The sequence below is a fragment of the Rothia sp. HMSC076D04 genome (assembly GCF_001814645.1).
Classification (GTDB): Bacteria; Actinomycetota; Actinomycetes; order Actinomycetales; family Micrococcaceae; genus Rothia; species Rothia mucilaginosa.
The window spans coordinates 171121-228791 of record NZ_KV817370.1; the positions used below are offsets into that span (position 1 = coordinate 171121).

Here is a 57671-nt window from a genome sequence, read left to right on the forward strand (position 1 = left end):
TGGTCGGCTCAGGCTTAGCAGACTCGCTCGGAGCAGGAGTGGGCGCATCACTATCAGGCAGGCTCAGCTTAGTGCCCGCGGGGTAAGTGGTAGTCACGCCAGAGGGAGCAGCAGAGACCTGGGTGGTTTCTGCCGGTGCGCAGGTCTCAGCGGTGTCTGCCTTCTTCTCTGCAACAGTTGCGGAGAGCGCTTCACCACCGCGAGGAGTGTCACCTTCAACAATGGAGCCGGAGAGCAGGAAGACCGAAACCTTATCGCCGCTCTTCAGGTTTTCCGTCAGGTTAGAGTTTTCGGTGGTCGGGTACGGCAGTTCAGCGGTGAAATTACCGTTCTCATCTGCCTGGATGTACGCCCAAACACCTGCGCTGTTGCCCTCAGCACCGTTGAACTTCGGCTCTTCCTTCGCGGAGATGCGGCCCTTGTTCAGCTTGACTGCGAGTACGGAGCCCTTTGAACCGTCCTGAGTCTTGAAACCTTCACCGCGCAGCTTCAGGGTTTCACCGGTGGTCCAGTCCTTCACGGCGTAGAGCTTAGCGCCGTCCGCGTAGGTCTTCACCAGTTCTTCAGAAGAAGTCTGTGCAGCAGGCTTCGCGGTGGTTTCAACGGTGGTGTTGATCTTCACCATGACGCCGGGAGTAATCGGGGAGTCTGCGTTGTCCTTGCCCTTGGGCTCGGTGCTAGAGGTGCGGTATTCGCCGGTGGTCTTATCGATGGTGTAGTCGGTTTCGATAGCGGAAGCGCCTTCGATGCTGCGTGCTACAGCGTATACGCTGCCGTCTGCAGCGACCAGAACATCATTTGCGCCGCTGGTCGCACCGGTAGACACCTGAGAAACAACGGTGCCGGTTCGTGCATCAACAACACCGACGTTGCCGGTGCCGTAATCGGTCACGTACAGCAGGTCACGGGCTTCGTCGGAGGCGAGAGCGAGGGCCTGGTTGCCGAAAGGAATGGTCTTCTTGTAGGCACCAGTTTCCAGGTCGTAGACGGTGATACCGGAGTTACTGCCCTTACGGTCACCCTGGGTGCTGACGTAGATTTCCTTCAGGGACTTGTCGATAGTGACGTCCGAGGGGTTCAGAGCAGCTTCAGCATTTTCCTTGTGCAGCTGAATGGTCTTCTCGACTTCGTAGCTCTTGGTGTCGATCACCTTCACGGTGCCGGCACTCAGGGAAGGCACGTAAAGCTTGCCGTCTGCGGAATCTACGTGCATGTTCATTGCAATGTCAGATTCGCCCTTGGCGTCAGTAAATTCAATCTTCTTGACCAGGGCGTGCCGAGTGGTGTCGAAGACACTAATGCCGCCGGAGCCAGATACAAAGACCTTGCCGCTGGAGGGGTCGATACGTACCTCGCGGGGGTGGTTGACGTCGCCTTCTGCGCTGCTCCAGATAATCCTGTTGGTCGCGGGATCGAAGACAGATACCTTGTTGACGCGGGTCTGGGTCACCCATACATATCCGGTTGCTTCGTCGTAAGCGATACCGTAGGGAGATTCAATCTGCTTACCGGTCGGTGCGGTAGCACCACGTGCGGTGAAGTCGGTGGTCGGGAACTGGTAGACAGTGGCAAGGCTCGGGGTGGATGCAACGTTCCAGGTGCCGACGCCACCGGTCAGAATCGGCGGGCGTCCGGAGGAGAAGGAAGTGTAGAGGGAGGAGGGTGCTGCCGAGTATGCCAGCTGGTACTGGCCGGGCAAGCCCTGGTACTGGGTAGCACTCACTGCAATGTGGCGGCATTCCTCAGCGGAGTTCTGGGAGTTCCCGCCGGGAACGGATGCGGAGACGTTTGCCGCAAAGGTAGCGGGAACTGTAGCGAAAGAGCCTGCGACAACGGAAAGTGCGCCAGCAATGGCGAGCAGCTTACGTGAGGGCTTGGGTGAAGAAGTCATGCTGATCCTCAATGATGTGTAGTTGTACTTCTCCAAAGGTCGTGCAACCTCCGGAAGGTGCAAAGCCACCCGACTGATTATTAGGCAAGGTTACGCTAAGCAACTATAAAGTTGATAATAAGTCCCTAATCAGGTTGTTTTCAAGTGCTGCTCATCGGATTTCGCAGACCCCAGGCGCCTTACTCACGTCTTACTTTTCACTTTTCCTCCACAATTCCGCCTCTACATGGGCTTTCTTCTCTAGCAGCGTCTACTCATGGATTGCGTCATCAAATCGAGAGAAGAATATTGTTTTCTCGTATGACATATCAAGACATTTATGACAAATGTTGTCTTAGCGTCTGTTATTAGCCCATGCCATAAGGCGCCCGCCCTAGTTTTTCCCGAACAAAGGTTAAACGCAAAGAGCCCCTCTCCTACCGAAGTAGGAGAGGGGGTTCTTTTACTGCTCTAGCAGAGAGTCATGAAGAGGGCTTACTTAGCCTTCTCGATGATCTCCACGATACGCCAGCGCTTGGAAGCGGACAGCGGACGGGTCTCTGCAATCAGAACGAGGTCACCGATGCCAGCAGCGTTCTGCTCATCGTGTGCCTTGATCTTGGAGCTACGGCGAACGACCTTGCCGTACAGTGCGTGCTTCACGTGGTCCTCGACCTCGACGACAACGGTCTTGTCCATCTTGTCGGAGACAACGTAGCCGCGGCGGGTCTTGCGGTAGCCGCGCTCTTCGTTCTTTACTTCACTCACTTGGACTCACCTTCAGTTGCGGGACGAATACCGAGCTCGCGCTCACGCAGCACGGTGTAGATACGTGCGATGTCGCGCTTGATAGTGCGGCGACGACCTGCGTTAGCCTGACCGGTGACTTCCTGGAAGCGGATGTTGAAGAGTTCCTTCTTCGCTTCGCTCAGCTTTGCAGCCAGCTCTTCGTTGGAGAGCTCTGCGAGCTTATCGATGCTCAGGTCCTTGGATCCTACTGCCATCTCGCTTATTCACCACCTTCGCGGCGACGCACAACACGTGCCTTCATCGGGAGCTTGTGGATTGCCAGGCGCATTGCCTCGCGAGCCACTTCTTCGGACACACCGGAGAGTTCAAACATGACTCGACCCGGCTTGACATTTGCGACCCACCACTCGGGCGAACCCTTACCGGAACCCATACGGGTTTCAGCGGGCTTCTTGGTCAGCGGACGGTCGGGATAAATGTTGATCCAGACCTTACCGCCACGCTTGATGTGACGGGTCATTGCGATACGTGCAGCCTCAATCTGGCGGTTGGTTACGTATGCGGGCGACAGGGCCTGAATGCCCCACTCACCGAAGCTAACCTCGGTGCCGCCCTTTGCGAGACCACTACGCTTGGGGTGGTGCTGCTTGCGGTACTTTACTCGACGGGGAATAAGCATTTATGCCTCACCGTTCTCTGCAGTCTTGGCCTCGACCTTTGCCGAAGCGTTCTCGTTGCGGCGCTCGCGACGAGGACCACGGTTGCCCTGGCGGCGGCGGTCACCATCGCGGCGGTTGCCACGGCGGTTGTTTGCTGCCTGCTGAGCTGCCAGCTCCTTGTCGGTCAGGTCGCCCTTGTAGATCCAGACCTTCACGCCGATGCGACCGAAGGTGGTCTTAGCCTCGAAGAAGCCGTAGTCGATGTTCGCACGCAGGGTGTGCAGGGGCACACGGCCTTCGCGGTAGAACTCGGAACGGGACATTTCAGCGCCACCCAGACGGCCGGAGCACTGGATACGGATACCCTTTGCGCCTGCACGCTGTGCGGACTGGATTGCCTTCTTCATTGCACGGCGGAATGCAACACGCGATGCGAGCTGCTCTGCGATGCTCTGTGCAACCAGCTGAGCGGAGAGGTCGGGGTTAGCAACCTCGAGGATGTTCAGCTGAATCTGCTTGTTGGTGAGCTTCTCGAGCTCGCCGCGGATGCGGTCTGCTTCTGCGCCACGGCGGCCAATCACGATACCGGGACGAGCGGTGTGGATGTCCACACGCACGCGGTCACGGGTACGCTCGATCTCGACCTTTGCAACGCCTGCGCGATCCAGGTTCTTTGCCAGCAGCTCGCGGATCTTTACGTCCTCGCGGACGAAGTCAGCGTAACGCTCGCCGGGCTTGTTGGAATCAGCGAACCACTTGGAGACGTGGTCAGTGGTGATGCCCAGTCGGAAACCGTTCGGGTGAATTTTCTGACCCATTTAGCGGTCCTCCTCCTTCTCCGGGGTAGCAACTACCACGGTGATGTGGCTGGTGCGCTTGTTGATTCGGTATGCGCGACCCTGAGCGCGGGGCTGAATGCGCTTCATGGTCGGGCCCTCGTTCACGAATGCTTCGCTGATGAACAGCTCTTCCTCGCGGAAGGGCAGACCCTGCTGGGTTGCCTTCTGACGAGCGTTAGCTACTGCCGAAGCAACGATCTTGTATACCGGCTCCGAAGCTGCCTGGGGGGCGAACTTCAGAATCGCCAGAGCCTCTTCCGCCTGCTTACCACGGATCAGGTTGACGACACGGCGGGCCTTCATAGGCGTAACGCGAACGAAACGCGCTGATGCCTTGGCTTCCATTGCCTATCTCTCTTTCGTCTATTGCCGAAAGGGAAACGTTAGCTTATCGGTGTGAACCGATTAGCGACGCTTGCCCTTACGGTCGTCCTTCACGTGGCTGCGGAAAGTGCGGGTCGGAGCAAACTCACCGAGCTTGTGACCAACCATCGACTCGGTGATGAACACCGGCACGTGCTTGCGACCGTCGTACACTGCGATGGTGTGACCGAGCATGTCGGGGATAATCATCGAGCGACGCGACCAAGTCTTGATTACGTTCTTGGTGCCCTTCTCGTTCTGAGCTGCAACCTTCAGGTAGAGGTGCTGATCAACGAAAGGGCCCTTCTTCAAACTACGAGGCATGTTTCAGGCTCCTTAGCGCTTCTTGCCAGTACGACGGCGACGAACGATGAGCTTGTCGCTTTCCTTGTTGGGACGGCGGGTACGACCCTCGGGCTTACCGTTGGGGTTAACCGGGTGACGACCACCGGAGGTCTTACCTTCACCACCACCGTGCGGGTGGTCAACCGGGTTCATGACCACACCACGGACGGTCGGGCGGATGCCCTTCCAGCGGTTACGACCTGCCTTACCCCAGTTGATGTTGGACTGCTCAGCGTTGCCAACTTCACCAACGGTTGCGCGGCAGCGAACATCCACGTTGCGGATTTCTCCGGAGGGCAGACGGAGCTGACCGTACTTACCTTCCTTAGCAACCAGCTGTACAGAAGCACCTGCGGAACGAGCCAGCTTTGCGCCGCCACCGGGGCGGAGCTCGACACAGTGAATCACGGTACCAACGGGGATGTTGCGCAGGGGCAGGTTGTTACCGGGCTTGATGTCAGCTGCGGGGCCGGACTCGACGATGTCGCCCTGAGCGAGCTTGTTCGGAGCGATGATGTAGCGCTTGGAACCATCGAAGTAGTGCAGCAGCGCGATGCGAGCGGTACGGTTGGGATCGTACTCGATGTGTGCAACGCGTGCGTTAACGCCGTCCTTGTCGTGACGACGGAAGTCGATCAGACGGTACTGGCGCTTGTGGCCGCCACCCTTGTGACGGGTGGTGATGCGGCCGGTGTTGTTACGGCCGCCGGTCTTGTGAAGCGGACGAAGCAGGGACTTTTCCGGGGTGGAGCGGGTGATCTCGGAGAAATCAGCAACGCTCGAACCGCGGCGACCCGGGGTCGTCGGCTTGTACTTACGAATACCCATTTAGATATTTCTTCCTTCGTTAAAGTGGTCTCCGCGGGGCTTATGCCTGCGGACCGCCGAAGATGTCGATGGTGCCTTCCTTGAGGGTCACAATCGCACGCTTGGTGTTCTTGCGAGCGCCCCAACCGAAACGGGTGCGCTTGCGCTTGCCCTGACGGTTGATGGTGTTGACGGAAGCAACCTTGACGTCAAAGATCTTCTCGATGGCCTGCTTGATTTCCAGCTTGTTGGAATCGGTAGCGACCTCGAAGGTGTACTTACCTTCGTCGAGCTGACCGTAGCTCTTCTCGGAAACGACGGGAGCGATAATCACGTCGTATACAGACTTGGTGGAAACGCTCATTACTTAGCGCCCTCCTTCTTCTGAGCTGCAGCAACGAATGCGTCGAATGCTGCCTTGGTGAAGACCACGTCGTCAGAAACCAGCACATCGTAGGTGTTGAGCTGATCTGCGTACAGAACGTGGACGTTCTCCAGGTTACGTGCGGACAGAGCCACAACGTCCTCTGCACGAGCAATCACAAGAAGGATGTTCTTGCGCTCGGTGATAGCTGCGAATGCAGCCTTTGCAGCCTTGGTCGAGGGGGTTTCACCGGAGATGAAGTTCTCGACAACGTGGACGCGGTCGTGACGAGCGCGATCAGAGAGAGCACCGCGCAGTGCAGCGGCGATCATCTTCTTGGGGGTGCGCTGTGCGTAGTTACGCGGGGTCGGACCGTGAACAACGCCACCGCCGGTCATGTGCGGTGCACGGATGGAGCCCTGACGTGCGTTACCGGTACCCTTCTGCTTGAAGGGCTTACGGCCTGCACCGGAAACCTCGCCGCGGTTCTTGGTCTTGTGGGTGCCCTGGCGTGCAGCAGCGAGCTGTGCAACGACAACCTGGTGCAGCAGGGGCACGGATGCCTGCGCGTCGAAAATCTCTGCGGGCAGGTCTACCTTAAGGGTCTTAACAGCCATGATGTATTAGGCTCCCTTCACAGCGGTACGAACCAGAACAACGCCGCCCTTGGGACCGGGGATTGCGCCCTTGATCAGCAGGACATTGTTCTCTGCGTCCACACCCTGGATAGTCAGGTTCAAGGTAGTGTGACGTGCTGCGCCCATACGGCCAGCCATGCGCATACCCTTGAACACGCGTGCGGGGTAGGATGCGCCACCGATGGAACCGGGCTTACGGTGGTTCTTGTGCTGACCGTGAGACGCGCCAACACCCTTGAAGCCGTGACGCTTCATAACACCTGCGAAGCCCTTACCCTTGGTCTTACCAACGACGTCGACCTTCTGGCCTGCTTCGAAGAGCTCAACGGTCAGTTCCTGACCGAGGGAATACTCAGAAGCATCTGCGGTACGCAGCTCGACGATGTGGCGACGGGGGGTAACACCGGCCTTCTCGAAGTGACCAGCCAGGGGCTTGGTAACCTTGCGAGAGTCGATTGCACCGAAACCGATCTGAACAGCTTCGTAGCCGTCAGTTTCCTGGTTACGGATCTGGGTAACAACGTTAGAATCAGCCTTGACGACGGTGACGGGCACGAACTTGCCGTCCTCGTCCCAGACCTGGGTCATGCCGAGCTTGGTGCCCAGCAGGCCCTTCACCTGGCGCTCGAATTTGTTAGTCATTAGATGCGATCCTCTACAGCTTGATCTCGATGTTTACGTCTGCCGGCAGGTCGAGACGCATGAGGGCATCAACAGCCTTGGGGGTCGGATCAACAACGTCGATCAGACGCTTGTGCGTACGCATCTCGAAGTGCTCGCGGCTGTCCTTGTACTTGTGGGGAGAACGAATAACACAGTAGACGTTCTTCTCGGTCGGCAGCGGCACGGGGCCAACTACAGTTGCGCCTGCGCCCTTGACCGTTTCGACGATTTTCCGTGCCGAAGAATCGATGACCTCGTGGTCATAGGACTTCAGACGGATGCGGATTTTCTGTCCCGCCATCTGTCGGACTCTCTTTCTTGATGTATTCCCTGTATCGGAGCTTTTGCCCCTTTGTTATAGCGCTTAAGGAACGCGATATATTCATCACGTGCGCCACTCAGAACGGACTGAATCCGGCTTTGCCGGGTTCCTCACCCCGCCTGAGTACCGACCCCCGAACTCGGGCGTGTCGCCTATTTTCTAGACAAACTCGTCCCGTCATCCTTCGGACCGGGTCATACGTGGGCCTACCTTTAGTGCAGGTAGACGCTTTGACAACGTCGTCAATTCTCTCAGAGTTAGAGCCCTGATGCAATACGAACACAAGTTAAGTGCTTAAGAACACTTAACTGTCGCTGTCAACCTGAGGATACTCCCGCGATGTAACTCTCAGGGAGCTTTCAATCTACTTTCAGTAAGTTCCATGCGCTTTATTGCTCTTAATAAAGCTTTTAGGCCTAAAGACTCTCGTATCGTAGAAGTATCACTACAGCCTAAGGAGAAACCATGTCTCAGCCGACACAACCTCATCAGGCATCCTCTAGCTCTCACTCTTCGTCTCAGAGCCCTCAGTATGCTCAGCCGCAAGGTCTCGGCTTGTACGTTCCCCCGTCCCTATCGAGTCCGTATCCTCAGCCTCCTGCGCAGCGACGCCGGGTCAATGAGGATATCTTCCTCAATATTGTTCTGTACATCGGCTCGCTCCTGCTCATCGGCGCTGCAGGTCTTTTTGTCACCTCGGTGACTTCTTCTCAGGATGAAACGGCTATCTTCCGTGTCCTCGCAATGGCGCTTGGAGCAATTGTCTTCTACGGAGCCGGTCTGCTCACCTACCGTTTCGTAGAGCGCCTGCGTATTGCCTCCTACTCTTTTGCAGCAACGGGTCTTGCGTTTATTCCTCTGACCGGCGTTGCTATCTATGTCCTCAAGATTTGGACTGAAGGACGCTACATCTGGCTCCTCACGTCTCTGGTTGGCACTGCAGCTATTGTTGGAGCCTGCGCCCTCATGCGTAACCGTGTGATGGCGTACCTGCTGATTTCGTTCATCGTTTCGGACTCGTTGGCAGCTACGAAGGTGGCGGCTCTGCCTTTCGTTTGGTATTTCGTTTCTCTGACTGCCGTTGCCACTGTTCTGGGTTTGATTCTGCACTTTGCCCCGAATGCTGCCCCGAAGGGTATCCGCGAAGGTCTTGTTGATTCTTCCCGTATTTTCGTCCCGGCTACTGCCGTCGCCATTTTCTTCTTTACCAACGATCTGAGCTACACGGATGCAGGTATTGCCTTTGCGGTCATGTCTGTGCACGCCATTCTGTTCACCTGGCTGAACGGCACGGCGGATTACTACGCCCAGGCACGCATCTACCCGATTGCATCCATTCTCTCCTTCATCATGGACTCGGATCACGGCCCGTGGTTCCCCAGTATCTTCTTCGTCTCTGTTCTGGTTGTTAACCTGATTTCTGCCTACGTATTTATTCCTCGTCTGCAGAAGACTATTGCTGGTTCCGCTCCTGCTGCCGCTGAACAGTCCGAGCAGGTGCAAAGCACCCCGGCTATCCCCTGGGCGAAGGAAGCTCTTCACCAACCCGCTCGCAAGATAGAGTGGTTGCCGGCAATTGACGCATGCGTCGGCGTATTCTTCTCCTTCTTTGCTCTCCTTGATGCCTTCTACACTGCTCACGTCGCTGATAGCGTTACCTACGCAACGCGCTGGAGCACTTTCCTTCCCTATGCAGAGGGTAATCAAGGTGTCTTCCCCGCGCCCTGGGTTATTGGTGTCCTCTGCATTGTCAGTTTCTTGCTGTACCGCAAGGCAATTCAGCCTCTGGTGCTCATGAGTTTTGTAGCGCTCATCCCGGTCATTGGCATGTATGCTTCCCCTGGCAACCAGGGAACGTTCTACCTCTTCTTTGCCGCGGCTGTAGTCATCTATCTGGTCACTGCTAAGGCTCCCGAGGCACGTACTGCTGGAGCGGTACTGAGCAACATCGGTTATGCCATTGGTATGATTCAGCTCTTCCTCGCTCTCATTCCTGAGATGCAGACTTCTGAGTCACTTTTGATGTTTGCGTTGGTCTGCGCCGCTATTGCGCTACTGACTTTTGTCCTCTCTCAGGGCGTTGCAGCGCAGAACGCAAGCTACCGTCTTGTAGAGATGTCGACGTACCTCTTCTTGGGCGTTTTTGCTCTCTTCGTGGGGTACGTAGCTAACCATGCTGATGGCGGAGCACATGGCCGATTCTGGGTTGGTTTCCCTCTCTTCTCGGGTGCCGTCCTCTTCTTGAGCGTCCTGAGCGCTCTTATTCTGGCCCGCGCGCTACGACTTTCGGATGTTGGTTCCTTCCGCTCCACGCTTGTCATGTTTGTCCGTATCGCGTTCTACGCGACTCTGCTTATCGCGACGATTGGCTCGCGACACTACCTGCTGTACGACTTGCAGAAGGAGTACATTGCTGTAGCATTGCCGGCGCTCCTGACCGTCGTTTATGGTGCGCTTGGTTTCTTTATGCCGGTTGGCTCTTCGATTCGTTCGGAGCTACTCACCGTTGCGCGGTTCCCCATCTGCTGGTCGGTCATTCTGCTCGCGATCACCGGCAATATGAAGGAATCGCTCGTAGACTTCCTCGTACTTGCGCTGCTGGCGGTTCAGGCTCTGTGCAGCGTGCTACTCTACGCGTACTCCAAGCGAAACTACGAAGCATACGCGGCGGCGATTTTCTTCACGCTCGGTTCTGTCCTGAGCGCAGGCCGTTTCATTGGCGATTTTGATAATCTTCTGTTCGCGGTAGCAACTCCTGCTATCTTCATCTCTGTATGGGTGCTTGCCCTTATCTTCAGGGTCTCCCGCATGCAGATTGGTGCCTCCATCAGTATCACGACGTTCTGCATTGGTTCTCTATGGAATCTCTTCAACACGAGGGAAAGCACAATGATGATGACTCTTCTGGGCTACTACGCTCTGATTGCCGTCGTTATCCTGTTCGTTCTGAAGGTCACGCTCCCGGTTGAGGTCTTCGGTGTGAACGCAAACGTTCGTCCTCGCATTGCTGTCCCGGTCGGGAATACGGTGGTTGATTTGCCGATGCACGGCCCGTTAGGTGCCCCCTACGCGCGTTTCATGTCTCGCCGCCCCCTGAGCCAGGGCATCTATGCACCGGTCAATACGCTGCTGATGATTCCCGCTCTGGTGGTGCTGGGATTCTACACTTTCGTTGGGCTGGCTTTTGAGCCCAAGCAGGTAGAACTCAACGCACTTCTCTGGGGTCTTGGCGCTCTGTCTTTCGTGTCTGTCACCAAGGCGAAGAACCTGCCGACCGTCTGCACTACGGCGTTCAGCCTCTTCATCGCCCGTCTGGTCATTGATTACTCAAAGTCCAATCCCCTGAGCGTCATTCTTGAGGTTGCTCTCCTGATTCTGCTGGCTGTTGTAGCTGCCAAGGTTCTCAAGAACTTCATCGCAAAGAGGCCTGTAGACGAGCAGGTATCGGATTCTCCTCTGTACTGGGCTTTGGGCCTGCAGGTGTTCCTCACCCTGGTAACGTGGGCAGTTCCCGCTGACGGTCCGGATATCGTAGTGCTGGTACTCGGCATTGCCCTGACTCTCCTGAGCGCTCTGCTGCTCGACCGAGTCTGGACCTATATCGCAACTGCGCTAGTCACCCTCGACCTGGCGATTTTGCTCAACGGTCTGAACCCGCTGACCTTGCTGATCATTTCTATTCTGCTCATTGCCGGCGTTATCTGGCGCCTGCTGGTGCGACAGAACAAGCAGGATGCAGCAGCTCCGCACCAGGATTCTGAGCAGCTCGGGAATTTCCCGCACACTCAAGATCAGCCGGATATGTATCCGCAGGGCAACGTCCAGATGCAGCAGCCCCCGGCTCCTCAGCAGGGCTACCAGCCTCTCCACGAGGAAAACCTCTAGCGATCAGCACACATAGGTTCTATTCCTACGGCATTCTGTAGTAGGATTAGCTATGTCCCTTCCGAGGGGCAGTCATTCGAATTGCGGTTCCCAGCCTTCGGGCTGGGAACCGTTTTTCTTTGTCCGCAGATTCTATATTCCATCTACAGGGTCTGTAGTCGCTCCCCCGCCGCAAGCCGGTCCGCATGACCCAGATTCTGTCTCGAGCCAGCAGATCTCTGAACGGAGTAGGCAATCGTTCCCCTACCCAGGTTCTTTCCATGTCCAGCTTCTTTCCATATCCAGGAGTTCAGAATCTACGGCTAGAAGGTACGGACATGTCATACCGCCGCCGAGGAGGGTGTTCCCTGCCGCTACAGATTCACCATGAACTCCGCTATCGGCCACGTATACCCCTTCAGAAGCCTTGAGCGGCTGCTGAGACGAACTGATAACGCTCAGAGCGGGTTTTATACAGCCCAGCAGATAATGCCGCTCTCTCCTTCGCCGGAGCCTTCAGCAACCCGCAAAAGGGCATAACAAAAGGACCCCCGCAGATGCGGGGGTCCTTGAGTATCGCTACCTGATGGAGAGTTACCTCTCCGGCAGATCTTTAGCGAATTGTCGTAAATTTACGGCAATTACTTGATGATCTTGGTAACGCGACCCGAACCAACGGTGCGGCCACCCTCACGGATAGCGAAGCCGAGGCCCTCTTCCATTGCGATGGGCTGGATCAGGGTAACGGTCATCTCGGTGTTGTCACCGGGCATAACCATCTCGGTGCCCTCGGGGAGGGTGATAACGCCGGTCACGTCAGTGGTACGGAAGTAGAACTGAGGACGGTAGTTGGAGTAGAAGGGGTTGTGACGGCCACCCTCATCCTTGGAGAGGATGTAGACGTTTGCCTCGAACTCGGTGTGGGGGGTGATGGAGCCCGGCTCCACGACAACCTGACCACGCTCAACATCGTCACGCTTCAGACCACGCAGCAGCAGACCACAGTTCTCGCCTGCCCATGCTTCGTCGAGCTGCTTGTGGAACATCTCGATACCGGTAACGGTGGTCTTCTGGATCGGACGGATACCGACAATCTCGACCTCGGAGTTGATCTTCAGGGTACCGCGCTCTGCACGACCGGTAACAACGGTGCCACGACCGGTAATGGTGAAGACGTCCTCGATGGGCATGAGGAAGGGCTTGTCCTTCTCACGCACGGGGTCCGGAATGTAGGTGTCGACTGCGTCCATGAGCTCCTCGACCTTAGCAACCCACTCGGGGTCGCCTTCGAGAGCCTTCAGTGCGGAAACGCGAACAACGGGAGCGTTGTCGCCGTCGAACTCCTGCGAGGAGAGGAGGTCACGGACCTCCATCTCGACGAGGTCGAGGAGCTCTTCGTCGTCAACCATGTCTGCCTTGTTCAGTGCAACCAGCAGGGTGGGGACGCCAACCTGGCGAGCGAGCAGAACGTGCTCGCGGGTCTGTGCCATGGGGCCGTCGGTAGCAGCAACCACGAGGATTGCGCCGTCCATCTGAGCCGCACCGGTAATCATGTTCTTGACGTAGTCAGCGTGGCCGGGAGCGTCAACGTGTGCGTAGTGGCGCTTCTCGGTCTGGTACTCGATGTGAGCAATGTTAATGGTAATACCGCGCTGGCGCTCCTCGGGAGCGGAGTCGATCATACCGAAGTCGCGCTTCTCGTTCAGGTCCGGGTACTTGTCAGCCAGAACCTTGGAGATTGCTGCGGTCAGGGTGGTCTTACCGTGGTCAACGTGACCAATGGTACCGACGTTAACGTGAGGCTTGGAGCGCTCGAACTTAGCCTTAGCCAAGAGTGTTCCTCCTAGAACGATTGAAAACATGCACGCGGATCTTCGCTCCGGCGCATCCCGTTATAAAACGGTCTAGCGTCTACAATAGCGGATTACGCCGCAGAGATGAAACTGTTCATGCTCTCAATAATGGATTTAATTGAAAATTTTAGCGTGGGCCACAGGTTTTTAGCCCGTGGCCCACGGGTGAGACGCGAAAATTACTCGCCGCGGCTCTTCTGAATGATCTCGTCAGCGACGTTCTTGGGAACCTCGCCGTAGCTGTCGAATGCCATCGAGAACACTGCACGACCCTGGGTCTTGCCACGCAGGTCGCCAATGTAACCGAACATTTCGGTCAGGGGCACGATAGCCTTGATGATCTTAACGCCGGATGCGTCCTCCATGGAACGAACCTGGCCACGGCGGGAGTTCAGGTCGCCGATAACGTCGCCCATGTACTCCTCGGGGGTACGAACCTCAACGTCCATCAGCGGCTCGAGCAGGACCGGGTTAGCGCGCTTAGCGCCTTCCTTGAAGACCATCGAACCAGCGATCTTGAACGCCATTTCGGAGGAGTCGACGTCGTGGTAAGCACCGTCGATCAGGGTTGCCTTCACGCCCACCATCGGGTAGCCAGCGAGGACACCGAACTTCATAGCGTCCTGGATACCAGCGTCGACCGAGGGGATGTACTCGCGAGGAACGCGGCCACCGGTGACCTTGTCCTCGAACTCGTACAGCTCTTCGCCATCCAGGGGCAGGGGCTCGAAGGAGACCTGCACCTTTGCGAACTGACCGGAACCACCGGTCTGCTTCTTGTGGGTGTAGTCGACCTTCTCGACTGCCTTCTTGATGGTCTCGCGGTAAGCAACCTGAGGCTTACCAACGTTAGCCTCAACCTTGAACTCACGCTTCATACGGTCAACGATGATGTCCAGGTGCAGCTCACCCATACCACCAATTTCGGTCTGACCGGTTTCTTCGTTCAGCGAAACGGTGAAGGTGGGGTCCTCAGCGGAGAGCTTCTGGATAGCGGTGGACATCTTCTCCTGGTCACCCTTGGTCTTGGGCTCGATAGCCACGAAGATCACGGGATCGGGGAAGGTCATCGACTCGAGAACAATCGGGTGTGCGGGGTCGCACAGGGTGTCACCGGTGGTGGTGTCCTTCAGACCGATTGCAGCGTAAATGTGACCTGCGGTGATCTCCTCAACAGGGTTCTCCTTGTTGGAGTGCATCTGGAAGAGCTTACCGATGCGCTCCTTCTTACCCTTGGTGGAGTTCAGAACCTGCTGGCCCTGAGCTGCGGTACCGGAGTACACACGGGTGTAGGTCAGCTGACCATAGAACGGGTGAGCTGCAACCTTGAACGCCAGTGCTGCGAAGGGCTCCTCAGCGGATGCCTTACGGGTCAGCTTCTCTTCCTCGTTGGAGGGGTTGGAGCCGACAACGTCCGGAACGTCCAGCGGGGAGGGCAGGTACTCGATCACAGCGTCCAGCATGGGCTGAACACCGCGGTTCTTGAATGCAGAACCACAGAGAACGGGGAATGCCTCACCGGAGATAACCAGCTGACGGATACCAGCCTTAATCTCGGGGATGGTCAGCTCGCCCTCTTCGAGGTACTTCTCCATGAGCTCTTCGCTAGCCTCAGCAACAGCCTCAACCAGCTCAGCGCGGTACTGTTCAGCCTTCTCAACCAGGTCAGCAGGAATGTCCTGAACCTCGTAAGAGGAGCCCATGGTCACGTCACCCTTGGCGTCGCCGGGCCAGACGTATGCCTTCATTTCGAGCAGGTCAACAACACCGAGGAAGTCGCTCTCAGCGCCGATGGGGAGCTGAACAACCAGCGGGCGTGCGCCCAGGCGGTCGATGATGGTCTGAACGGTGAAGTAGAAGTCAGCACCCATCTTGTCCATCTTGTTGACGAAGCAGATACGGGGGACATCGTACTTGTCAGCCTGGCGCCAAACGGTCTCAGACTGGGGCTCAACACCTTCCTTGCCGTCGAACACAGCAACTGCGCCGTCGAGGACGCGCAGGGAGCGCTCAACCTCAACGGTGAAGTCGACGTGACCGGGGGTGTCGATAATGTTGATCTGGTTGTCCTTCCAGAAGCAGGTGGTTGCTGCGGAGGTAATGGTAATACCTCGCTCCTGCTCCTGAGCCATCCAGTCCATGGTGGAAGCGCCGTCGTGAGTCTCACCAATCTTGTGGTTAATACCGGTGTAGAACAGAATGCGCTCAGTGGTGGTGGTCTTACCGGCGTCGATGTGCGCCATAATACCGATGTTGCGGACCTTGTTAAGGTCGGTGAACACGTCAAGTGCCACGTTATTCTCCCTAAATGAGATACTCCGAAAGCCTGCCGACTCGAATCGACTCGGCAGGCTCTAAACGGAGAATTACCAGCGGTAGTGTGCGAAGGCCTTGTTGGACTCGGCCATCTTGTGAGTGTCCTCGCGACGCTTCACAGCGGCACCGAGACCATTGGATGCATCCAGGATCTCGTTCATCAGACGCTCAGTCATGGTCTTCTCGCGGCGCTGCTTGGAGAAGCCAACGAGCCAGCGGAGAGCCAGAGCGGTGGAACGGCCGGGGCGAACCTCAACCGGAACCTGGTAGGTTGCACCGCCGACGCGGCGGGAGCGAACCTCGAGAGAAGGCTTGATGTTGTCCATAGCCTTCTTCAGGGTTGCGACCGGGTCAGAACCGGTCTTCTTCTCGACGCCCTCGAGGGCACCGTAGACGATGCGCTCTGCGACGGACTTCTTGCCGTCCAGCAGAACCTTGTTGATCAGCTGGGTGACCAGAGCGGAACCGTAAACAGGATCGTTTACGAGGGGACGCTTGGGAGCGGGACCCTTACGAGGCATTACTTCTTCTCCTTCTTAGCGCCGTAGCGGGAGCGAGCCTGGCCGCGACCCTTAACACCCTGGGTATCCAGAGCGCCACGAACGATCTTGTAGCGAACACCGGGGAGGTCCTTCACACGACCACCGCGAACGAGCACGATCGAGTGCTCCTGCAGGTTGTGACCCTCACCGGGGATGTATGCGGTAACCTCGACGCCGCCGTTGAGCTTGACACGAGCGACCTTACGCAGTGCCGAGTTCGGCTTCTTCGGGGTGGTGGTGTACACACGGGTGCACACGCCACGCTTCATGGGGTTGCCCTTCAGTGCGGGCGCCTTGGTCTTAACGACCTTGGGAGTCCGGCCCTTACGGACCAGCTGCTGAATAGTAGGCACGTTTTCTCCGTTGCTTGATCAGGTTTCTCGTTAGAGAAGCCCGTATAAACTTACTGGCCTCCATCACGTTGGATGGGTGCTCTCGGTTATCAGAAACGCTCGGATGCATATCCGGTTGGTTTCTATAGGTTCCTCGACATCTCGGCGAGTTCTCAGGGCTAAAATTCCCCACCATCAGAGGTGAAAAAGTTTTTGGGCACGCTTAAAAATGGCATTTAGGCGTCAGCAAAAAGCAACGCCAAAGGACGGTATCCATACTGCCATTGATTCATCATGCCCGTGCCCTCGGGAAATATCCCGCGTAAACCCACCGGGGGTGGATCCTTGTGCACCGAGCTCAAGTACTTCGGATAAGACTATACAGGTTAAATCCCGCTTAATCTAGCGCCAGAGCGGGGATTCTTTGCTTTTAAGCCCCCATCTAAGGGTAAAAGCTAATGATTTGCCTCACTTAAATTACATCTTTGGGATTTACCACTCCCCCACTACCTCCTCCACCATCTCTGTTTCTCTTGTCTCCTTGACACAATTTAAAGCAGAAGACCGTCAAGAACCCTCTCGACGATTCTTGGCGACCTCAACAGATACGAGAGGCGAGCGCATATCCGCACCCGCCTCCCGCAAGAGAGTATTCAGTTATAGGTCCGCCACAGCAGCTACTGGACTACGCCATCTGGAAGAGACTACGCCACCTGGAAGACTCGAGTCTGACCCTCAAACGGGGTGATAGTCTTCGAATTCTTCTTAGCATTGCCGTAGTAGCGGATGCGGTACTGCCCCTTAGGAGTATTAGCCGGCACCTTCCAGCGAACCGTCACCTGAGACGCCGAAACACCAATTCGCTTCCATTCAAAGAAGGTATCCGGGTTGTTATCGGCGGTGTAGTACTTCCAGGTATTACCCACACGACGCTCAATCACGAAGTAGCTACCGTCGTGATGCATGTTGTTATTCGGGTGAGCACCAGCAAAACGAGCAGTCACCTCTTCGCGGCCGGCAATAGCGTCCTGAGGCTGCTGAGTGACCTGACCGTAACGCACACCGAACATGGGGGTATCGTAGACGACCTTACCCTGCAGACTCGCTACCGGGCGACGATCATTCGGACGGTCACCAATACTCAGAGGGGTACCGTTCTTCAGCGAGGTTCCGACAATGTTAATGGTCTGGCGGAACGCGCTGGAGGTGTAACGACCGAAGAGGGTCGCACCACCTTCATACTGCTGAGAGTCATACTCCTCAGGAGTCGTCACGTAGTGGTCGTAGGCATTGGTGTAGCCCTGCAGAATAATATGCGATTCGGGAACACCAAAAAGCTTGGCAGCATCCTGGCGGTACTGCACACCCACCGCGCCGGTGAACTCACCGGGCATACCCAGCAGGTAGTAGTCACCGAAGCGCATAATCTGCACCGGATACTTTTCCTGAATGATCGTTCCATTTTTTGCAGAGAAGAGAATACCCTTCGGCTGCTGGCAACGCGCCTGCGCGGCGCTCGGAGTGAACACCAAAGTACCCAGAATAGAGGGGCGACCAGAGCCTTCCTTATAGGCATCCCAGCCACCGCCGCCATCCTCAGTGGAGCCGGCACCAAACGAAGTACCCAGGAAGCCCTGGCAGGTGCGCTCATTATGGCCGCTACCGGTGTACTTGGCATCCACGTTCATGCCCGAGAAATTGAAGTACGAAATACGCGAATCCAGACCCTTACCCACCGGAGTACCCGCACTCTTGAGCTGAGAACGCACAGCATTAGCCTGCTTCTCGCCCTGAATCTTCACATTCTTGAACTGGTCATTAGTGGGACCCTGACCAGGCTTCAACCAGGTATTCGGGGAAACATCACCGGCATTAGCATTCGCAAACGCCGCAACGAAACCATCGCCGCTACCGGGAACATTGCGGTCAACGCCGTGATCCTGAGTCTCCAGCAGATACTCCGCGTAACCCTTGTTATCGCTCGAAATCAGAGTATTCTTCGAGGTCAATGACGTCGGGTGAATCGCATACCAGTTCAGCACCGCGCGAGTCTTACCGTTACGCTCCAGACGCAGAGTCATATTGGTCGGATCGGTACCGCCGGGCAACTTAGAACGCAGCTGAGGAGAATCCAGGTTAAACGCCTCGCGGGAACGGTTAGCACCAACACCGGTCAGCTTCGAAGACGAAATCGTCAGGTTACCCGGAGCCAGATCCTTAGTTGCCTCGCGGATTGCCTTCAGCGAACCGTTCACCTGAGCGTTGAACGTATCCTGATGGAAGCCCAGGGTCGTAATGTTGTACAGGCTCTGGTGCGTAATACCACCGGGGGTCGCGTGGGTGTGAGTCGCGGTAATCATAATGTTCGACTCATCGTACGCGGAGCCAAACTCTGCACGGATACGCTTGACCAGTTCATCACGCAGTGACTGCCAGCCAGTCAGAGAGTCCAGGACAACAATGAGGTTGCGCTTACCGGAGGCGCGATCCACCGCGATAAAAGCGCGAGCATACTGGCGAGTATGCACACCACTACCCTTCTGAGAAGAGTCACCATAGCCCATGAAGCCAACTTCACCGGGCTCACCGGTAATATCCGCCGCACCCGCACCTACCAGGTAGGGGGTAGCACTAGCGCTCTGAGAAGCAGGGGCCGCGGTCGCAACCTGACCGGCGGGAAGAATTGCGGAAGCCGCAATAAGGCATGCTGCACCAATGCGAGCAAGAGAATGGGTAGGCACCTTAAAACGCGAAAAAACAGAGGAGCGCTTTTGCTCCCCTGCAGACAAAGAGGAATTCTGTTCAGACATCTGAGATTGAGATGCTCCGGAAGGCAGTCGGGTGCCACTAGTAGTCACCCGTCCGGAAGTGATTGGAGTGATATGCATGCCTTCAAGAATAGAACCTAGCCAAAAGGCTTTCCAGTTGAATTAGCATTGTTCAAATCAAGAACATTTGTTCCATATATACCCCAAAGAAAAACGAGTGGATATTCTATATATTGCAGTCCTAGTGCGGTTTCTAGGGAGATTTAGAATATTTGACCGCCATCTAATTTCTTGCGCAGTCAAGCAATTTTCTCATCATGAAAAATGATGCACTCCAATGATTTTTTTATAAATAAATTCACCCACTAGGCATAAAATCTACAACCTCACATTGAAGGGTAAAGAATATTAAAGCCACACTTAAAAGAAACCTCCACCTCCTCATGAAACAAAAACGCGGATACCCGAGACAAACTCGAGTATCCGCGTTCTTTATCAAGGACCAGGCCGGGAGCCTAAACCCCCAACCTACCCCTCACGGCAGAAGCCTTAGTCCAGACCACGACCGTACTCATCCAGCGAAACAGCCATAAAGCCGCCGTTGCCGTAAGTGTACACCTCGTTATCCATCTGGAACGCGCTCTGGTAGCCACCGAAAGTGTCCAGAGCCTGCATACGCTCAGCAGTAGCCTGGGCGCTGGGCTCAACCTCAATATCGTTGTAACGTGCCAGACCGGTACCGGCGGGAACCAGCTTACCGATGATCACGTTCTCCTTCAGGCCGAGCAGCGGGTCAGTCTTCGCCTCCATAGCAGCCTGAGTCAGGACGCGGGTGGTCTCCTGGAAGGAGGCCGCCGACAGCCAGGACTCGGTAGCCAGCGAAGCCTTGGTAATACCCATCATTTCCGGACGACCAGCTGCGGGCTTCTTGCCCTCAACCAGTGCCTTACGGTTAGCAGTCTGGAAAGCAATGTTATCAACCAGCTCACCAGGCAGCAGATCGGTATCACCGGACTCAATCACGGTCACGCGACGCAGCATCTGGCGAACAATAACCTCAACGTGCTTGTCGTGGATTTCCACACCCTGCGACTTGTACACGCCCTGAACCTCGCTCACCAGGTGCTTCTGAGCCTCACGAGGACCACGAATACGCAGAACCTCCTTCGGATCAACAGAACCGGTAGCCAGCTGATCGCCAACCTGAACGTGATCGCCGTTCTGCAGCTTAGAAGCCGCACGACGCAGAACAGTGTAGGACTGGGGCTCGGAACCATCGTCCGGGGTCACCACAATCTTGTAGGACTTCTCGGTATCCTCAATGGTCACGCGACCAGACACCTCAGAAATCGGGGCAACACCCTTGGGGGTACGAGCCTCGAACAGCTCCTGAATACGGGGCAGACCCTGAGTAATATCGTCAGCCGAAGCCACACCACCGGTGTGGAAGGTACGCATGGTCAGCTGGGTACCGGGCTCACCAATCGACTGAGCCGCAATAATACCAACAGCCTCACCAATGTCCACCAGCACGTTCGAAGCCATCGAACGACCGTAGCACAGTGCACACACACCAATAGCGGACTCACAGGTCAGAACCGAACGGACGCGAACATCCTTCACGCCTGCCTTGAAGAGCTTCTCAATGAGCTCATCAGAGACATCGGAACCAGCAGCAGCCAGAACGTTGCCAGCCTCGTCCTTCACGTCAACCGCAAGGGTACGACCGTGAATCGAAGTCTCAACATCCTGGTGCAGACCGCCATCCTCATCAATCAGAGGCAGAACCAGACCGCGGCGAGTGCCACAGTCGTGCTCGCGAACGATAACGTCCTGCGAAACGTCCACCAGACGACGAGTCAGGTAACCCGAGTTAGCGGTACGCAGCGCGGTATCAGCCAGACCCTTACGTGCACCGTGGGTCGCGATGAAGTACTCCAGAACCGACAGGCCCTCACGGTACGAGGACTTAATCGGGCGAGGCATAATCTCACCCTTCGGGTTCGACACCAGACCACGGATACCCGCAATCTGACGGACCTGCATCCAGTTACCACGTGCACCGGAGGTCACCATACGGTAAATGGTGTTCAGACCACCGTGAGAGCTCAAGTTCTCACGCATAGCCTCTGCAACCACGTCGGTAGCCTCGGTCCAAACCTTAATCAGCTCCTGACGACGCTCTTCGTCATCGATGGTACCAATCTCGAAGTCGTCCTGAATTGCAGCAGCCTGCTTCTCGTAGCGCTCCATAATTGCCGGCTTCGCAGCGGGAGTAGCAATATCGGAAACAGCCACGGTCACGCCCGAACGAGAAGCCCAGTAGAAACCGGAGTTCTTCAGGTTGTCCAGAGCACGAGCCACAACATCCATCGGGTAACGCTCAGCCAGATCATTAATCAGGCTACCCAGGCCCTTCTTATCTGCCACGCCAGAGAACCAGGGGTAATCCTTCGGCAGAGCCTGGTTGAACAGAACCTGACCAACAGTGCAGTCCAGCAGCACAGAATCGCCGGGCTGGTAACCCTCCGGTGCTTCCCAATTCTCGGGAGCAACGAACTGGTCACCATCAAGGCGAATCTTCACCTTGGTGTACAGCTCAATCTCGTGACGATCCATCGCCATCAGAGCCTCAGCCACCGAGGAGAATGCGTGACCCTCGTTCTTCTGACCATCGCGGGGGCTGGTCAGGTGGTACAGACCAATGATCATATCCTGCGAGGGGACAGCAACAGGGCGGCCGTCCGAAGGCTTCAGGATGTTGTTCGAGGACAGCATGAGGATACGAGCCTCAGCCTGAGCCTCGGGAGACAGCGGCAGGTGAACTGCCATCTGGTCACCGTCGAAGTCAGCGTTGAACGCGGAGCAAACCAGCGGGTGCAGCTGAATAGCCTTACCCTCAACCAGCTTCGGCTCAAACGCCTGAATACCAAGGCGGTGCAGGGTAGGTGCGCGGTTCAGCAGAACCGGGTGCTCAGCAATAACCTCTTCCAGAACGTCCCAAACCTGCGGGCGGAAACGCTCAACCATACGCTTAGCGCTCTTAATGTTCTGAGCGTGGCTCAGCTCCACCAGACGCTTCATGACGAAGGGCTTGAACAGCTCCAGAGCCATCTGCTTGGGCAGACCACACTGGTGCATCTGCAGCTGAGGACCAACCACAATCACGGAACGACCCGAGTAGTCAACACGCTTACCGAGCAGGTTCTGACGGAAACGACCCTGCTTACCCTTCAGCATGTCAGACAGAGACTTCAGGGGGCGGTTACCGGGGCCGGTCACCGGGCGACCGCGACGACCGTTATCGAACAGCGAGTCCACAGCTTCCTGCAGCATACGCTTCTCGTTATTCACGATAATCTCGGGAGCACCCAGCTCCAGCAGACGCTTCAAACGGTTGTTACGGTTAATCACACGACGGTACAGGTCGTTCAGGTCGGAGGTCGCGAAACGGCCACCGTCCAGCTGAACCATCGGACGCAGTTCCGGCGGAATAACCGGAACAACATCCAGGACCATACCCAGCGGGGAGTTGTTAGTGGTCAGGAAGGCGTTAACAACCTTCAGACGCTTCAGAGCACGGGTCTTCTTCTGACCCTTACCGGTCTGAATGATCTCCTTCAGAGCCTCAGACTCAGCCTCCAGGTCGAAGGACTCCAGACGGTTCTTAATAGCCTCTGCGCCCATCGCACCCTCAAAGTACAGACCGTACTTATCAATCATGGAACGGTACAGAGCCTCGTCACCCTCAAGGTCAGCAACCTTCAGGTTCTTGAAGCGATCCCACACGCGATCCAGGTGCTCAGCCTCACGCTCGTAACGCTTACGCACCGACGCGAGCTGACGCTCAGCGTTATCACGCAGCTTACGCTTCTCAGCAGCCTTGCCGCCCTCTGCCTCAATACGAGCCAGCTCCGCCTCAACCTCACGGCTAATAGCGTTCACATCAGCGTTCAGAGCAGCCTCAAGCTCCTGCTTCTCACGGTCGTGAGCAGCCTGCAGCATCGGCAGATCCTCATGACGAGCTTCCTCATCAACCTTAGTGATCATGTACGCAGCGAAGTAAATGACCTTCTCCAGGTCCTTCGGAGCCAGATCCAGCAGGTAACCCAGGCGGGAAGGAACACCCTTGAAGTACCAAATGTGGGTAACAGGAGCAGCCAGCTCAATGTGACCCATACGCTCACGACGTACCTTAGAGCGGGTCACCTCAACACCACAGCGCTCACACACAATGCCCTTGAAGCGCACGCGCTTGTACTTACCGCAGTAGCACTCCCAGTCCTTGGTGGGGCCGAAGATACGCTCGTCGAAGAGACCGTCCTTCTCGGGCTTCAGGGTACGGTAGTTGATGGTCTCGGGCTTCTTAACCTCACCAAAAGACCAACGACGGATGTCGTCGGCGGTGGCGAGGCCAATTCGCATCAAACCAAGCGAAGATTCGTTGGACATATCGGTCCTAATCTCTTTCTGTAAGTTTCTGAAGACTTGGGTTAGCGGGCGGGAACCCCACAACGCACGCGAGCGCATGCGGGGCTCCCCACCCTAGAAGGAGGCGGTGCTTATGCCTCGTCGACGGAGCTAGGCTCGTCGTGGGTCAGGCTCACGCCCATATCTTCTGCTGCCCGGAAGCCTTCTTCCTCCGAGTCGCTCATCTCAATAATCTTGCCGTCGGTGGAGAGCACCTCGACGTTCAGGCACAGAGACTGCATTTCCTTGATAAGAACCTTGAAGGATTCGGGGATACCCGGCTCAGGGATGTTCTCGCCCTTCACGATAGCCTCGTAAACCTTCACACGGCCCGCCACGTCATCGGACTTGACGGTCAGGATTTCCTGCAGGGTGTATGCGGCGCCGTATGCTTCCAGCGCCCACACTTCCATCTCACCGAAGCGCTGACCACCGAACTGCGCCTTACCACCCAGAGGCTGCTGGGTAATCATCGAGTACGGACCGGTGGAACGAGCGTGAATCTTGTCATCCACCAGGTGGTGCAGCTTCAGGATGTACTGGTAACCAACCGAAATCGGATCCGGGAACGGCTCACCGGAACGGCCGTCAATCAGACGTGCCTTACCGGAACGGTTGATCAGACGGTCACCATCGCGGTTCGGGTTCGAGTGGTCCATAAGGTCGAACAGTTCGTCCTCGTGGGCACCGTCGAACACCGGGGTTGCGAGGCGGGTCGGGCCGGATTCCTTCGGGAAGTTCGGCATGTGCTTAAGCCACTCGGGCTCGCCCTCAATCTTCCAACCCTGCTTAGCCAGCCAACCGGTGTGGACTTCCAGAACCTGACCAATGTTCATACGACCGGGCACGCCCAGCGGGTTCAGGATGACGTCCACGGGGGTACCGTCTTCCAGGAAGGGCATATCCTCGATCGGCAGGATCTTGGAAATAACACCCTTGTTACCGTGGCGGCCTGCAAGCTTGTCGCCGTCGGTAATCTTACGCTTCTGAGCCACGTACACGCGGACCAGCTGGTTCACGCCCGGGGGCAGATCGTCCTCATCGTTGTTCTCGCGGTCGAAGATACGGATACCGATGACGGTACCGGACTCGCCGTGAGGAACCTTCAGGGAGGTGTCGCGAACCTCGCGAGACTTCTCGCCGAAGATTGCGCGCAGCAGGCGCTCCTCGGGGGTCAGCTCGGTCTCGCCCTTGGGGGTGACCTTACCGACGAGGATGTCGCCAGCCTCAACCTCAGCACCGATGTGGATGATGCCGCGCTCGTCCAGAGCCGAGAGAACATCCTCGGACACGTTCGGAATGTCGCGGGTAATCTCCTCGGGGCCCAGCTTGGTGTCGCGGGCGTCAATCTCGTGCTCCTCAATGTGAATCGAGGTCAGCACGTCCTCAGAAACCATGCGCTGGGAGAGGATGATTGCATCCTCGTAGTTCAGGCCTTCCCACGGCATGTATGCCACGAGCAGGTTCTTACCCAGTGCCAGCTCGCCACCGTCGGTGGAGGGGCCATCAGCAATAACGTCGCGGTACTCGACGCGCTGGCCTTCCTTCACCACAACGCGCTGGTTGTAGCAGTTACCCGGGTTCGAGCGGGAGAACTTCATGATCGGGTAGGTGGAGACAGAGCCGTCGTCGTTACGGACGATAACGGTCTTAGCGTCCACGGAGGAAACCACACCGGGCTTCTTCGCGAGCACGGAGTCACCGGAGTCCAGTGCTGCGTACTTCTCCATACCGGTACCAACCACGGGAGCCTCAGACTCCAGCAGGGGCACAGCCTGACGCTGCATGTTAGCACCCATCAGTGCTCGGTTAGCGTCGTCGTGCTCCAGGTAAGGAATCAGAGCGGTAGCAACAGACACCATCTGGCGCGGGGAGACGTCCATGTACTGAACGGCGCCGGGAGCAACCAGAACAGCTTCGCCAGAACCATCGCCCGCACGGCAGAGAACCTCGTTCTCAGCGAAGGTGCGGTCAGCGTTCAGCGGTGCGTTTGCCTGTGCGATAACAACAGACTTCTCGTCGTCAGCAGTCAGGTAGCGGACCTCATCGGTCACGCGGCCATCAGTCACCACGCGGTAGGGGGTCTCAATGAAACCGAAGGAGTTGATGCGACCGTAGGTTGCCAGCGAACCAATCAGACCAATGTTCGGGCCTTCAGGGGTTTCAATGGGGCACATACGACCGTAGTGCGAGGGGTGGACGTCTCGAACTTCCATGCCTGCACGGTCACGGGACAGACCGCCCGGGCCCAGTGCGGACAGACGACGCTTGTGGGTCAGACCTGCCAGCGGGTTGTTCTGGTCCATGAACTGCGACAGCTGAGAAGTACCGAAAAACTCCTTGATAGCCGCCACGACGGGGCGGATGTTCACCAGGGACTGCGGGGTGATAGCGTCCACGTCCTGGGTGGTCATGCGCTCGCGAACCACGCGCTCCATACGGGACAGACCGGTACGGATCTGGTTCTCAATCAGCTCGCCCACGGTGCGGATACGACGGTTACCGAAGTGGTCGATGTCGTCGATATCAATCTTGAGGGAGATCTCCTCGCCGTCACGGACGCCGGGGATGCTGGTCTCGCCTGCGTGCAGAGCGCAGAGGTAACGAATCATCTGAGCGATGTCGTCCTGGCTCAGAACGGAAGCCTCGGGAGAATCCATGGGAACGTCCACACCGAGCTTACGGTTCAGCTTGTAACGGCCAACCTTCGCCAGGTCGTAGCGACGCGGGGTGAAGTACATGTTGTCCAGCAGAGCCTGGGCAGCTTCAACCGTCGGGGGTTCACCCGGACGCAGCTTGCGGTAGATGTCCAGCAGAGCCTCGTCGCGGTCCTTGACGGAGTCCTTCTCCAGGGTTGCGCGGATGGAGTCGTACTGACCGAACTCAGCCAGGATCTTGGACTCGGTCCAGCCCAGAGCCTTCAGCAGAACAGTCACGGACTGCTTACGCTTGCGGTCCAGACGCACGCCAACCTGGTCGCGCTTATCAATCTCAAGCTCGAACCATGCACCGCGGGAAGGAATCACGCGGGCAGAGTAAATGTCCTTATCGGAGGTACGGTCCGGAGCCTTCTCGAAGTAAGCACCGGGGGAACGCACCAGCTGAGAAACGACCACACGCTCAGTACCGTTAATAACGAAGGTACCGGCCTCGGTCATCAGGGGGAAGTCACCCATGAACAGGGTCTGCTGCTTGACCTCGCCGGTAGCGAGGTTCATGAATTCAGCCTTAATGTACAGCGGAGCCGAGTAGGTTGCGTCACGGTCCTTGCACTCCTCAACAGAGTACTTGGGGTCAGCAAACTCAGGCTCAGAGAAGGAGAGCTGCATAGTCTCCTGGAAGTCACGAATCGGGGAGATTTCTTCAAAAATCTCAGCCAGACCGGACTGAGCGGGGACAGAAGTGTCACCAGCAGCCTGCGCCTTCTCCAGACGCTCCGCCCAGCGCTCGTTACCAACGAGGCGGTCGAAGCTATCGGTCTGGATAGCAAGCAGGTTGGGAACCTTCAGCGGTTCGTTAATCTTCGCGAATGAAATTCGGCGCGAGACGTTCTCTGCGCCGTTAGCGGCGTCATGGTTAGAGGTGCTCGAAGCGACCAAAATGGGGATCCTTCCACAGACATGTCTGTTAGCAATCAGCCTCCCGGCGACATTACCGGCGACACGACAACCTCAGCCCCCGAATAAAACGGTGCTCGAAGCTATAGAGTCGGACGGAAAAACGTCACCTTCAGCCCGTGCCCACCGCTATATGAAGGCACAAAGGTTAGGGAAAGCGTAAATACTAACAATACAGGAAGAAAGCCTTTCTGTCTACCACACCCACATCAGGAGTGCAAACCTGCCACGGCATGCACCTAGCATTCCACCACATTCACAGCCAAACCGCCCATAGACGTCTCCTTATAGCGGTGAGACATATCCAAACCGGTCTGACGCATCGTCTCAATCACCTGATCCAACGACACACGGTGCGTACCATCACCACGCAACGCCATACGAGCCGCCGTCACAGCATTCGACGCAGCCATCGCATTACGCTCAATACACGGAATCTGCACCAAACCACCCACCGGGTCACACGTCAGACCCAGGTTGTGTTCCATCGCAATCTCAGCCGCATTCTCGACCTGCTCGGGAGTACCACCCATCACCTGCGCCAAACCAGCAGCAGCCATCGAGGAGGCACTGCCCACCTCACCCTGGCAACCCACCTCAGCACCAGAAATCGACGCGCGCTTCTTATACAGCACACCCACAGCAGCAGACGCCAAGAAGAAATCAACAACCGCCTGATCACGAGCAGCCTGACCGCAATGGCGGATACCCTGCGTGTAATTCATCGCGTAATGCAGCACCGCAGGAATAATACCCGCAGCACCATTCGTCGGAGCAGTCACCACACGACCACCAAAAGCGTTCTCCTCATTGACCGCCAAAGCAATCAGGTTCACCCAGTCAATAGCGAACTCAGGAGACTTCGAAGGATCCTCCACCATCAAATCACGATGCCACGCACCCGCACGGCAACGCACCTTCAGAGGCCCCGGCAAATAACCCACACGCGCCAGAGAAGAGCCAATGCACTCCTTCATCACACGGTAGATATGCAAGATGCCATCACGGACCTCCTGCTCCGAACGCAGAGAACATTCATTCGTCATCTTCAACTGCGCAATCGACAGACCAGACTCATTCGCCATCTCCAGCAGCTCAGTAGCCGAACCAAACGGATACGGAGGGTTCATCAGCGACGCACAACCGGTCGCCTCCTCATCACCCTCAACAATGAAACCGCCACCAATCGAATAGTAAGTGCGCTCCAACAGCAGCTGCTCACCCGCAAACGCCGCAATCTTCATACCGTTCGTATGACGCGGAAGAACCGTCAATGGACGCAGAGTCATATCCAGCTCACGGTAATTCACCACCGGGCCGTACACCTTCTGCCCTTCACCACCGGGCGCAGTCACACCGTACGCAGAGGACGGGTAACCAGCAAGCGGCAAAGTACCATCCACGCTATTGCGCTCAATCATCGCCTCAGAATCAGCGATATTGATAGTCTCCGGAACAAAACCACACAGGCCCTTCAACGCAGCACTCATCGTACCGTGACCAGCACCCGTAGCCGCCAACGAACCATACAGGTCAACATGCACACCCGTCACACGGTCCAGCAGACCCTCATCAATCAGCTCCGCCACAAAACGGTTCGAAGCGCGCATCGGCCCCACCGTATGCGAGCTCGAAGGGCCCACACCAACGCTGAACATCTCAAAAACACTGATGTCATACGGCAGAGCCTCTGCCTTCTTCTGGGCGCTACTGGGTGCGCTCTGGTTAATAGCCACGTTCTGTCCTTCAAATAAATAATGTCTGTGCACCGCACCAAAAGATACGCGCCCCTCAACGGAGGAACCACACATCAACCTGCGGTCTATAAGTGCGGACAATCACCTTTGACTGGCCGCTCTAATCCTAACGCACTTCAGAACCAGCACAAACTAAGGCTCAGAACACCTCACACCCTCCCCCGCCGCTCAACGCCCACCTCACGGCGCAGAAAAGGCGCCGTGCCCACACAGGACACGACGCCTCTGCCCTACAGATTACCTGCAGAAAAACTCTTACTTCTCACGCTTGTAGAACGGCAGAGCCACAACATCAAACGGAGCACGCTTACCGCGGATATCAACATCCACAGTAGAACCAACCTCAGAGAACTCACGGTTCACCAGCGCCATAGCAATCGGGAAGCCCAGAGTCGGGGAAGGAATACCGGAGGTAACCTCACCAATCTCATTGCCCTCAGCATCCACCAGCTTAGAACCGGCACGAGCAGGACGCTTCGCCTGAGCCTTCAAACCAACCAGGATACGCTTCGACTCGCTCTTAGCCAGCTCAGCCAAAGCCTCACGACCAACGAAGTCAGCCGCCTTCTTCTCCAGAGCAATCTCGACCAGACGGCCCAGACCGGACTCAAACGGAGTAATCTCAAGACCCAGCTCATGACCGTACAGCGGCATACCAGCCTCAAGACGCAGGGAGTCACGAGAGGCCAGGCCGGCAGGAATCATACCAAAAGGCTCACCAGCAGCAGCCAGCTTATCCCACAGCTCAACAGCGTTCTCATTCGGAACAAACAGCTCGAAGCCGTCCTCACCGGTGTAACCGGTACGAGCCAGCAGAACATCAACACCGGCAACAGTCAGCGGCACCGAAGCGTAGTACTTCAGCTCGCGGACAGCCTCCTCATCAGAAACACCAGCAGCCAGCAGAATCTCCTCAGCACGAGGACCCTGAACAGCCACCAGAGAAGTCTGATCCGACTCGTTCACGAACTCAACGTTGAAATCGCCCAGGCGCTCGCTCATCGCAGCAAAGTCAGTGTCAATGTTCGAAGCGTTCGGAACGACCATGAACTCCTCATCGCCCAGACGGTAAGTAATCAGGTCGTCAATGACGCCGCCCTTGTCGTTGACCAGGATCGAGTACTTTGCCTTACCGACCTTCAGGATGGACATATTCGACACCAGAGCGTAATCCAGGAACGCACCCGCATCCGGACCGGTCACACGGAACTCACCCATGTGGGACAGGTCGAAAATACCGGCACGAGTACGGACCGCCTCATGCTCAGCAACGTCATTAGCGTACTTCAGGGGCATATCCCAGCCGCCGAAGTCGGTGAAAGAAGCGCCAAGCTTCTCATGGACAGAGTACAGAGAGGTCTTCTTGGGGGACATTAGATTCTCCTCACGCACAGCCTTGTGCTGTTATCGTTCAATCGTCGTAGATTTAGTTCACCCCCACAGACACGAGATACGCTGCGGAGGCGGTCCCCACCCGCCCCCAGGAACCTGAGGACGGGTGAGGCAGGTAGACCGCTACAGCCTACCCAGGAGCGTTATAGGCTCCTTATGCTTCCAGGTCGAAAGCCTCCATCGGGGGGCATTCGCACACGAAGTTACGGTCACCGCCAGCGCCATCAATACGACCCACCGAAGTGAAGTACTTATTAGCGCGCAGGCTCGGGACAGGGAAAGCTGCCTGAGTACGGCTGTAGGGGCGATCCCACTCATCAGCGCTCACCACATCAACGGTGTGCGGTGCGTTGCGCAGAACCGAATCCTCCACAGCGACCTTGCCCTCAGCCACCTCGATAATCTCATCGTAGATGGTCTCCATTGCCTCAATGAAGCGGTCCAGCTCTTCCTTCGACTCAGACTCAGTCGGCTCAACCATCAGGGTGCCCGGAACCGGGAACGCCAGGGTCGGAGCGTGGAAGCCGAAGTCCATCAGACGCTTGCAGACATCCTCAGCAGTCACGTGAGACTGATCGGTCAGCTGACGCAGGTCCAGGATGCACTCGTGAGCGACCAGACCGCCGGGGCCGGTGTACAGCACCGGGTACTTGTCGTTGAGCTTCTTCGCAATGTAGTTAGCGTTCAGAACCGCGTACTGCGAAGAGTCCTTCAGACCCTGAGCACCAGTCATCGCAATGTACATCCAGCTAATCGGCAGAACGCCGGCAGAACCGAAGAACGCCTGCGAAATCGGCAGTGCAGCATCGTTGGGGAGCTTACCTTCAGCATCAGCGCGGTATGCGTCACCGGGCAGGAACTTCGCCAGGTGCTCACGAACAGCCAGCGGGCCAACACCGGGGCCGCCACCACCGTGAGGAATGGAGAAGGTCTTGTGCAGGTTCAGGTGCGAAACGTCGCCGCCGAACTTACCGGGCTGAGCGAAGCCCATCTGAGCGTTCAGGTTCGCGCCATCCAGGTACACCTGGCCGCCAGCCTCGTGAACCAGCTGGCAAACCTCAGCAACCTGCTCCTCAAACACACCGTGGGTGGAGGGGTAGGTAATCATGATGCCGGCAACCTTGGGACCGTACTTCTCGATCTTGACCTTCAGGTCATCAACATCAATCGAGCCGTCAGCCGCAGTTGCCACACCGGCAACCTTCAGACCAGCCAGAGCAGCAGATGCCGCGTTGGTGCCGTGAGCAGACAGCGGAATCAGGACGGTATCGCGCTCGTGGTCACCGTTAGCCTCGTGGAAGGAACGGATAGCGCGCAGACCAGCGTACTCACCGGTTGCACCCGAGTTCGGCTGCAGGGACACAGCATCGTAACCGGTAATAGCAACCAGCCACTCAGTCAGGTCCTTAATCAGCTCGTGCCAGCCCTCAGCCTGATCCTCCGGGACCAGCGGGTGAATGTTCGCGAACTCAGGCCAGGAGATGGGCTCCATCTCAGCAGCCGCGTTCAGCTTCATGGTGCACGAACCCAGCGGAATCATGGTGCGGTCAAGAGCCAGGTCCTTATCAGCGAGGTGACGCAGGTAGCGCATCATCTCGGTCTCGGAGCGGTACTTGTGGAAAATCGGGTGCTGCATGTACTCATCGGTACGCAGCAGCTCAGCAGGCAGATCGTACTGTGCATCTGCCTCGCCCAGGGTGCCGCCCAGAGCCTCAACCAGGCCCTTGAGCAGCTCCTCACCGTGAGACTCACCCACGGAAATACCGATGCGGTTCTCGTCGAAGCGGCGGATGTTCACGCCAGCTTCCAGAGCCTTCGCAACCAGCTCGTCGGCACGGCCAGCAGCCTCCACCACGACGGTGTCGAAGAAAGTATCGTGAGCGATACCGTAGCCCGCAGACTTCAGCGCGGTAGCAACACGAGCGGCATTAGTGTGCAGGCGGTTCGCGATAGCGCGCAGACCCTCAGGACCGTGGTACATCGCGTAAGCACCAGCAACAATCGCCAGCAGAGCCTGAGCAGTACAAATATTGGAAGTAGCCTTCTCACGGCGAATGTGCTGCTCACGAGTCTGCAGAGCCAGACGGTATGCAGGCTTACCAGCCGAATCCTTAGAAACACCCACCAGACGGCCAGGCATGGTACGCTCCATACCCTTGTGAACAGCCATGTAAGCAGCGTGGGGGCCACCGAAGAAGAAGGGCAGACCGAAACGCTGAGTGTTACCCACAGCGATATCAGCGCCCAGCTCACCCGGAGACTTCAGCAGGGTCAGAGCCAGCAGGTCAGCGACCACAGTGACCAGGGCGTTACGCTCCTTAGCGGCCTTAATCAGCGGCTCAATATCGCGAATATCGCCTTCATTGCCGGGGTACGCCAGGACGATACCGTACAGGTCGCCCTCGGGCAGACCCTCAGAGAAATCAGTAATGACGAAGGGAATGCCGAGCATCTCTGCACGGCCGCGAGTCACCGAAATAACCTGAGGCAGGCAACGGGAGTCAATCGCGAAGAAGCCGTTCTTCACCTTGCGGTTCGCACGGTGCATCATGACAGCTGCCTCAGCTACTGCGGATGCCTCATCCAGCAGGGAGGAGTTTGCAATCTCCAGGCCGGTCAGCTCCATCACGGTGTTCTGGAAGTTCAGCAGAGCCTCCAGACGGCCCTGAGAAATCTCAGCCTGGTACGGGGTGTAAGAAGTGTAGAAACCGGGGTTTTCCAGAATATTACGGCGCAGAACCGCGGGAGTTACTGCATCGTAGTATCCGGCACCAATCATCTGGGCGAGAACCTTATTCTTCGCAGCATAGCCGGCAATCTTTGCCTGAGCCTCATGCTCCGACAGCGGAGCAGGCAACTGCAATTCGCCGTCAAGGCGAATCTGGGAGGGGACGACAGCGTCCATCAGCGCATCCAGGGAAGAGTATCCCAGGGTTTCGAGCATCTGCTCTGCGTCTGCGGAACGGGGGCCGAGATGACGATCAATAAAGGACATAGGATTCTCCTATTGGTCGGCGCAAACCGTAGAGGGGTCACGTCGCGCTATTGCGACGAGTCGAACACTTTAAAGTGTCCCACATCTCCACAAAGTTTCGCTAGCTTTACCAACATTCGACATGCCCAAACATCAAACTCTTCTGCCCCGCCAAAGCCCACCCCTGTTAGAGGACAAAACAGCAGAAAAGCACAAAGTCCGGCTCGTTCCCTCCGAAGAGAAAACGAGCCGGACTCAGTCAAAGCAAACTTCGCATACATCCTGCAGAAGGATGTACTAGAAGAACCTACTTAGCGTGGTTGGGCTTGCCACCGTGCGGCACCAGGAATGCCGACAGGAAAGCCAGAGCCGCAGTCACAGCCAGCAGCATCAGACCGATGAAGTAGTTGTTCTCAGCCTGGTTATAGGTTGCACCCATCACCAGCGGCGGGAAGAAACCACCCAGAGCGCCAGCAGCAGCAACCACACCGGACACCGCACCAACGTTCTTCGGATCAGCCGCACGAGCCACCCAGCCGAAGACCGAGCCGTGGCCCAGACCCAGAAGAGCAGCCATCAGGATGAAAACAGCACCATACACGTGCTCAGCATCAGGCTGGAACGCGGTAATAACTGCCAGGATCACCACACCACCCAGGGAGATGAGGGTGATAATCTTCGGACCGAACTTATCAGCCAGCACACCACCGAAGGGACGAGCAATCACGGCAGCAGCCGCGAAGCCAGCCGCACGCATACCAGCGTCGTTAGCGTTGAAGTTGTAGATGTTGCTCAGGTAAGTGGGCAGGTAGTTCGAGAATGCCACGAACGCACCGAACACAACAGCGTAGAGGAAGCACAGCTGCCAAGTGGTCTTCACCTTGAATGCCTGAACAATCTTCGGCATCAGCGGAGTAACCTCACGGCCGATGGTTGCCGGAGAATCCTTCAAGAAGAAGAAAGAGATAGCAGCGGTTACAGCACAGATAACAGCAATCAGAACGTGAGTCTGGAAGTAACCAATACCCTGCACCAGGCGGGGGGTAGCGAATGCAGAAATTGCAGTACCCACCATGCCGGCACCGAACACACCGGTCGCAAAACCCTTCTTGGAAGCGTCATACCATGCGGAACTGAAGGGAATACCCACAGCGAACACGGTACCCGCAATACCCAGGAAGAACGCCACAACAAGCAGCATGGGCAGCGAGTTCATCTGACCAGCAACACCAACCAGGAAGACCAGGGGTGCGCTAATCGCCAGAACAGCGGTGAACATAATACGACCACCGTAGCGGTCAGTCAGACCACCAACGGGAATACGGCCGATAGCGCCGATGAAAATCGGCATAGCCACCAGAACACTGGTCATACCAGCGTCCAAGTGCATCTGCTTGGCGTACAGCTTGGCCAGCGGACCAACAATAGTCCAAGCCCAGAAGCCGATGGTCGAGATGAACGTTGCCAGCAGAACGTTACGGAGCTGACCATTCTTCAGGTCGTAGCTCGGTGCAACAGGGGTGCTCATATTTCCTCTTTTGCAATATGGATATGTGTATTAGCGGTCGGCGCGCTCACGCGGGAGAGTACCTACCGGATCCCAACCTCGACGTGCACCAACACGCTGGCCGCCACGAGAGCGGTACACGGTGTAGGGGCGGAAGAGGTAGTGCAGGGGCACAGTCAGTGCGTGCACCAGGCGGGTAAAGGGCCAAATGATGAACAGAACCATAGCCACCACGATGTGAATCTTGAAAGCCACGGGAATATTCACCATCAAAGCTACCTCAGGGTGGAAGTAGAACAGCGAACGGAACCACACAGAAATGGTCTCACGGTAGTTGAAGTGAACCTCGTGACCATTCACCGGAGGCAAACCGCCCGAGGGGTTCACTGCCGAAATCAGAGTAGCCGCAGTACCGGCGAGAATCACCAGAACCAAAACGACATACATGAAAACGTCATTACGAGTGGTAGCCGAACGCACACGAGAGTTCGAAACACGGCGACCAATCAGAACGAACATACCAACAATGGTTGCGACCGCAGCAACAGAACCGCCGACCAGCGCCACAATGTGGTAAGTGTCATCCGAAACGACCAGGTCGGTGAATGCCTTAGGCACCACCAGACCACCAACGTGGCCAAGGAAAACGGCCGCAAGACCGTAATGGAACAGGGGCGAAGCGATGCGCAACAGCTTCGATTCATAGACCTGGGACGAGCGGGTAGTCCATCCGAACTGGTCAGTACGGTAACGCCAAATGGTGCCACCAATCAGAATGACCAGTGCAACATAGGGCAGAACGCCCCACAGCAGGATGTCAACAATACCCGGATCGGCTACAGCCTGTGCAGCATGTCCTGCGTTCTCAGAAGCAAGTACGTACACGTGTTGTCTCCTCACAAGGGATAAAACTAGTTAGAACGAGCCGAAGCCTGCTGGAGCAGCTGATGATCAGCGTAGCCATTCAGGCCAACAGTCTCGACGGGAGGGCCGTAGCCAGCCATCTTCTGGACCTCCTCCTGAGTCTGCGGAGAGACGCCAGGAAGGGTATCGCAGATGCTCTGCAACAACCCGTAGTGGGGCAGATTTCCGTCCTTCATGGACAGACGAAGAAGCTCAAGGGACGGACGGTACGCCTGCAAAGCGGAACGGCCCTTACGGCGATCCACCAACGCACAGAACTCCAGCACCAGCGGCAGGTAGTCCGGAAGCTCACCATTCAAAACGGTCAACATACCGGAGTCGCGGTACATCTGCTTAAAACGCAGAAGAGTCTCACCACGGCGGCGGGTATCGCCATCGGTCCAGTAGGACAGATGCAGAGAATGACGACGCGAAAGGTCGTACTCCTGCACGTACTCGGACTGCACATCCTCCAGGTCCTTAGAAGTCAGCCACTGTTGAACCGCATCAACGGCAGCAATGAAAGCCTCATCCTGGGTGGAAGCGGTAATCTCCACCAGTTCAGGCAGAACCTTCAGAGTCTCCTCATCGGGGTAGCCCAGGAGCATACCGCTCACCTGGTAAATCACCGAGTCCTTATCCTCGCCGGGACCGTAATCGATATCAAACGGGTTCTCCGGCTGAGCCGGCTCCGAGACAGTAGCCTCGGAACCGGCCTTGCCCATGAGCTTGGAAAAGAATCCAGCCACTTATTACTTCTTTCCGGTGGTATTCGGGAAGAGGCCGTCAGGACGGGAAGAACCATCCCAGCTGAACAAGCTGACCTTGTTGTTAGCCTCGTAGACACCGGTGGACACGGGGGTCGGGCGACCCTCCATGTCGTTGAACGCATCGCCGTACATGCCGGGTCCGCCATCCACGCTCAGGGAGCAGCCCATTTCCTCAAGGTTGTGGGCGTCTTCCATGTGAGCCTTCGGAATGACGTAACGCTCGTTGTACTTAGCGATAGCCATCAGGCGGTACATCTCGTACACCTGCTGACCAGTCATGCCAACTGCCTGAGCAATCTCCTCGTTGCCTTCGCCACCGAGGTTGATGTCACGCATGTACGAACGCATCGCAGCCAGGCGGCGCAGAACGTTAGTAACAACCTCAGTGTCACCAGCGGTGAACAGCTCAGCCAGGTACTCAACCGGAATACGGAGAGACTCAATAGCGCCGAACAGGTTGTTGCTGTTCTCTGCATCGTGGCCCTGCTCCTTGAGCAGGTCAACAATCGGAGACAGCGGCGGCACGTACCAAACCATCGGCATGGTGCGGTACTCGGGGTGCAGGGGCAGGGCCACCTTCCACTCCTTCGCCAGCTTGTACACGGGCGACTTCTGAGCTGCAGTAATCCACGCATCGGGGATGTCGTTCTTACGAGCCTGCTCAATCACAGCCGGATCCGAAGGATCAAGCATCAGCGACAGCTGAGCCTCGTAGAGGTCCTTCTCATCCTCAACCGAAGCAGCCTCAGTCACGCGGTCTGCATCGTAGAGGAAGATACCGATGTAGCGCATACGACCAACACAGGTCTCAGCACACACGGTCGGAATACCAGCCTCAATACGGGGGTAGCAGAAGGTACACTTCTCAGCCTTACCCGTCTTGTGGTTGAAGTACACCTTCTTGTAGGGGCAGCCGGTGATGCACTGACGCCAACCGCGGCAACGGTCCTGGTCAACCAGAACGATACCGTCCTCAGCGCGCTTGTAGATAGCGCCGGAGGGGCAAGAAGCCATGCAGGAGGGGTTCAAGCAGTGCTCACAAATACGAGGCAGGTAGAACATGAAGGTCTGCTCGAACTCGAACTTAATCTTGTCCTCAGCCTTCTTGCGAACCTTCTCAACCAGCGGGTCCAGGTGACCGTACTCGGTCGCACCAGCCAGGTTGTCGTCCCAGTTCATACCCCACTCGACCTTGGTGTCCTCACCGGTGATGAGGGAGACCGGCTTAGCAGCCGGGAAGTCATCACCCAGAGGAGCACTGGTCAGGTTCTGGTAATCGTAGGTCCAGGGCTCGTAGTAGTCGTTCAGCTCGGGCTGAATCGGGGAAGCAAAGATCGTGAAGAGCTTCTGGAAGCGGTTACCGCTCTTGAGCTCCAGACGACCGCGCTTGTTCAGCACCCAGCCGCCCTTCCACTTCTCCTGATCCTCGTAACGGCGGGGGTAACCCTGGCCGGGACGAGTCTCAACGTTGTTGAACCAGACGTACTCGGTACCGGCTCGGTTCGTCCATGCCTGCTTACAGGTCACGGAGCAGGTGTGGCAGCCGATGCACTTATCGAGCGCCATCACCATAGCAACTTGTGCCATAACGCGCATTAGAAAGTTACCTCCTGGGACTTACGGCGACGGATGTACGAGACGATGTCTCGCTGGTTACCGGTCGGTCCAAGATAGTTGAAGGCGAACGCCTGGTGAGCGTAGCCACCAATCATGTGGGTGGGCTTCAGAAGAATACGGGTCACCGAGTTGTGAATACCACCGCGCTTACCGGTGACTTCAGACTTCGGGCTAACCATACGCTCCTGAGCGTGGTAGACGTAGCAAACGCCCTCGGGCATACGGTGCGAAACAACCGCACGGCCGACGAAGACACCATTGGTGTTCACACACTCAATCCACTCGCCATCCTTGACGCCAATCTTCTCAGCGTCCTGCGGGCTCATCCATGCAGTCGGACCGCCACGGAACATGCTCAGCATGTAGTGGTTATCGAAGTACTGCGAGTGAATTGCCCACTTGTTGTGCGGGGTCAGGTAGCGAACAGCAACCGAAACACCATCGGTAGTACCGAGCTCAGGCTCGTTGTACAGGCCGGTCATATCCAGCGGCGGACGGTAAATCGGCAGAGCCTCGCCCATTTCGTGCATCCAGTCGTGGTCGAGGAAGAAGTGCATACGGCCGGTCAGGGTGTGGAACGGCTTCTTCTTCTCGATGTTGACGGTGAACGGAGCGTAACGGCGACCACCGGTCTCCGAACCGGACCACTCGGGGGAGGTCATCACGGGCTGCGGTGCGGCCTGGGTCATAGGGAAGGTGATACGACGTTCCTCGTTACCTTCTGCCAGGTCCATCAGGTGCAGACCGGTCTGCTTCTCAAGCTCCTTGAAGCCCTTGACAGCGACCTCACCGTTGGAGGTACCGGAAATCATGAGGATTGCTTCAGAAATCTTCACGTCGGTATCCAGTGCCGGACGGCCTGCGCCCTTACCGGAGTCCATCACGCCGAATTCCTTAGCCATCTTCGCGACTTCGTCCTTCAGGTCGTAAGTGATGAACTTGGTGGTTGCACCGAGCTTATCGAACAGCGGGCCAACGGTGGTGTACATGTCGTACAGTGCGCCGTAGTCGCGCTCGACGGTGACGAAGTTCGGCATGTTCTTGCCGGGTACGCCCACCATACCGGGGGTGTTCTTCCAGTCGGGTGCGTGACCGCCGGGCTGAGCAATCTGGCCGGGGGTGTCGTGCAACAGCGGGACCGAAACGATGTCCTTACGGACGCCGAGGTGCTTCTTAGCCAGGCGGCTGAACTCAAACGCCAGTGCCTTGAAGGTCTCGTGGTCGGTCTTTGCCTCCCACGGCGGGTCAATTGCCGGGGAGAACGCGTGCAGGAACGGGTGCATATCGGTCGAGGAGATATCGTGCTTCTCGTACCAGGTAGCAGTCGGCAGAACGATGTCAGACAGCAGGGTCGTGGAGGTCATACGGAAGTCCGAGGTGACCAGCAGATCCAGCTTGCCCTGAGGCGCGTCCTCAACCCACTTCACTTCGTTCGGCAGCTTCTCCGAGTCGGAGCCCTGGACGTTGTCCATGCTACCGACCAGGTGCTTCAGGAAGTAGCTCTCACCCTTAGCGGAGGAACCGAACAGGTTCGAACGCCACAGGGTCAGGGTACGAGGCCAGTTGACGGGGTTGTCAACGTCCTCAACGGAGAACTCCAGGTCACCGGAGTTCAGGCGCTGTGCAATGTAGTCCGCGTTCGAGGAAGCCTCGCCGCGTGCCACTGCCTGCTCTGCCTTGTCTGCCAGATCCAGCGAGTTCTCGGGGAACTGCGGGTAGAACGGCATCCAGCCCATACGGGTAGAACGTGCCACAACGTCAGCAGTGTGAACGTCGCGCAGCTCGCCCTTAGCCAGCGGGGACTGCAGGTAGTCGGTGGAGTATGCGTCCTGACGGAACTGGTCAGTGTGCATGTACCAGAAGCCGGTACCGATCATGTGACGCGGCGGGCGGCTCCAGTCCAGAGCGTTCGCAATGTTGGTCAGACCGGTCAGAGGACGTGCCTTCTCCTGGCCCACGTAGTGAGCCCAACCGCCACCGTTGCGACCCTGGCAACCGGTCAGGTTCAGCAGAGCGAGGATAGCGCGGTAGGTGGTGTCAGCGTGGTACCACTGGCAGATACCTGCACCGAAGATGACCATGGAGCGGCCGCCGGAATCCAGGGCGCTCTTGGCGAACTCGCGGGCAACGCGAATAACAGCCTCGGCGGGGACAGAAGTAATCTGCTCCTGCCATGCCGGGGTGTTCTGAACGTTCCAGTCCTCGTAGTCCTTAGCCCAGGTACCGGGCAGACCCTCACGGCCCACACCGTACTGTGCCAGCATGATATCGAAGACGGTAGTAACTTCGTGACCATCAACGTAGGTTACGGGCACGCCGCGGGTAATGACGTCGCCGTGACCCTTCGGGTTATCGAAGGTCGGCATCTTAATCTCAACCGCTGCGGACTGGCCCTGAGGCAGGTCGCGAATCGACAGAATCGGCTTACGACCCTGCAAATCCAGGTTCCACTTGCCCTGGTCTTCCTGAGCGTAACGGTGACCCATGGTGCCGTTGGGCACGAAGACCTCGCCAGTCTCGCGGTCCATCAGGACGGGCTTGAAGTCAGCGTTCGGCTGCTCAGCCTCGCCAGCGAGCTTAGCTGCAGTCAGGAACTTGGAGGGAACCTTAATGCCGTCTTCACGGGTTTCCAGGGTGACCAGGAAGGGAAGGTCGGTGTAGGTCAGGGAGAAGTCCTCGAAGAACTCGACACGCTGGTCGACGTAGTTCTCCTTAAGGATGACGTGGCCCATCGCCATTGCCAGTGCCGCGTCGGTACCTGCCTGGGCGGGCAGCCACTCGTCAGCGAACTTGGTGTTGTCGGCGTAGTCGGGGCTCACGGTGACAACCTTGGTACCGCGGTAGCGGACCTCGGAGACCCAGTGAGCATCCGGGGTACGGGTCAGCGGAACGTTTGCACCCCACATGATGAGGTATGCAGCGTCCCACCAGTCGCCGGACTCGGGAACGTCGGTCTGGTCGCCGAAGACCTGCGGGGAAGCCACGGGGAGGTCAGCGTACCAGTCGTAGAAGCTGGTCATGACGCCACCGGCCAGCTGGATGTAGCGAACACCCGCGCTGAAGGACGCCATGGACATTGCCGGAATCGGGGTGAAGCCGGTGTTACGGTCGGGGCCGTAGTACTTGATGGTGTGCACGTGAGCAGCAGCCATCAGCTCGAGAGCCTCAGCCCAGGTCGAGCGCACCAGACCACCCTTACCGCGTGCGTTCACGTAGCGTGCACGCTTGGCGGGGTCGGACACGATGGAGTGGAAGGCGTCCACGGGATCGTTGTGGATTGCCTTCGCTTCGCGGTACATCTCCAGCAGGAGACCGCGAACGTAGGGGTACTTAACGCGAGTGGGAGAGTAGGTGTACCACGAGAATGCTGCACCGCGGGGGCAACCGCGGGGCTCGTACTCGGGGCGGTCGGGACCAACCGAGGGGTAATCGGTTTCCTGTGCTTCCCAGGTGATAATGCCGTCCTTGACGTACACCTTCCAGGAGCAGGAGCCGGTGCAGTTCACGCCGTGGGTAGAGCGAACTTCCTTATCGTGGCTCCAACGGTCGCGGTAGAAGGCGTCACCTTCGCGGCCGCCTTCACGGAAGACGGCGCGGCCGTCTTCAGTCTCATCCCAGCGGGAGAAGAACTTACCGAACTTGATCAGCTGATCGGTAAGGGGGCCGTCCGGGCCCTTAATCTGTGATGCTTGTTCCATACTGCCCAATATATCGGAAATTTGGCATGGAAAATACGAGATAAAAACCTTGCCTAATTCATACGAAATAAGGGTGCTTTAGACCGTAAGCCAGGCGGAAATTCCACCCTCAAGCATGTACACAGAACGCTCCTCCAGGGGCGCTATTTCACGAGCCGCCTCAACCGTTCGGGTGTATCCGGTGCAGTAAATAACGATTTTCTGGGCATTTGCGGGGATTTTACGCTCAATCAGGGCTTTGAGAGAGTCATTTCGAGCCGCTTCAAGCAATTCAGTGAGGGGCAGGTTAATGGCACCGTCAATCGCAAAGGCATTGAACTCCACCTGCTCACGGACATCCAAAAGGGCAATATTTTCACCCGATGACATCTTTTTAAGGTCCTGAGCGCTCATCGAGCGGGGTTTCGAGTCAGCAGAAGAGCTTGTAAAATCCTGAGAAATATTACGAATTGTTACATGATTTTTGGGCTTATGACTCGTTTCTTGGGGCAAAACAGCGCTTTTCTTAGGTACAGCTTGCACGCTAGCTACAAGAGGTATATATTCCCACCTTCCGCTTAATGCCGAATATAGGCCAACCTCACCCATGAGCGGCTCCCCCACCCCGGTCAGCAGCTTCACTGCCTCCATGGCCATCGCAGCACCCACCACGCCAGCCATAGCACCCACCACGCCAGCAGTACTACACGACGGCACGCTACCGGCAGCAGGAGCATGAGGGTACAAATCCTCATACACCGGACCGCGACCAGCCCAAAACACACTCAGCTGCGCATCAAAACCAAGAATCGCAGCCCATACATGCGCAATTCCAGCACGCGCAGCCGCCGCCGACACCACATAACGCGACTCGAAATTATCGCTACCATCCAGCACCAGGTCAGCACCAGACAGAAGCTCATCAACATTCACCTCCGTCAAACGCTCACACACAGGCACAACCTCAATAAAAGGATTCAGCGAGCGCAAAGACTCTGCGGCAGACTCAGCCTTAGAATTACCCACTCTGGCGTGCGTATGAATCACCTGGCGGTGCAGATTCGAGGCATCCACGACGTCATCATCAACCACCACAATCTGACCGACCCCGGCACCCGCCAGGTACAGCAGCGCGGGAGCACCCAAACCGCCAGCACCCAGCACCACCACGCGTGCGCGTTTGAGCGCCAGCTGAGCCTCGTAGCCCATTTCGGGCAGAATCAGCTGACGAGAATAGAACGCACGCTCAGCGGCAGAGAGCTCGCCCGTGCCGGTTGAAGGCTGAGAAGACATAGGGATTCCTCGCGTCTAGTAGTAGAGGTGACTTGAGCTTTCAAGGAGAATAAGCCTGCCCGAGAGAAATCCCCCTGACAGGCTTATATAGAGATATCAGAATATTCAGAAGGCTAAGCAGGCGAAGTGTCCACACCAACCCACTCGATGCTTCCATCGAGCAGTTCCTGTTCCTTCCAAATCGGCACACGAGCCTTCACCCGGTCAGCCACCAGCTCACAGGCATCAAACGCGCGGCCACGGTGAGCAGCCGCCGCCATCACGGTCAGAGCCGACTCACCAATAGCAATCGGACCCACACGATGCACAGCCCACAGACGCACACCGTCCAGCTCGGCAGCAACCTCGGCGGCAACCTCCGCAATATACTCACGAGCCTGCGGATGCGCGCTATAGGACAGCCCGCGCACCGCGCTACCGTGATCATGGTTGCGCACAATGCCGTCAAAAATTACCAGCGCACCCATGGCGTCGGTCATGACCTCAGCCTTAGCCGCAGCGTACAGCGGCTCCAGGGGCGCCTCCGTAATATCGGTGAACACCACGGTCGAGCCGCTCGGCTCAACACCGTGCGCACCCGAATGGTCCAGGGATTCTTCGTTCTGCGGCTTAGTGGTCATGGTAGTCCTCCATCTGACGGCAAATGTGCTCAACAAGCGGGTCGAGGGTTGCCACGCCGTCCTTCACGCCACCGCGCGAACCGGGCAGGGTCATCACGAAGGTGCGGTCAATGACGCCCGCCACGCCGCGTGAAAGCACCGCCGCGGGAATGTTCTTCAGACCGTTCATCCAGAAGGCATGCATAACGCCGGGAACTTCCTTGTCCAGGTGGGGGCGAACCGCCTCCACGGTCTGGTCGTCAGAGTTCAGACCGGTACCACCGCTGGTCAGGATGAAGGTCGGCAGGTTACCGTTCTTCTTACCTTCGGTCACCAGGGTGTTGAAGTACTCGACAATATCGCGGTCTTCAATGACCACGGCATCCGGGGTGTCGAAGCCGCGCGAGCGCAGCCACTCCACGGCGATGGGGCCGGACTTATCCTCGTACACGCCGCGGGCTGCGCGGGTGGAGGCGACAATAACCAGACCGGTGAGGTTCTCGGGCATGGTGTAGTCTTCGCTACTCATTGGCTTTCCTTTTCTGTATCTATCAGATGACGGTGGGGGCGGTGCACCGCCGTAGCTTAGGATTCCTCGCGGACGGACCAGTCGCCGGACTTGCCGCCGCTCTTCTCCAGAACACGGATATCGGTAATTACGGCGTACTTATCGACTGCCTTGATCATGTCGAAAACGGTCAGTGCCGCCGAGGAGACGGCGGTGAGCGCCTCCATCTCTACGCCGGTGACGCCGCGGGTCTTCACGGAGGCCTCAATACGCACGAAGTCGGTGCCGCGCTCAAAGTCCACCGTGATCTTGCCCAGGGGCAGCGGGTGGCAGAGGGGAATGATTTCCGGGGTGCGCTTAGCGCCCATGATGCCGGCAACACGTGCAACGGGAAGAGCGTCGCCCTTGGGCAGGTCAGCGTCAAAAATCATGGCAATCACGTCTTCGCGGGTGCGCACGGTTGCTTCAGCCAGGGCGGTGCGGGTGGTAACTGACTTCTCCGTAACGTCCACCATGTGTGCCGAGCCGTCGGCGCGCACGTGAGTCAGTTCCTGGTTGGGCTGAGAGGTAGAGGTCATCGTTTCTCCTGGCTTCTGCGCGGTATTCTTCTGCCGCGAATCGTTACTTAGTGTGAGTCTCAATTATTCCTTGTCGTTCGACCAAGGAACAATGCGGGGCGGGGGCTTAGTTATCGGTGAGGCGGATGCGGTGGTAGGGTACCGCTTCTCCCCCGGTGTAGGTGGTTCCGGGCGCCAGCTCAATGAGCACGTCCGCCTGTGCGGCGCGGTGTAACAGGTGCGAGCCGGAGAGCACGTCGGGGTAGAGTTCCACCCGGTAGGTTCCGGGCTCGACCTCGACCATGCCGAGGGTTCCGCGCAGGAACTGGCGCTTGGTTGCCGGGGCGGTGATCGGGGTTTCGGTGACGAGCACGCCTCGCGGTGCGTTGTTCAGGGTTGCCTGTTCGGAGGCAACCGCATAGGGCACACCGTAGGGGCCGCCTGCACGCAGGTAGGGGCGCAGAATCAGCGCGTACGAGATGAGGGTGCTCACCGGGTTGCCGGGGAAGGAAATCATGGGCACGCGATGGCCCTTGAAGTCGAGAACGTTTACGCCCTGCGGTCCGCCGGGCTGCTGGCTCACGTGACCAAACCAGGAGACGGGCACCAGGATGTCGGCTTCGTGTGCCTTGGCGATGGCGTTGCGCACCACTTCGTATTTACCGTGGCTAATACCGCCCGAGGTGATGATGATGTCCGGCGCGAAGCTCTCGTATTCTGCCGCGAGACGGTGCAGCAACTCGATGGGGTTATCACCAATAGCGATGCGGCGCACCTCAGCGCCGTCTTCACGGAGCATAGCGGTCAGCATGGGCCCGTTCGCGTCAAAAATCTGCCCCTGAGCCAGCTCCTGCGAGGTAGCGGTGCCGTCTTCTTCAACACCGGAAAGAATCTCGTCGCCGCCGGTGCATACGAGCACGCGGGGGCCTGCCGCGACGGTCAGGCGCGCATAACCCTGGGATGCGAGCGCACCGAGCAGAGCCGGGGTGATGCGTTCACCGGCGCGTGCGAGTACCTGGCCGGTGACGACGTCTTCGCCGCGGCGGCGTACGAACTGTCCGGGTTTGCCGGTGGCGAGTTTGACCTTTTCGCTGGGGCGGCCGAAGGATTCGGGCAGGTCCGGGTATTCGATACGTTCGGACTGCTCGACCGGGATGACGGCGTCGTAGCCCTTGGGGATGGGTGCGCCGGTCATGATGGGGTAGGTCAGGTCGTCGGAGGAGCGGGAGCGCTGCAGCGGACGCCCTGCGGGAATCTCGCGGCCGACGGTGAAGATGCGGTCCTCGCGGTCAACGGCTGCCGCGGTGAGGGCGTAGCCGTCCATTTGGGAGTTGTCGAAGCTGGGCACGTCCATGCGTGCGGTGACGTCTTGGGCGAGAATGCGTCCTGCCGCGTGGTAGAGGGGAACCGTTTCTGCGGTGCCGATGAAGACTTCACGCAACAGTAGCGCCAGGTAGGCGCGGTATTCCTCGGTGCTGGGGGTTCCATTGAATTCGGGGGAAATCATGGCGGTTCCAATCGTGCGGCAATAGTTAAGAACAGTGTACGGGTGCGGTTGTGAGCTGGTAAACGCAGTTTCGCCTAATAGTCTTCAGATGGCGCTGCGGTTCCTTGGGACGGGCCGGTTTTATCGGGTGCTTTCGCGCAGTTTTTTGAGGGCGCGAGCTAGACCGAGGACACCGAAGATTCCCAGGTAGAGGCTGATGAGAATTAGCGCGCTTCCGAGGGCGCTGGGGATGTCGCTGCTGTTGATGGCTAGGTCAATGGCGAGGGGTATGGTTTGGGTTTTGCCTTGCACATTGCCTGCGAAGGTGACGGTTGCGCCGTACTCGCCAAGCGCGCGAGCGAAGGAAAGTAGGAAAGCAGTCGCAAGGCCGGGCGCTGCGAGAGGCAGGAGCACTTTAAAGGTGGTCTCTGCCGGTCCGGCGCCTTCAACAAGAGCGATTTCTTCATAATCGCGGGGAATAGCCTGCAGGGTGGTAACTGCGGTGGCGACAAAGAAAGGCAGGGCAACGAAGACCTGGGCGATAATCACCGCGTTCGAGGTAAACGGAATAGAGATTCCAGCCTGGTAGAGGTAGGTGCCGATCATGCCTTTGCGTCCCCAGAAGAAGAGCAGACCGAGGCCGGAGACCACCGGTGAGAGAATCACCGGGGTGTAGATGATGGCGTAGAGGACCGACCCGAAGCGGTGCATCCGCGAGCGGTTGAGCACTTTGGAGAGCACGAGCGCCAGGGGAGCACCGAGGAGGCCGCAGATAAGGGTGGATGCGGCGGCCGTGCTGAGAGAGAGGTTGGCAGCCCCGAGAACCTGCGGGGTAAAGATGGTACCCAGCTGACTCCAGGGAATATTAATGAAAAGCCCGAGGAGCGGACCTGCAATGAGGAAAATACCCAGAGTTGCCGGGATGAGGAAGAGCCGGGGAACAGATGCGAAAAGCTTCTCTCGGGAGGTGCGCGCTCGGCGGCTGGTGGGCGCGGTAGCGGTGTCTGACATGGGTATTTCTACTTGTTGTGCTAGGGGTCTTCTGCAGTGGTTATTGGTGTGCGTCGGAAAATATGTTCAGGATGCGGTGGCATGCTTGTTGAGCGTGCCACCGCATCCTGCGGGGTGTGTCCCGTTGCCTCGTTATAGCTGTTTCAGCTGAGAAGCGTGGGGTGCTAATGACTACTTGGTGGTGTTGAAGCCGTAGTCGGAGAGGATCTTCTTAGCCTCGTCGGAGGTCTTCAGCCACTCGTTGAACTTCTTTGCAGCCTCGGAGGAGGAGCCGGTCTTGCTCAGCGCTGCGGGGTATTCGTTGGGCTCAACATCGGTCAGCTCGATGGAGCCGAGGTTTGCACCCTTCTTCTTGGCTGCTGCGAGGTCGGTGGTGTAGATGAAGCCTGCATCTGCGTTACCGGTGGACACCTTGGTTGCCACGTCGGTGACCTTACCCTCGGTGGTTGCGTTCTTGAGGGTGATGTCGTGCTTCTTCAGCTCTTCGTGCGCCAGGGTGCCGCAGGGGACGTCTTCCTTGCAGACTGCGACGACGCCTTCGGTGGTCTTCAGGTCGTCGAGGCTGTTGATCTTGCCGGGGTTGCCTTCAGCGGTGACAAGGACCAGCTTGTTGGTGACCAGGACGTTGGTTTCAGAGTTGGAGAACTCGTTCAGCTTCTTAGCCTTGTCCATGTTCTTGGTGTCTGCGGTGATGAGCATGTCGGGGGTTGCGCCCTGCTCGATCTGGGTGACGAGCTTTGCGGAGCCTTCGTAGACGAAGGTGATGTCAACGCCGGGGTTTGCTGCTTCGTATGCCTTCTCCAGGTCTGCGCCTGCGTTGTTCAGGGATGCTGCGGCGAAGACCTGGATCTTGCCGGAGGATGCCTGGGTACCTGCTGCGGAGGCAGAGGAGGAGCTACCTGCGGAGGCAGTGGAAGAGGAGGAGCTCTGGGTGGAGCCGCAACCGGTCAGTGCGAGAGTTGCTGCAGCGAGTGCGCTGAGGGCAGCAAGAGGAGTCTTCATGTGTGTCCTTTGGTCGTACTACTTATGGAGGTGAGGTGGGTCCATGCGCGGGCTCTTTGTGACGTTTTGTGTACACCCCTAGCTTGCACACGTTTTGTTGCGTCGTCACAGTTTTCTACGGTGGCGTAGCTGTAACTTACCCTTCACACACTATGTAAGGGGCGCCGGAACATGGAATAATCATATTGTCACCTGAAATATGCAAATTTTCCACATAGGTTTTCCATGGCGTATACGGCAAATTCGGCCTCTTCTGAACTCATTTCTGGCCCAGTGTTAAGCACCTTATCTTCTGCGGAGGGTAACGGAGCTGCTTTTGTGACGCCCGAAAAATCTGAGAGTGGCGCAAAGCCTCAGCGTAAGCTCCCGAATATTACGAACAGCGGTCCGCTCCTGGACCGCTGGGGTCGCGTGTCTACCGACCTGCGAATCTCTCTAACCGATAAATGTAATCTTCGTTGCATTTATTGCATGCCGGCGGATGGTTTGCAGTGGCTCCCGAAGGAAAACCTGCTCTCCGCCGAGGAGATTGCACGCCTGGCAGATATTGCGATTACTGAGCTGGGTGTTGAGGAAATCCGCTTTACCGGCGGTGAGCCGCTGGTCCGCGCCGATTTGGTGGACATCATTTCGCGTATTCATGAGGCGCACCCGAGCATCCCCCTGGCGATTACGACGAACGGTATCGGTCTGGAGAAGCGCGCTGCCGCCCTGGCTGAGGCTGGTCTTACCCGTATCAACGTTTCCCTGGACACGATTTGCCGTGAGACCTTCGCTGAGCTGACCCGCCGCGATAAGCTCGACGCCGTGTTGAAGGGTATCGACGGAGCCGCCGAAGCCGGTCTGTGGCCCATCAAGATTAATGCTGTGCTGATGCCGGGCCTGAATGATGACCAGGCTCCCGACCTTCTGCGTTGGGCACTGGCGGGCGGCTACCAGTTGCGTTTCATTGAGCAGATGCCGCTGGATGCCGATAACCGTTGGACCCGCGAGGGCACTATTACTGCCGCTGAGATTCGCGAGAAGCTGTCGGCTGAGTACGTCCTGGGTTCGGTGGCTGAGGCGCGTGGTGACTCCCCCGCTCAGCTGTGGGAGGTGTACCCGCTCGGTACTGCCCTGGATGATGCGGGCTTCCCCGTCGACGGTACCGAGTCTCTGGGTCGTGTGGGCATCATCGCCTCGGTGACGGAGTCGTTCTGCAATGCGTGCACCCGCACCCGCCTGACGGCGGACGGCAAGATTCGCTCGTGTTTGTTCTCTGACACTGAGACTGACCTGATGCAGCTTCTACGTTCCGGTGCTGACGATCAGCAGCTGGCTCTGCGTTGGCGTGAAGGCATGTGGTTCAAGCCGCGCGCTCACGGCAAGGAAGACGCTGACTTCGATATTGAGGAGTTCGCCAAGGCGAGCCGCTCGATGAGCGCTATTGGCGGCTAAGGAAACTACCCTATTTATTAGCCGGATATACACCCAAATATGCGTGGGACAAGGTCTTTTACTGCCACCTTACCCCCTGGCTTTCGGCTACCCTACTCAGAGTTTATTCAAGGATTGAGGAGCATTATGCAGGTTCATTTTTTCGCTGCCGCGCGTTCTGCGGCGGGTACCGCGCAGCTGTCGGTGCCCCTGGCTGAGCTGCCGTCTGCAACTCTTGGCGCGCTGATTGAGCATCTGGGCCAGAGCTTGGAGGGCACAACCCCTTCGGGTCTGACTCTTGCGCAGGTCATGGAGCAGTGCTCGTTCCTGGTCAATGGTGCCCGTTCTGATGCGCAGGCTCCGCTGCAGGATGCCGATCGTGTGGACGTTCTGCCTCCCTTTGCGGGTGGATAATGCGGGCGGATAAGATGCCCGGTTCCCGGCTCCCCGCCGAGGGCGATTTTTCGTGCGCCGCGGTCGTAGTTGCCGGAGGCGCTTCTCGCCGCCTGAACCACGTGCCGAAGGCGTCTCTGTCTGATGGCACGAATACCCTGCTGGGTTGTGCCCTGGAGGCGGTGGCCACCGCATCCCCGCGCGTGGTGGTGGGTCCGGAGAGCCTACCCTTGCCGTCGGGGGTGTTGCGCACTCGTGAGGATCCGCCGTTTTCGGGTCCTGCTGCGGCGATTCATGCCGGGTTGGAGTGTATTGCGGCCGATTGCGAGCGCTCTCAGGTGCCTCTGCCCGAATGGTGCCTGATTTTGGGTGTGGATACTCCGCGTGTTGCCCCGGCGGTTCAGCAGCTGATTGCTGCGGCGCGAAATGCTGAGCGCGCGGCGGGCTTCTCCCCCACCGATTCTGAATCATCTGCAGGTTTCTGGGGTGTCGCTGAGGGCATCTATCAGCCCCTGGTGGGTATTTACCATTTTGAGGCGATCCGTTCGGTCTTTTCGACCGGTACCACCGACGCTTCTGTTCGTTCTTTTTTGCGCCGTTTGAACCCGGCGGCGGTTCAGATGTCTGCCACTGACACCGCCGATGTTGATACGTGGGAGCAGGCGCAGGCTCTCGGCTATACGACTTCACTCTGGTCGAGTTATTAGCATCTGAGGCGCCCAGAAGCGCTAGTTGCCAAGCTACGAGTAACCTAGGTAGTAGGTTAGAGCTCTGGGCACCGCATTCGGTAGCGTTTTTGAGCTCGCGCGCTGTTGCGCGTCCCGCACACACTTTTACGAGGTACGATGTCTCACCATATTCCTTCTGTTTCGTGGCAGCAGGCCCGCCAGATTCTGCATGAGCAGGGCCTGGACATTGCGCATCATGTGAAGACGGAGTCTTTGCCGCTGTTGGCGACGATTGGCCACTATTTGGCAGATGATGTTTATTCGATGATGCCGGTGCCCCACTACAGCTCTTCCGCGATGGACGGTTACGCTGTGACGGGTGCACCTCCGTGGCGTCTGGTGACGCCGGCGTATCCGGAGGATTCTCGCGCGAATATTCACCGTCTGACGGTGCCGATTGTTCCGGGTGAGGCGACCCCGATTCTGACGGGCGGTTTAATCCCGGAGGGTGCCGAGGCGATTGTGCGTGAGGAGCATTCCCGCCTGTATGAGGGTGCGGAGGGTTCTTCTCGTCCGGGCATGGGTTCCCATTTGGAGACTCAGGCAAGCATTCATTACCTGGATATGGCGGAGGGTTTTGAGCCTCCAGCACCGGGTGCTGATATTCGCCATGCTGGTGCTGAGCTGGAACGTGGCGAGTTGTTGGCGCGCCACGGTGACCGTGTGTCTGCTCGTATGGCGGCATTCTTGGGCACGAATGGTTTTGATGAGTTGCCGGTGTATGCCCCGATTCCGGTGCGTTGCGCGTTTACGGGTAATGAGGTCATTACCTTTGGTGTGCCTGCGCCGGGTCAGGTGCGTGATGCCTTTGGCGGCTTCATGGAGCATGCGATTATTTCTGCTGGTTGCGAGGCGCGCCCGTCGATTCGCCTGGCGGATGTTGAGTCTGAGTTCCGCACGTTCTTGTCCACATCGACGGCTCGTGTGCTGGTGTTTACGGGCGGGTCGAGTACTTCGGGTGTTGATTTGGTGCGTAAGGTGCTCAACGATATGGGTGCGACGTACCTGTTTGAGTCGGTAGATGTGCGTCCGGGTCATCCTGCGTTGGCTGCGCGTTTGCCGGTTCCGGAGAAGGGTCCGAATTCGGGTCGTGAGCGTTTTGTGTTGGGTCTGCCGGGTAATCCTTTGGCGGCGTACACGGCTTTGTATTCGTATTTGCCGCCGCTTTTGGCTGGTATGAGGGATATGCCTCTTCCTGAGCTAGATTCGGCGGTTCTGGGTGATCCGGTGGATACTTTGCGTAAGTCGGCGGGGGCTCGTCTGCTTCCGGTGTCGGTGCGTGATGGTGTGGCGTATCCTCTGCCGAAGTCGGCGTCGCATATGCTGTCCTCGTTGGCGGCGGCTACTCACTGCGCAGTGTTGGATGATTCTTCGGTGCGAGGTTCTGCGCATGAGGTGGGGGCTCGCGTTCCGGTTATTCCGGTGCTGTAGACCGGCACGGCAAATCGGTGCGGTTGGCAGCACAGGGGAAAAGCGCTTTTTCTAGTTTTTTGAGGCCTCGTCTGATTTTCGAGGCTCCGTTAGCTCCTGTGAAGAAGGTATAGTAGAAAGATATGTCAATCGTTTAGCATACCGAAGGGAGCCCCCGTGGCTAAGCCCAAACTCAGCGACGTTGCAGCCCTGGCGGGAGTCTCCCCCACCACGGTCTCCCGCGTGCTCAACAACCGCGGCTACCTGAGCGAAAGCACCCGCACCAAGGTCCACGAGGCAATGCGGGAACTCGGCTACCGCCCCAACGCCATCGCCCGCAGCCTGCAGGGCCAGCGCTCGCAGATGGTGGGCCTCATCTTCCCCACGGTCGCAAACCCCTTCTACGGGGAGATGGTGTACCGCCTCGAAAGTTACCTTGCCGAAGCAGGCTACCGGGTCATTCTCTGCAATAGCGATGACCACCCCGAACAAGAGAAGCGCTACCTGGAGATGCTTTTCTCCAATCAGGTGGACGGCATCATCAGCGGCGCCCACTCTGACGCGCTGGTCAATATTCCGCACGCCCAGGCTCCCCTGGTGACCGTGGACCGCCTCGAAAGCGGCTTTTACCCGAATGTCCGCTCCGATAATTACGGAGGCGCCCGCGCCGCCACGGAGCATCTGATTGCCACGGGTGCGCAGAATATTGTGCACGTGACGTCGACCCTGGGTAAGCACAATGAGCGTCAGCGCGGATACCGTGAGGCAATGCTCGAAGCCGGACTCATGCCGGAGTTCCTGGAGCTGGGCTTCCACCCCTCCCTGGGCATTAAGCGTGAGGTGCTCTACCGCCACCTCGACGAACGCGCCGATAGCCCGGAGCCGGTGGATGCGGTCTTCGCCTCCAACGATAATTACGCCGCGTTGGCGCTGGGCTGGGCGCGCGCACGCGCTATTCGTGTTCCGGAGGATTTCCAGGTGATTGGTTACGATGGCACGCAGAGCGTTCAGCTGCTCATGCCGGAGTTGGCGACCGTGGTTCAGCCGATTGAGGGCATGGCAGAGCGTACCGCGCAGCGTCTGCTGGAGCTCATTGAGCTACAGCAGGAGGATTCCTCAGAGAAGACCACTCCCCCAATTACCCAGCCCGAGGATGTACTCCCGGTTGAGCTCCATCTGGGGGCTACGGTGCGTTCTATCCCGAATCTGGATCAGATTCAGCCTGACACCTCCGCCCCGGACGAGCTCCAATAGACGAGCTCCAATAAGAAGCTCCTCTTCTGACGATAAAAATCCGCCCCACCGTGCGAGTGCTCACGGTGGGGCGGATTTTGCATATACATTTATCGGTTTTGTGCGCGTCCGGAAGTTTAGGAGGTGCGCTGCACAATCTCGGTGGGACCGGTGCCGGGGTAGACCATACCAACGGCGTGTGCCTTGGAGAAGATTCCGTGGAGCGGGCCGAGGGAGAAGAATCCGCGGCGCTCATAGAGACGGGCACTATCGTAGGTCGATGCTTCGAGGTAGGCGGGGTAGTCGCCGATGCGTTCGGTACCGTAATCGAGTAGCTGCGAGCCGATGCCGCGGCCTCGGTACTCTTCGAGGACACCAATGTTGAAGAGGTACCAGTGCTTGTACGCGGGGCGGTACTTGAGCAGGTGTAGCTCCATCAGGACTGCCCTCAGCAGGGTCTTGCAACCGAGTGCCTTGTAGTAGGCGCCAATCTGCTTGAGCTCGTTAGCGAAGGAACCCTCATGGGATTCAGGGGTGTTCCAGAGACAAACACCCACAATCTTGCCGGTAGAGTCGTCAATAGCAATGTCGATACGGCCGCGACCCTGGAAGTTGCCGTAGACCTGAAGGGTCATAATGGCGCGGAGCCTGGCGAGTTCCTGTCGGCGGCTACCGCCTGCAATGACTGCCATCATGGCAGGGTCACCGTCAAACGCGGCAATCAGGACTTCGAGCGCTTCGGCATATTCATGAGGCTCGGCGGTGCGGACAGTATAGGAAGCTAAGGTCATATTCACCCTTTACAAAAGCTTGAAACTATACATAAATATTAGCTGGATTATTCACTCCTGGCTAATAAATTCTGCCTTATCAAGACATTTTTCATAGCCATGCATCGAATGTGTGCCAGCTTATATTGCACCAATATGCATAAATTTTACGAATATTTATTCATGTTATTTTTGCATTACTTTGCAGGAAAAAATGTACACCCCGCACCAACTCTAGGAAGAGGGGTACGGGGTGTACATCACGTTGAGGTTATCTACTCATTAAGAGTGCAGACTATGCGTTAGCCTTTGCCTTCAGTGCAACCTTCAGCAGCGAATCTGCGCTGGTCACCGATGCGCCCGAAGCCTGAACATCTTCAACCGAAGCAGCCGCCTTCTTGGCGTTGGTAATCACCATGGGGGTTGCCAGCGGGTAGCCAGCAGCCTTGATGGCGGGGATATCGAACTCAGCGATGACGTCGCCGCGCTTGACGGTGTCACCCTTAGCAACCTTGGGCTCGAAGTGCTTGCCGTCGAGCTCAACGGTGTCCATGCCGATGTGCATCAGCAGATCCAGGCCGTCCTCGGTGCGCAGACCGTATGCGTGGCCGGTAGGGAATGCAACGGTGATCTTGCCGTCAGCCGGTGCGTAGAGCTTACCTTCGGTGGGCTCCACTGCGGTGCCTGCACCCAGTGCGCCGGAGGAGAAGGTGGGATCCTTGACGTCAGCCAGCAGAACCACGGAACCGACCATGTGGGAACCGATTTCGACGCTCTCGCCAGCCTCAGATGCTACAGCGGCGGCGGGAGCTGCGGCAGCAGCTACGGTGGCAACGGGAGCGGCAGCAGCGGGTGCAGCGGGTGCCTCAGTGTTGCCAGCCTCAACCTTCTTACCCCAGATAAAGGAGGCAACGAAAGCGATAACGGTGGTCAGGATGAGGCAGCCGAAGAAGCCAGCCCAGCCCGCGCCGGTAGTGGGGCTAATGGAGGGGAAGCCGATGTAACCAGCGGCGCCCAGAGCAATTGCCTTCACATTCAGGATGGAAGCGACCATTGCACCGATACCTGCGGAAACAATAGCAATGTAGAAGGGCCAGCGCAGAGCCAGGTTCACACCGAACATTGCGGGCTCAGTAATACCCAGGAATGCCGAGGGTGCAGATGCCGAAGCAATACCCTTAATCTTCTTGTTCTTGGTGGTCAGCGCAACACCGGCTGCAGCAGCACCCTGCGCCACGTTAGACATCGACGCGACAACAAAGATGAAGGAACCACCGGTAGCCCACAGGCTCATCTCGATGGGCGGGAATGCCTGGTGCATACCGGTCATCACGATGAATGCGTAGAAGGTACCGAAGACCAGACCGCCGAGCGGGCCGGCAACGGTGTAGAGCCAGTTCACGCCCTCGCCCAACCAGGTACCCAGCTGGAACATCGGGGGACCGACCAGAATAAAGGTCAGGAAGCCGGTGATGAGGATGGTCAGAGTGGGGGTGAAGATGAAGTCGATGGTGCCCTTGAGGACCTTGTGGAAGAACTTCTCGATATTCGCCAGGATGAAGGCGACCAGCATAATGGGCAGCACGGTACCCTGGTAACCCGCTTGCTGAACCTGCAGACCGAAGAGGTTCCAGTACTTCATCGGGTCGGTGCCTTCAGCACCCGCCAGGGATGCTGCGACACTGTAGCCGTTCATTAGGGCCGGGGAAACCATCGCGGCACCCATGGTCAGACCGAGGTAGGGGTTACCACCGAAGACCTTAGTAGCGGAGAAGCCGACCAGCACGGGCAGGAAGGCGAAGGGAGCTGCGGAGAGCAGGTTGATGATGTCTGCAAAGTCAGCCCACTCGGGGTGCATTGCGATGAAGCTCTCGGGACCAAAGATACCCTTGGAGGTCAGCACGCTGTTGATTGCCATCAGCATACCGCCACCGACCAGAACCGGAATCAGCGGGACGAAGATATCAGCAATGGTCTTAATGAAGCGGGAAACGATGTTGCCCTGCTTGGAGGCGATTTCCTTGAGATCATCCTTAGATGCTTCGGGTGCGCCAGCGGCGATAAGGTGCTTGTGTACCTCGTTAACGTCGCCGGGGCCGACGATAATCTGGAACTGGCCAGCATTGAGGAAGCTGCCCTTAAGATCCTCGTCGTTGTCGATTGCTGCCTGGTCGACCTTGTCCTGGTTCTTCAGGACGAGGCGAAGGCGGGTTGCGCAGTGTGCGGCTGCAACGATGTTGCCGGCGCCACCGACGTCCTTCAGCACGCGCTGTGCCACTGACTTGTGGTCCACGCTCGCTCTCCTTTGTTTGGAGCACCACCGTATGATGCTTTGTAAATGGGGTGGGGTGACATGTCTGTGTGTGCATGTCATGTATATGTCATACGTTTGACATATCAGATGTAAAACATGGTATCACGGGAAAGTTCTTAAAAGCGAGGGCCCACTCTCCACACGGAGAGTGAGCTCTCAGACATATTCAGAAATTACCGGAAACTACCCGCATAGGCGGCTCCCAACGCCTAGAAAATGGCTTAGAGGCGGCCATACTCCAGGGACAGCACCTCGCCACCGGTCAGGCGGACGCGGCGCTTATCGCCCTTGAAGAAGGTGCGAGCGGTCATAACCTCAGCGCCCATGGAGGCAACCAGCTTGCCACCCACGTACAGTTCGGTAGCCGAACCGTCCACAAGCAGGTCAAACTCGCGAATCTTCGAACGCTTCAGGGTTCGACGGCGCAGGCTGCCACCCTCGGTGTAGCGGGTACCGCCACGGTCCATCTGCACAAAGTCCTTATCCAGAACGATGCTCAGTGCCACGCCGTGAGTGTCCTTGATCTTCAGCTTCACGCACTCGTCAGAGACGTTCACGCGGCCGCGCAGACGGAAGGTCAGGGCATTCTTCAGCTCGACGAGCTTACCCTTCTCCTCCTCGCGGTACAGCGGGGTCATCTTCATCGCGTCGTTCAGCTGCGGAACCGGGCGCTGGAAAATCTTGCCGTTGCGCAGGTGCAGCTCACGCGGGTAGGTGAACATGTGCACCCAGCGGTGGCTCCACGAGGGCAGGTCGTCCTGGTCAGCATTGCCCAGCCAAGCAATCATCACCGGGGCATCACCGCATACATCGTGCGGTGCCTTCGGGTCGGCGGTCAGGCCGGTACCGGAGATGGTCTGCGGTGCGTAGAACTCGAAACCTGCATCCAGCTCGGTGAAGGGGGTCTCCACGGTGAACTTGAGGGTCTTGTTATCCAGCGAACCAACAATGTAGCCGCTCTGGAAAATGTTG

Annotated in this window: 43 protein-coding genes (1 of these 43 running past the window's edge); 6 read left to right on the forward strand and 37 right to left on the reverse strand. The window is 57.5% G+C overall.

The genetic code is table 11. The features are described from left to right. The 12 genes from HMPREF2980_RS06915 to rpsJ form a co-directional block, all read right to left on the reverse strand. Window positions 1-1891 (reverse strand): YncE family protein (locus HMPREF2980_RS06915; RefSeq protein WP_070691022.1); only part of this gene is annotated, 1891 nt, incomplete at its 3' end. 474 nt (window positions 1892-2365) lie between these two features. Continuing rightward, complete coding sequence (gene rpsQ, locus HMPREF2980_RS06920; protein WP_005508401.1) at window positions 2366-2638, reverse strand: 30S ribosomal protein S17; 273 nt, start codon at window positions 2636-2638, stop codon at window positions 2366-2368. After that, a complete protein-coding gene (gene rpmC / locus HMPREF2980_RS06925; protein WP_005504969.1) occupies window positions 2635-2874 on the reverse strand; it encodes a 50S ribosomal protein L29 in 240 nt (79 codons plus the stop codon). The genes rpsQ and rpmC overlap by 4 nt, the downstream gene beginning before the upstream one ends. A gap of 5 nt (window positions 2875-2879) precedes the next feature. After that, window positions 2880-3299, reverse strand: a complete 420-nt coding sequence (rplP, locus tag HMPREF2980_RS06930; protein ID WP_005504968.1) for a 50S ribosomal protein L16 — start codon at window positions 3297-3299, stop codon at window positions 2880-2882. Continuing rightward, the gene (rpsC, locus tag HMPREF2980_RS06935) at window positions 3300-4097 is read right to left on the reverse strand and encodes a 30S ribosomal protein S3 (protein ID WP_005504966.1); all 798 of its coding nucleotides are present in this window, start codon (window positions 4095-4097) and stop codon (window positions 3300-3302) included. Then, complete coding sequence (rplV, locus tag HMPREF2980_RS06940; RefSeq protein WP_005504964.1) at window positions 4098-4463, reverse strand: 50S ribosomal protein L22; 366 nt, start codon at window positions 4461-4463, stop codon at window positions 4098-4100. 60 nt (window positions 4464-4523) lie between these two features. Next, the gene (gene rpsS, locus HMPREF2980_RS06945) at window positions 4524-4805 is read right to left on the reverse strand and encodes a 30S ribosomal protein S19 (protein ID WP_004005282.1); all 282 of its coding nucleotides are present in this window, start codon (window positions 4803-4805) and stop codon (window positions 4524-4526) included. 12 nt (window positions 4806-4817) lie between these two features. Continuing rightward, entirely contained in the window at window positions 4818-5654 is an 837-nt protein-coding gene (rplB, locus tag HMPREF2980_RS06950) for a 50S ribosomal protein L2 (RefSeq protein WP_005504961.1), read from the reverse strand. A gap of 40 nt (window positions 5655-5694) precedes the next feature. Next, on the reverse strand, window positions 5695-5997 hold the full coding sequence (rplW, locus tag HMPREF2980_RS06955; protein WP_005504959.1) for a 50S ribosomal protein L23: 303 nt from the start codon (window positions 5995-5997) through the stop codon (window positions 5695-5697). Then, window positions 5997-6614 (reverse strand): 50S ribosomal protein L4, encoded by a 618-nt coding sequence (gene rplD / locus HMPREF2980_RS06960; RefSeq protein WP_005504957.1) that lies wholly within the window; start codon window positions 6612-6614, stop codon window positions 5997-5999. The genes rplW and rplD overlap by 1 nt, the downstream gene beginning before the upstream one ends. Window positions 6615-6620: 6 nt before the next feature. Continuing rightward, the gene (gene rplC / locus HMPREF2980_RS06965) at window positions 6621-7277 is read right to left on the reverse strand and encodes a 50S ribosomal protein L3 (RefSeq protein ID WP_005504955.1); all 657 of its coding nucleotides are present in this window, start codon (window positions 7275-7277) and stop codon (window positions 6621-6623) included. 13 nt (window positions 7278-7290) lie between these two features. Beyond that, window positions 7291-7599 carry a 30S ribosomal protein S10 gene (gene rpsJ / locus HMPREF2980_RS06970; RefSeq protein ID WP_004005287.1) on the reverse strand — a complete coding sequence of 103 codons (309 nt, stop codon included), beginning with the start codon at window positions 7597-7599 and terminating at the stop codon, window positions 7291-7293. Window positions 7600-8175: 576 nt separating this feature from the next. Between rpsJ and HMPREF2980_RS06975 the strand changes: the two genes are divergently transcribed. Next, on the forward strand, window positions 8176-11505 hold the full coding sequence (locus tag HMPREF2980_RS06975) for a Fe2+/Zn2+ uptake regulation protein (protein ID WP_246823701.1): 3330 nt from the start codon (window positions 8176-8178) through the stop codon (window positions 11503-11505). Between the two features lie 620 nt (window positions 11506-12125). On the opposite strand, the gene tuf is transcribed toward HMPREF2980_RS06975, so the two are convergent. The 22 genes from tuf to modA all read right to left on the reverse strand — a co-directional run bounded on the left by tuf (window position 12126) and on the right by modA (window position 48435). After that, complete coding sequence (gene tuf / locus HMPREF2980_RS06980) at window positions 12126-13316, reverse strand: elongation factor Tu (protein WP_005508397.1); 1191 nt, start codon at window positions 13314-13316, stop codon at window positions 12126-12128. Between the two features lie 200 nt (window positions 13317-13516). Further along, on the reverse strand, window positions 13517-15631 hold the full coding sequence (gene fusA / locus HMPREF2980_RS06985) for an elongation factor G (RefSeq protein WP_049347282.1): 2115 nt from the start codon (window positions 15629-15631) through the stop codon (window positions 13517-13519). Window positions 15632-15703: 72 nt separating this feature from the next. Further along, a complete protein-coding gene (gene rpsG, locus HMPREF2980_RS06990) occupies window positions 15704-16174 on the reverse strand; it encodes a 30S ribosomal protein S7 (protein ID WP_005504941.1) in 471 nt (156 codons plus the stop codon). Continuing rightward, on the reverse strand, window positions 16174-16548 hold the full coding sequence (rpsL, locus tag HMPREF2980_RS06995; protein WP_005504939.1) for a 30S ribosomal protein S12: 375 nt from the start codon (window positions 16546-16548) through the stop codon (window positions 16174-16176). Before rpsL ends, rpsG begins: the two co-directional genes overlap by 1 nt. Window positions 16549-17231: 683 nt before the next feature. Next, window positions 17232-19268, reverse strand: coding sequence for a neutral/alkaline non-lysosomal ceramidase N-terminal domain-containing protein (locus HMPREF2980_RS07000; protein WP_246823702.1), 2037 nt, complete (start codon window positions 19266-19268; stop codon window positions 17232-17234). Between the two features lie 576 nt (window positions 19269-19844). After that, window positions 19845-23747, reverse strand: a complete 3903-nt coding sequence (locus HMPREF2980_RS07005; protein ID WP_070691026.1) for a DNA-directed RNA polymerase subunit beta' — start codon at window positions 23745-23747, stop codon at window positions 19845-19847. Between the two features lie 110 nt (window positions 23748-23857). Continuing rightward, window positions 23858-27364 (reverse strand): DNA-directed RNA polymerase subunit beta, encoded by a 3507-nt coding sequence (gene rpoB / locus HMPREF2980_RS07010; RefSeq protein WP_005504932.1) that lies wholly within the window; start codon window positions 27362-27364, stop codon window positions 23858-23860. 257 nt (window positions 27365-27621) lie between these two features. Then, complete coding sequence (locus HMPREF2980_RS07015; RefSeq protein ID WP_070691029.1) at window positions 27622-29118, reverse strand: L-serine ammonia-lyase; 1497 nt, start codon at window positions 29116-29118, stop codon at window positions 27622-27624. Window positions 29119-29394: 276 nt separating this feature from the next. Beyond that, the gene (gene gcvT / locus HMPREF2980_RS07020) at window positions 29395-30513 is read right to left on the reverse strand and encodes a glycine cleavage system aminomethyltransferase GcvT (protein ID WP_070687282.1); all 1119 of its coding nucleotides are present in this window, start codon (window positions 30511-30513) and stop codon (window positions 29395-29397) included. Window positions 30514-30685: 172 nt separating this feature from the next. Continuing rightward, window positions 30686-33526 carry an aminomethyl-transferring glycine dehydrogenase gene (gcvP, locus tag HMPREF2980_RS07025; protein ID WP_070691032.1) on the reverse strand — a complete coding sequence of 947 codons (2841 nt, stop codon included), beginning with the start codon at window positions 33524-33526 and terminating at the stop codon, window positions 30686-30688. Between the two features lie 286 nt (window positions 33527-33812). Beyond that, the gene (locus tag HMPREF2980_RS07030; RefSeq protein WP_049353781.1) at window positions 33813-35033 is read right to left on the reverse strand and encodes an MFS transporter; all 1221 of its coding nucleotides are present in this window, start codon (window positions 35031-35033) and stop codon (window positions 33813-33815) included. Window positions 35034-35063: 30 nt separating this feature from the next. Beyond that, entirely contained in the window at window positions 35064-35897 is an 834-nt protein-coding gene (gene narI / locus HMPREF2980_RS07035; protein ID WP_049347293.1) for a respiratory nitrate reductase subunit gamma, read from the reverse strand. A gap of 26 nt (window positions 35898-35923) precedes the next feature. Then, window positions 35924-36664 (reverse strand): nitrate reductase molybdenum cofactor assembly chaperone, encoded by a 741-nt coding sequence (gene narJ / locus HMPREF2980_RS07040; protein WP_005504922.1) that lies wholly within the window; start codon window positions 36662-36664, stop codon window positions 35924-35926. A gap of 3 nt (window positions 36665-36667) precedes the next feature. After that, complete coding sequence (gene narH, locus HMPREF2980_RS07045; protein WP_005504921.1) at window positions 36668-38281, reverse strand: nitrate reductase subunit beta; 1614 nt, start codon at window positions 38279-38281, stop codon at window positions 36668-36670. Further along, window positions 38281-42000: a nitrate reductase subunit alpha gene (locus HMPREF2980_RS07050; RefSeq protein ID WP_049341117.1), complete on the reverse strand. Its 3720-nt coding sequence runs from the start codon at window positions 41998-42000 to the stop codon at window positions 38281-38283. The genes narH and HMPREF2980_RS07050 overlap by 1 nt, the downstream gene beginning before the upstream one ends. Before the next feature lie 78 nt (window positions 42001-42078). After that, complete coding sequence (locus tag HMPREF2980_RS07055) at window positions 42079-43272, reverse strand: ThiF family adenylyltransferase (RefSeq protein ID WP_049341115.1); 1194 nt, start codon at window positions 43270-43272, stop codon at window positions 42079-42081. A gap of 113 nt (window positions 43273-43385) precedes the next feature. Then, on the reverse strand, window positions 43386-43892 hold the full coding sequence (locus HMPREF2980_RS07060) for a molybdenum cofactor biosynthesis protein MoaE (protein ID WP_049341113.1): 507 nt from the start codon (window positions 43890-43892) through the stop codon (window positions 43386-43388). Next, window positions 43882-44400: a MogA/MoaB family molybdenum cofactor biosynthesis protein gene (locus HMPREF2980_RS07065; RefSeq protein WP_049341111.1), complete on the reverse strand. Its 519-nt coding sequence runs from the start codon at window positions 44398-44400 to the stop codon at window positions 43882-43884. The genes HMPREF2980_RS07060 and HMPREF2980_RS07065 overlap by 11 nt, the downstream gene beginning before the upstream one ends. 56 nt (window positions 44401-44456) lie before the next feature. After that, window positions 44457-44957, reverse strand: coding sequence for a cyclic pyranopterin monophosphate synthase MoaC (gene moaC, locus HMPREF2980_RS07070; RefSeq protein WP_049341109.1), 501 nt, complete (start codon window positions 44955-44957; stop codon window positions 44457-44459). A gap of 106 nt (window positions 44958-45063) precedes the next feature. Beyond that, the gene (locus HMPREF2980_RS07075) at window positions 45064-46443 is read right to left on the reverse strand and encodes a molybdopterin molybdotransferase MoeA (RefSeq protein ID WP_070677587.1); all 1380 of its coding nucleotides are present in this window, start codon (window positions 46441-46443) and stop codon (window positions 45064-45066) included. A gap of 120 nt (window positions 46444-46563) precedes the next feature. Then, window positions 46564-47433 carry an ABC transporter permease gene (locus HMPREF2980_RS07080; RefSeq protein WP_070677585.1) on the reverse strand — a complete coding sequence of 290 codons (870 nt, stop codon included), beginning with the start codon at window positions 47431-47433 and terminating at the stop codon, window positions 46564-46566. A 171-nt stretch (window positions 47434-47604) separates the two neighbouring features. Continuing rightward, the gene (gene modA / locus HMPREF2980_RS07085; protein WP_070691034.1) at window positions 47605-48435 is read right to left on the reverse strand and encodes a molybdate ABC transporter substrate-binding protein; all 831 of its coding nucleotides are present in this window, start codon (window positions 48433-48435) and stop codon (window positions 47605-47607) included. Between the two features lie 225 nt (window positions 48436-48660). Between modA and moaA the strand changes: the two genes are divergently transcribed. From moaA to HMPREF2980_RS07110, 5 genes are all read left to right on the forward strand, one after another. Continuing rightward, the gene (moaA, locus tag HMPREF2980_RS07090; protein WP_070691037.1) at window positions 48661-49872 is read left to right on the forward strand and encodes a GTP 3',8-cyclase MoaA; all 1212 of its coding nucleotides are present in this window, start codon (window positions 48661-48663) and stop codon (window positions 49870-49872) included. A 126-nt stretch (window positions 49873-49998) separates the two neighbouring features. Continuing rightward, on the forward strand, window positions 49999-50265 hold the full coding sequence (locus tag HMPREF2980_RS07095; RefSeq protein WP_049327549.1) for a MoaD/ThiS family protein: 267 nt from the start codon (window positions 49999-50001) through the stop codon (window positions 50263-50265). 14 nt (window positions 50266-50279) lie between these two features. Next, complete coding sequence (locus HMPREF2980_RS07100) at window positions 50280-50951, forward strand: molybdenum cofactor guanylyltransferase (protein ID WP_314604153.1); 672 nt, start codon at window positions 50280-50282, stop codon at window positions 50949-50951. A 138-nt stretch (window positions 50952-51089) separates the two neighbouring features. Continuing rightward, window positions 51090-52403, forward strand: a complete 1314-nt coding sequence (locus HMPREF2980_RS07105; RefSeq protein ID WP_049353792.1) for a molybdopterin molybdotransferase MoeA — start codon at window positions 51090-51092, stop codon at window positions 52401-52403. Window positions 52404-52559: 156 nt separating this feature from the next. Next, the gene (locus tag HMPREF2980_RS07110) at window positions 52560-53636 is read left to right on the forward strand and encodes a LacI family DNA-binding transcriptional regulator (protein WP_070506951.1); all 1077 of its coding nucleotides are present in this window, start codon (window positions 52560-52562) and stop codon (window positions 53634-53636) included. A gap of 116 nt (window positions 53637-53752) precedes the next feature. Here the strand turns inward: HMPREF2980_RS07110 and HMPREF2980_RS07115 are convergent, their stop codons facing one another. From HMPREF2980_RS07115 to HMPREF2980_RS07125, 3 genes are all read right to left on the reverse strand, one after another. Next, window positions 53753-54406 (reverse strand): GNAT family N-acetyltransferase, encoded by a 654-nt coding sequence (locus HMPREF2980_RS07115; protein WP_070541418.1) that lies wholly within the window; start codon window positions 54404-54406, stop codon window positions 53753-53755. A 274-nt stretch (window positions 54407-54680) separates the two neighbouring features. Next, window positions 54681-56678 (reverse strand): PTS sucrose transporter subunit IIABC, encoded by a 1998-nt coding sequence (locus HMPREF2980_RS07120; protein ID WP_049349209.1) that lies wholly within the window; start codon window positions 56676-56678, stop codon window positions 54681-54683. 242 nt (window positions 56679-56920) lie between these two features. Next, window positions 56921-57671, reverse strand: the final stretch of a protein-coding gene (locus HMPREF2980_RS07125) for a glycoside hydrolase family 32 protein (protein ID WP_070541415.1). Its footprint extends 791 nt past the window's final position; 751 of the gene's 1542 nt are visible here — the last part of the coding sequence; the start codon falls outside the window, past its right edge; its stop codon occupies window positions 56921-56923.

Excerpts from the sequence above, each read along its gene's own strand:
- rpsG (WP_005504941.1), bottom strand. The coding sequence starts at position 16,174 with ATGCCTCGTAAGGGTCCCGCTCCCAAGCGTCCCCTCGTAAACGATCCT.
- rplV (WP_005504964.1), bottom strand. The coding sequence starts at position 4,463 with ATGGAAGCCAAGGCATCAGCGCGTTTCGTTCGCGTTACGCCTATGAAG.
- HMPREF2980_RS07115 (WP_070541418.1), bottom strand. The coding sequence starts at position 54,406 with ATGACCTTAGCTTCCTATACTGTCCGCACCGCCGAGCCTCATGAATAT.
- moaA (WP_070691037.1), top strand. The coding sequence starts at position 48,661 with ATGGCGTATACGGCAAATTCGGCCTCTTCTGAACTCATTTCTGGCCCA.
- HMPREF2980_RS07075 (WP_070677587.1), bottom strand. The coding sequence starts at position 46,443 with ATGATTTCCCCCGAATTCAATGGAACCCCCAGCACCGAGGAATACCGC.
- HMPREF2980_RS07105 (WP_049353792.1), top strand. The coding sequence starts at position 51,090 with ATGTCTCACCATATTCCTTCTGTTTCGTGGCAGCAGGCCCGCCAGATT.
- HMPREF2980_RS07005 (WP_070691026.1), bottom strand. The coding sequence starts at position 23,747 with ATGTCCAACGAATCTTCGCTTGGTTTGATGCGAATTGGCCTCGCCACC.
- HMPREF2980_RS07060 (WP_049341113.1), bottom strand. The coding sequence starts at position 43,892 with ATGACCACTAAGCCGCAGAACGAAGAATCCCTGGACCATTCGGGTGCG.
- gcvP (WP_070691032.1), bottom strand. The coding sequence starts at position 33,526 with ATGTCCTTTATTGATCGTCATCTCGGCCCCCGTTCCGCAGACGCAGAG.
- modA (WP_070691034.1), bottom strand. The coding sequence starts at position 48,435 with ATGAAGACTCCTCTTGCTGCCCTCAGCGCACTCGCTGCAGCAACTCTC.
- moaC (WP_049341109.1), bottom strand. The coding sequence starts at position 44,957 with ATGACCTCTACCTCTCAGCCCAACCAGGAACTGACTCACGTGCGCGCC.
- HMPREF2980_RS07100 (WP_314604153.1), top strand. The coding sequence starts at position 50,280 with ATGCCCGGTTCCCGGCTCCCCGCCGAGGGCGATTTTTCGTGCGCCGCG.
- narH (WP_005504921.1), bottom strand. The coding sequence starts at position 38,281 with ATGCGCGTTATGGCACAAGTTGCTATGGTGATGGCGCTCGATAAGTGC.
- rpmC (WP_005504969.1), bottom strand. The coding sequence starts at position 2,874 with ATGGCAGTAGGATCCAAGGACCTGAGCATCGATAAGCTCGCAGAGCTC.
- rpsJ (WP_004005287.1), bottom strand. The coding sequence starts at position 7,599 with ATGGCGGGACAGAAAATCCGCATCCGTCTGAAGTCCTATGACCACGAG.
- rpsC (WP_005504966.1), bottom strand. The coding sequence starts at position 4,097 with ATGGGTCAGAAAATTCACCCGAACGGTTTCCGACTGGGCATCACCACT.
- HMPREF2980_RS07080 (WP_070677585.1), bottom strand. The coding sequence starts at position 47,433 with ATGTCAGACACCGCTACCGCGCCCACCAGCCGCCGAGCGCGCACCTCC.
- rplB (WP_005504961.1), bottom strand. The coding sequence starts at position 5,654 with ATGGGTATTCGTAAGTACAAGCCGACGACCCCGGGTCGCCGCGGTTCG.
- HMPREF2980_RS07095 (WP_049327549.1), top strand. The coding sequence starts at position 49,999 with ATGCAGGTTCATTTTTTCGCTGCCGCGCGTTCTGCGGCGGGTACCGCG.
- gcvT (WP_070687282.1), bottom strand. The coding sequence starts at position 30,513 with ATGTCCCCCAAGAAGACCTCTCTGTACTCTGTCCATGAGAAGCTTGGC.
- HMPREF2980_RS07050 (WP_049341117.1), bottom strand. The coding sequence starts at position 42,000 with ATGGAACAAGCATCACAGATTAAGGGCCCGGACGGCCCCCTTACCGAT.
- HMPREF2980_RS07030 (WP_049353781.1), bottom strand. The coding sequence starts at position 35,033 with ATGAGCACCCCTGTTGCACCGAGCTACGACCTGAAGAATGGTCAGCTC.
- rplC (WP_005504955.1), bottom strand. The coding sequence starts at position 7,277 with ATGACTAACAAATTCGAGCGCCAGGTGAAGGGCCTGCTGGGCACCAAG.
- HMPREF2980_RS07065 (WP_049341111.1), bottom strand. The coding sequence starts at position 44,400 with ATGAGTAGCGAAGACTACACCATGCCCGAGAACCTCACCGGTCTGGTT.
- HMPREF2980_RS07055 (WP_049341115.1), bottom strand. The coding sequence starts at position 43,272 with ATGTCTTCTCAGCCTTCAACCGGCACGGGCGAGCTCTCTGCCGCTGAG.
- rplW (WP_005504959.1), bottom strand. The coding sequence starts at position 5,997 with ATGAGCGTTTCCACCAAGTCTGTATACGACGTGATTATCGCTCCCGTC.
- rplD (WP_005504957.1), bottom strand. The coding sequence starts at position 6,614 with ATGGCTGTTAAGACCCTTAAGGTAGACCTGCCCGCAGAGATTTTCGAC.
- rpsS (WP_004005282.1), bottom strand. The coding sequence starts at position 4,805 with ATGCCTCGTAGTTTGAAGAAGGGCCCTTTCGTTGATCAGCACCTCTAC.
- rplP (WP_005504968.1), bottom strand. The coding sequence starts at position 3,299 with ATGCTTATTCCCCGTCGAGTAAAGTACCGCAAGCAGCACCACCCCAAG.